The following is a 57,671-nucleotide window of genomic DNA, read 5'->3' as shown; positions in this document are numbered from 1 at the left end:
TGTCATGAAGAAATTAGCGCTAATCTTGAGTCTTTTAGCCAGCTGCTCTGTATGGGCCCAAGGCAGTATTGAAGCTGGTAAAGCAAAATCCCAAACTTGTGTTGCCTGCCACGGTGCTGATGGCAACAGTCAACTCGCAATGTACCCTAAGCTAGCAGGTCAGCATGCTAAATATATTGAGAAGCAGCTGAAAGACCTCAAGCTGGGTATGACCAGTGGTGGTAAGCAGGGTCGTGTTGATCCAGTAATGGGTGGTATGGCAATGCCACTGTCTGAGCAGGATATGAAAGATCTTGCGGCTTACTATGCATCACTACCAATTTCGCACAACACTACGCCTGAAAATGTAGTGGAACAAGGCAAAACCCTCTATACAGCGGGTGATGCTTCACGCGGTCTGACAGCATGTATTGCTTGTCATGGTCCTCGTGGTAACGGCACTGAGCTTTCAGGTTTCCCTAAAATTTCTGGTCAGCACGCTGACTACATTAAAGCTCAGCTAGTTAAATTCCGCGATGGCTCTCGTGCTAACGACATGAACGGCATGATGCAAGATATCGCAAAGAAACTGACAGACGAAGACATCGATACTTTGTCTAAATATGTTGGCGGCCTACACTAAGCCCTATTAAATACTGCCCGAGCAATGTTGTATTGAATGAGCCCAGACGAAAGTCTGGGCTTTTTCGTATGACACAGGTCACATCACCTTTTTGCTTGTGTGGCTCCATCTTTCCCGAGCTTTTGTAAGAGATCGGCTATCCTCGCTGGTGCTCATTTCTTTGCCTTGTTTGTAACTATTTGAAAAGTAATAAAAGAAGATCGGTGATCGAAAAAAGGCCGATTTTTTTCTTCAGGTGGATTGTTCAAAAGTGGTCAATCGTTAAAGTGTACTCATCGGCAGGGCGCTGATACGGAATTTAGACCATGATGGTCTCCAAGGATGCAGGCGATGGATGCTTGGAGGTCTTAAAGGAATTTAGGTAAGCAGGAAGCTTACTGGATAGGGATGGTCGACTCGTCTAATGGTTTAGACAGCGAAAAGGATCAGGCTAAGGATTAGCCCAGATACGGGAAGTAAACGGAAAGCCAAAATTCACCAGGACGGTGAAAAACGACACCTTTTGCAGGGAAAGCGCCAAAAACAAATGGAAAATTGATGCACGATAATCCGTGCAACACAGTTTCGCCGAAAGGCATTTTTAGAAAGCGATAGAGTTATCTATCGCTTTTTTTATATCTGAAATCCACCAAGCTCTATCTTTCGCCAACACGGTTCCTTTATTCCATCGATAATATTATTGGTCGGAGAGGGAATATTTCACTGAGTCGATGATTATTTGCACAATAGTGCTCCACTCTCTTGTCACTTTCTGGTATGTTTCGCATCCCTGTTTGAGGATGTCATCATGCACCACTGTCCACTTTGCCATAACCCGGAATCACTGCATTACTTCGAAGATAAGCGTCGCGAGTATCTTCAATGTGCGCAATGCGAGCTGGTGTTTGTTAATCCAGAGCAAAGATTGGATGCAAAGGCTGAAAAAGCCCACTACGATCTGCATGAGAACGATCCAAATGATGCTGGCTACCGTACCTTTTTATCTCGGGTTGCAGACCCCATATTGGAACGTATTGAGCCAGACTCAACAGGAATAGATTTTGGTTGTGGCCCCGGGCCAACACTCTCTTTGATGTTGCAGGAGCAGGGACACAACATGTCGTTGTACGACCTTTATTATCACCCTAATACTGAGGTGCTAGATCGTACGTATGACTTTATGACTGCCACTGAAGTGATCGAGCATTTGTATCACCCGGATCAGATATGGCAGCAATGGTTGAATTTAGTTAAGCCAGGTGGCTGGATTGGTCTGATGACCAAGATGGTCATTGATGTCGAAGCGTTTGCCAAATGGCATTATAAAAATGACCCAACGCATGTGGTCTTTTTTAGCCGCAATACGTTTAAGTACTTGGCAGAGCGGGATCAGCTCAAGCTTGAATTTATTGGTAATGATGTAATTTTACTGAGGAAAGCCCAGTAATGAGCCGTAGTAAGAAAGTAAGATCGGGCGGTAATGGCGACGTTATCGTCGTTCGTAATCGCACAGAATCAGACGTTGAAGGGCGTCTGCGTAAGAAAGAGAAAAAACGCAAAGGTCTAAAGACGGGCGGTCGTAACTCTGAAGCGAAGCAAAATAAACAGCAGACAGCGGGACAAAAGCGCGACCCACGTTTAGGAAGCAAGAAGAAAATTCCTCTTGTGGTTGAAGCGGTGAAGAAGCCAACCAAAGCAGAACGTCGAGTCAACGCAGAACAAGAGCTAGAGATGCTGGAAAATGATGCTCAGCTGAATGTCTTGCTTGATCGCCTTGATAATGGTGAAAGCCTAGGCGCAGGTCTACAGAAATACGTCGATGAGAAATTGGCGCGTATTGAAATTCTGATGAAGCAACTTGGCCTCTATGAAGAGGAAGAAGAGCCAGAAGTCGTTGAAGAGCCAAGCGCTCCTGTGGCGAAAAAGGCGAGTAAGAAAGCCTCATCAGAAGATGAACTGCTGTCGCAGTTTGAAGATCTGGATTTGGACCAGTTTAAAGGGTAAAGCGATTCATGAACGTAACCTTGTTAGCCATTGCTGGTGGAGTCATCATTCTCGGCTTAGCGTCCTATGCAGGTTACCTTCTGCTCCAGTTGAAGAAGCAAAAGGAATTGCAGGAACAGCATAAGAAGCTGGCCATCGAAAAGCGTAACGCCAACATCTTTGAAAACGTCCATATACTGTGTATGGCCGGTATTCAGGGCCAGTGTGATTTATCGGAAATCAGTATTCGCGTCTACAACATCATGGACTACGTTCAGGGTGAAGACCGTGTTGACTTTGATAAGGAATTTCCGGCGACCGCCGAGCTTTTCCAAATTGTGAAAGACATGCCTCGTGGTGAAGAGCGCCAACAAATGGCGAAGAAAGATCGCATGAAGCAAAATCTGGAACGCCACAAAGCTGAGTCGCGCCTTCAGGATGCGATTGTCGAAGAGCTCAAACTGCTGCAGAAAAAAGTTCAACCTTTAAACAACCAGATCAACATTCAGATGATCTAGATTGATACTTTAGTCACTCGATCACTTACACTTATGGGGAGTGATCGAGTTATCAATTCTGACTATTGTTACTCAAAAAGCGCTATGCCACCCGGCGACTCGCCTTCGCGTGTGGCAAAATAGCCCGCATAAATATAACGGTTAATCACACCGTATACGCAATACAGCACTAACGGAAGTACATCATGTCTCAGCAAGTCGTCGCAAGCCAACAAATAGTATGGGATCAAGCCATCCTCGATAAGTACAACTATTCTGGTCCGCGTTACACGTCTTACCCAACCGCGTTGGAATTTCATGAAGCGTTTACCATTGCCGATTACGACATGGCTTGTACTGAGTATCCGGAGCGTCCGCTGTCGCTCTACATTCATATTCCGTTCTGCCACAAGCTTTGCTACTACTGTGGCTGTAATAAGGTCATCACCCGCCACGCACATAAAGCCGATGAGTATCTTGATGTTCTGGAGCAGGAAATCCTGACGCGCGCGTCTTTACTGCAAGGACGTAAGGTGACTCAGTTGCACTTTGGTGGGGGAACTCCCACGTTTCTGACCAAAGCGCAAATCAGCCGTTTGATGAACATTCTGCGCGCTGAGTTCAGCTTTGAAGCTGAATCGGAAATCAGTATTGAAGTCGATCCGCGTGAGATTGAACTGGATATGCTCGATCACCTGCGTGAAGAAGGTTTTAACCGCTTAAGTATTGGTGTTCAGGATTTCAATAAAGAAGTGCAGAAGCTGGTCAATCGTGAACAGGACGAAGAATTCATCTTTGCCATGGTCGAGCGTGCGAAAAAGCTTGGCTTCCGTTCGACCAATCTCGACCTGATTTACGGGCTACCGAAACAAACCAAAGCACGTTTCGCCGAAACGCTGGCTCAGGTGCTTGAGATGCAGCCGGGTCGTCTGTCTATCTTTAACTATGCGCACATGCCGCAGCTGTTTGCTGCTCAGCGTAAGATTAAAGACGAAGACCTGCCACAAGCCGAGGAAAAGATGGCTATCCTGCAGGATACTATCGCAACGTTGACTAACGCTGGCTATCAGTTTATCGGTATGGACCACTTTGCTCAGCCGGATGATGAATTAGCCGTGGCTCAGCGTAATGGCATCTTGCATCGCAATTTCCAAGGCTACACTACGCAAGGTGAATGTGACTTGGTTGGCTTTGGGGTTTCTGCTATCTCTATGATTGGTGATGCGTACGCGCAGAATCAGAAAGAGCTGAAAAAGTACTACGCTCAGGTTAATGAGCAGCGCCATGCGCTGTGGAAAGGGGTCGCCTTAGATAGCGATGATCTGCTGCGCCGTGAAGTCATCAAGCAGCTAATCTGTAACTTCAAACTTGATAAAGTGTCAGTCGAGACAGAATTTAATGTCGAATTTAATCACTACTTCAAAGAAGATCTCGAACTGCTGCAAACCTTTATTAATGATGAGTTAGTGGAAGTGGATGACAAAGAGATCCGAGTGACATTGCGTGGTCGTCTACTGATTCGCAATATCTGCATGTGTTTTGATAAATACCTCCGAGCGAAGGCGCGTCAGCAGCAATTCTCGCGAGTGATTTAATTGCGGTCGCTGTCGCGACAAGCATGAATTTAAAAGCCACCGAAAACGGTGGCTTTATTGTTTTTGCGGGTAACCAGTTAGGGCGCGATATAGGCGTCCTGAGCGACTTCCCATAAGGCTTTAACCAGTGGGGTATCCAGTTGCGAACGCTTGCAGCATACTCCGAGCTTAAAGGGTTTAATCGACGCCACTTTGAGCCGTTGAATCTTTTCTTTGACAGGGCTGTTGTTGATCACCACATCTGGTGCAATCCCAACACCGCAGCCGAGCGCGACCATACTGACAATAGCCTCATGCCCTGACACCTGCGCATAGATGTTCGGTTTGATTCTCATCGCCTTAAACCAAGTATTGGCGCGGTCTCGTGCGGTACCTGATTCAGGCACAATAAAAGGAATGGACGACCAATTGGGCTTATCTTTTTGTAGCTCTTCAGAGAAGTGACTGACTCCGACAGGGGCAATCACAGACAGAGGGATCTCGCTGATGGTTTCGAATTTGAGCTTGGCTGGCAGTGCTTCCGGTTGAGCGGAGATTGCGACATCCACTTCATCGTTGAGTACTTTATTGATCGCCTGGGCCGGGTCACCGGTTGAGAGCTTAAATTCGATAAATGGGTGCTGCAAACGAAATTCCGAGAGTAGCTCAGGCAGGTGGCTGTAACTGGCGGTCACCGAGCAAAACAGGCGTATCTCGCCCTTTAACTCTTCTTCGTGTCCTTGAAGCTGCGCATTGAAGTTTTGCCACTCACCGAGAATCTTTAATGCCACTGGCAAGAGTTTTTTTGCCGCAGGGGTCAGCTCAACGCTGCGGTTGTCTCGCACAAACAACTCTTGCCCGGTTTCGGCTTCCAGCTTTTGCACCTGACGGCTGAGCGCAGAAGGGCTGACGTGCATGGCGGACGCAGTTTTAGCGAAGCTTTTACTATCACACAGGTGAATGAACAATTGCAGACTTTTAATGTTCATGAAATAGGTGTTTCCTTGTTGCATTTTTTGCAATAACTAATTGTGAATATATCACTTTAAGCAACCCAATGTCTGTTTTAGTATCGATGCATTCGGTAATGAAACACCGACCCAAACGGATAAATTCTCAAAGGAGAGCCCTAACATGGCTAACTATTTCAATACATTAAACCTACGTGAGCAGCTAGATCAGCTTGGCCGTTGTCGCTTTATGGACCGCAGTGAATTCGCAACTGAAGCGGATTACCTAAAAGGTAAGAAAGTGGTTATCGTTGGTTGTGGTGCACAAGGTCTTAACCAAGGTCTGAACATGCGTGACTCAGGTCTTGATGTGGCTTACGCATTGCGTCAGGCAGCGATTGATGAACAGCGTCAGTCGTTCAAAAACGCGAAAGAAAATGGTTTTGAAGTAGGTAGCTACGAGACGCTTATTCCTCAAGCTGACCTAGTGGTTAACCTAACGCCAGACAAGCAGCACACGAACGTGGTTGAGACGGTAATGCCGCTAATGAAAGAAGGCGCAGCACTAGGTTACTCACACGGCTTCAACATTGTTGAAGAAGGCATGCAGATTCGTAAAGACTTAACTGTAGTGATGGTTGCACCTAAGTGTCCAGGTACAGAAGTACGTGAAGAGTACAAGCGTGGCTTCGGCGTTCCGACGCTAATCGCAGTTCACCCAGAGAACGATCCAAAAGGTGAAGGCTGGGATATCGCCAAAGCTTGGGCTGCTGGTACTGGTGGTCACCGTGCAGGCTGTCTAGAGTCTTCATTCGTTGCTGAAGTGAAATCTGACCTAGTGGGCGAGCAAACTATTTTATGTGGCATGCTACAAGCGGGTTCAATCGTTTCTTACGAGAAGATGGTTGCTGAAGGTATTGACCCAAGCTACGCAGGTAAACTGATTCAGTACGGTTGGGAAACCATCACGGAAGCACTGAAGTTTGGTGGCATCACACACATGATGGATCGCCTATCAAACCCAGCGAAAATCAAAGCGTTTGAGCTTTCTGAAGAGCTGAAAGAGCTGATGCGTCCACTGTACAACAAGCACATGGATGACGTAATCACAGGCCACTTCTCTAGCACTATGATGGCTGACTGGGCAAACGACGATGCGAACCTACTAGGCTGGCGTGCAGAGACAGGTGAAACAGCATTTGAAAACTACCCAGCGGGTGATGTTGAGATCTCAGAGCAAGAGTACTTCGACAACGGTATCCTAATGGTTGCAATGGTTCGCGCAGGTGTTGAGCTAGCATTTGAAGCAATGACGGCATCAGGCATCATTGATGAGTCAGCGTACTACGAGTCACTACACGAGCTACCACTAATCGCAAACACAGTAGCACGTAAGCGTCTGTACGAAATGAACGTTGTTATCTCTGATACAGCTGAATACGGTAACTACCTATTCGCTAACGTAGCAACGCCGCTACTGCGCGAGAAGTTCATGCCTTCAGTTGGTACTGACGTTATCGGTAAAGGTCTAGGTGAAGAATCTAACCAAGTTGACAACGCGACGCTAATCGCTGTGAACGAAACTATCCGTAACCACCCAGTAGAGTACATCGGTGAAGAGCTACGTGGTTACATGACAGATATGAAGCGTATCGCCGTAGGTGGCTAATTACTTGTCTTAAGGTTCCATTTCGGTGTAGAAGCCTTAATTTCAAGTAATTCACTAATCTAGATAACAGATTAGTAAAAACTCCAGACAGACTGGAGTAATAAATACAAAACAAACACAAACATCTAATTGAAAAGGCTTGGTCGCCGTTGACCAAGCCTTTTTTGTGTCTGGGGAATAGCCGAAGGTATAACTTGTCGTCAGCTATGATTATTGAGTTGGCAAAAGAAAAGGGCTGGCGCAGTACGCCAACCCTTGAACTTTCTCGCTTGTATAAAGCGTTTATTTGTCTGCCAGCTTCTCTTCCAGCTCAGCCAGCTTCTGCTCCATTTCGGTCAGCTTTTGGCGAGTACGTAGCAGCACTTGAGTTTGCACATCAAACTCTTCACGGCTAACGACATCCAGCTTATTCAGCTGGCCTTGGATGACTTGGCGAACTTTCTGATCAACGTCTGCACCAAGCTCTTTAACCGGTGCTGGCATTGAATCATGTATCTGTTTAGCAATTTGCTCTAGTTTCTTTGGGTCAAACATGTGACGAAAACTCCTGTCTCTATTGTTTGTATTCTATGTAATTGGTACCGGAAAGTCGCTACTTCGATAGTAAAAATTCGAAGCGGCTAGTGGCAAATCGAAACCAATAAAAAAGGCCACCGAAGTGGCCTTTTGGCAAACGTTGAGTTTAGCTGTTGTCAGATAACTGACGTTGCGCCGCTTTTGCTTCGTCAACACGGGCCAGTTTTTCCAAGTCTTTGTCTTCAACAAACACTGGTAGTGGCTTGTGTTTCTCAGCTAGGTAGCTGTAGATAACCGGCAGTACGAACAGAGTAAACAGAGTACCAATCGCCAGACCAGCAACGATAACGATACCGATACTGAAGCGCTGAGCTGCACCTGCGCCCGTTGCGTACATCAGTGGGATCAGACCTGCAATCATCGCCGCAGTCGTCATCAAGATAGGACGTAGACGAACTTTCGCCGCTTCCATGACTGCTTCTGTCTTACCGAGTTTGTTGTGTAGCTGCTCTTCTTTGGCCACCTCACAGATCAAGATACCGTGCTTGGTAATCAAACCAACCAAGGTGATCAGACCGACCTGAGAGTAGATGTTCATTGAGGCTGCGCCCCATGCCAGAGCTATCAAAGCACCACAGATCGCCAGCGGTACGGAAACCATGATAACGATTGGGTCTTTGAGTGATTCAAACTGAATCGCCAGAACCAAGAAGATGATCGCCAGTGCCAGACCAAATGTTGCGTACAGTGCGCTACCTTCTGTCACATACTGACGAGCTTCTCCCATGTAATCATGGTTGTAACCGTTTGGCAGTTTTTCAGTCGCAATACTTTCGAGCCAGTTTACAGCATCACCCATGGCTGTGCCTGGTGCATTTACAGCACCAATGGTGGCTGAATTCAGCTGGTTGAAGTGCGGCAGTGAGCGTGGCTCAGCGACAACATCAATGGTGATCAGGCTACCTAGTGGAACCGCGCGGTTGTCTGCAGCACGCACGTAGTAGTTGTTCATCGATTCAGGGTTAAGACGCCATTTACGCTCGACCTGAGGGATCACTTCGTACGAACGACCATTGAGGTCAATTCGGTTGACGTAGCCATCAGACATCATAGTGCTCAGCGTGGTACCAATGTCCTGCATTGTTACGCCATACGCACCCGCTTTGTCTTTATCGATGTTGATCTTCATTGTTGCTGAGTCGTAGTTCAGGTCCAGCTCAGAATAAACAAACATCGGGTTAGACTTCACTTCGCCAAGAATATCGGTCGCGATAGTGAACAAGCTTTCGAACGCGTTTGGTGTGGTAATCACGAATTGAACCGGAAGGCCTGAACCTGCACCTGGTAGTTCTGGCATCTGGAATGCCGTTACCGCCATGCCCGGTACGTGACCGACTAAACCTGTCACGCGGTTAGCAACTTCAGACTGGCTCGCTTCACGCTCACTCCAAGGCACCATAGATGCGATACCAAATGCCTGGTTCGAGTTAGGTACACCAGTAAACACCTGCGCGTACGCTACTTCTGGCTGATCAGACAGAATTCGGTTCACGTCGTTCATGGTGTTTTGCATGAAGTCGAGGTTGGCATTCGATGGAGCCGTACCCATCAGCATGACCACGCCTTTATCTTCTGACGGCGCCAGTTCACTTGGGATGAACTTGAACAGCATCGGCAAGCTGGCAAACACTATGATAGCGAAACCAATTACCACAGGGCGGTGTTTCATGACCGCACCCAGCATACGCTCGTAACGGTTGGTCATGCCATCCAATACGCTATGTACCTTCTGTTCGAACTTACTTGGCGTTTCATTTGCCTTAAGCATTTTCGAACACATCATAGGCGACAGTGTCAGAGCGACGATACCGGATACGAATACCGAACCTGCGAGGGTGAGGGCAAACTCTTTAAACAGCGAGCCCGTGATACCACCCATCAAGGCAATCGGCGCGTATACTGCACCCAGTGTCAGGGTCATGGCGATAACGGGAACCGCGATTTCACGTGTACCGATAATCGCAGCACGGAACGGTGACTCTCCCAGTTTGATGTGTCGGTCGACGTTCTCTAGAACAACGATCGCATCATCCACCACCAGACCGATGGCAAGAACCATCGCCAGTAGCGTCATCAGGTTCCATGAGAAGCCCATCGCCTGCATCACCATTGCCACACCAATCAGAGACAGCGGGATGGTAACAATAGGGATCATAACCGCACGGAAAGAACCGAGGAACAGAGTAATCACGATCAGTACAATCAATGCCGCTTCAGCGATGGTTTTAATAACCTCGTTGATCGATTCATTGATGGCGATGGTCGAGTCATACATCACGTTCATGTCGATGTTACTTGGCAGGTTACGATCTAGTTGAGGTAACAGGTCAAGGACATCCGCTGCAATGTTGATTGGGTTGGCACTTGGTGCTGCGTTAATCGCAACTACAACTGCTTCTTTACCATTGGCACTTGCACGGTAAACATCGTGGCTCTTCTCAAGCGTCACTTTCGCGATATCGCTCAGACGAGTGACATCACCTTCATCAGAACTTACAACAAGGTTCTTCAGCTCTTCGACGTTAGACACCTGAGTATCAGCGCTACCGTTATACAGAACGAACTCACCCACAGCCTGACCAGCCGCTGACTGGTAGTTGTTGGCATTCAGCACGTTCATGACATCAGTGGCGGTTTTGCCCAGTGCTGCCATTTTGGCAGGGTCTAGCCAAATACGCAGTGCGTATTTCATACCACCGTAGAGGTCAACCTTAGAGACACCATTAACGGTGAATAGCTGCGGGTTGATTACACGCTCTAGGTAGTCCGTGATCTGGCTTGAAGAAAGCTCATCACTGGTAAAGCCGATATAGAGAACCGCGGTTGTAGAACCCGTTGACATAGTTACGGTTGGGTCTTCGGCTTCTTTTGGAAGCTGAGATCGAACCGAGTTAGTCTTAGCCAGAATGTCAGACAGGGCTGCATTCGGGTCAGTGTTCAACTTCATGTTAACGGTAATGGTCGATGTACCGAGTACCGACGATGAGGTCATGTAATCGATATTGTCGGCCTGAGCCACAGCCTGTTCCAGAGGTTGAGTAATAAAGCCCTGGATAAGGTCGGCACTGGCGCCGTAGTAACTGGTGGTTACCGTTACTACCGTGTTTGTCATTTCAGGGTATTCTCGGACCTGCATCTTGAACACCGCTTGCAAACCAAGCAAGGCGATCAAAAAGCTGATCGATACCGCTAAAACTGGACGTTTAATAAAAACATCAGTAAAGCGCATGAGGCCTCCAATTACAGCATTGGTGTTTCAGCTGGTGGAGTAGTTGCATCGCTTTCTACTACACGAACTTTCGCGTCATTGCTCAGACGAACCTGACCAGATGTCACTACAACATCACCAGGCTTAACGCCATCTAGGATGTGAGCGATGTCTTTCACGCGTTCACCAACTTTAACCACGTGCTGCTTAACGCGCTTCTCACCGTTCTCTTCAGAGATGATGTAAACATTGTCACCGTAGAGTGTGAAGGTAATGGCGGTTTGTGGCAGAGTCACCTGATTGTCCATCGTTGGCAGAATGATATTGGCACGAGCGAACATACCGCTACGTAGCTTACCATCGCTGTTTGGAATATCGGCTTGAACCTGAATCAGACCACTTTGGATGTTCACCGCTGGTTCAATCGCGGTAATTGAGCCTTCAAATGGTGTTTCAGGGTAAGCATCAACGAAGATATCCACTTGCTGACCTAGCTTGATGCGGGAGATGTCAGTTTGAGGCACAGTGAAACGCAGGCGCATAACACTGGTGTCTTCTAGGCGAACAATGTCGGTACCTGCTTGCAGATATTGACCTAGGTAAACATTACGAATACCAACCACGCCTGCGAAAGGTGCTTTGATTTCACGGCGGTCGATGGTCGCTTTTAAGCTATCAATATCCGCTTTAAGCGAGAAGTAGCTTGCTTCGGCGTCATCAAACGCTTCTTTCGATACCGAGCCTTTTTTGTATAGGCCTTGGTAACGCTTATACTTGGCCTGTGCTGCCGGCAGTTTCGCCTGTGAGCTCTTCAGATCGGCTTTTTCCACTTCAGAGTCGAGTAGAACAAGAGGCTGACCTTCTTCAACGGTGGTACCTGAATCGAAAGTAATTTTATCAATCACACCCGCTGTTTCATTGGCAACTGTGACACCTTGGTTCGGTTCGATGAAACCGATCGCTTCGATCACAGGTACCCAATCAACTGGCTGCACTTCCGTTACGGTTACCGGAAACTCAGGCTCTGGGCGATTAGCCAAATATTCGGCTATCTTCTGTTGCTTGAATAGATTGAAGCCTATCACGCTGCCAAATAGCAGTATTGCGATAAGCAACATAAAGAAAGTCCACTTTTTCATTCTGATCAGAACTCCAAGTTAGTGTTGAATTATTGCATCCCAGCTGGCTTCGATTGCGGCTTCTAAGGCTGCTTCATCCAACTGGTAGTATCCCAAAGCATGTTTTCGGGCCAGTGCAACACTGGCTTCAAAACTCAGCCCTGAAAGAATCTCATTGTCGAGAGGTTTAAAAATCCCTTGCTCTTTTCCTTGATTAAACAACCGATCCACTTGGGCAAACATTTGTCGCTCAAGTTCCCGAGTTTTTCGCTTATTTGCACAGGGAAGAGATTCATATTGAACGCGATTACTCAGGGTTTCCATATTGGAACCTGCAAGGTTCCAGATGTTTAACCACATAGTGCGATAGCGTGTTTTCAAGGGCATATCGTCATTGACGCCAGCTTGGACGGCAGTTGCAATCCGTTCGGCGACGTTTAAACGCACTTCATCCAGTAGATGCTCTTTATCTGAGAAATAACGATAGATAGTACCCGCAGCTACCCCAGCTTCTTTAGCCAGCTTTTGCATCGACAGGCCTTGAAACCCTGACTCTGCAATCAGCTTTTCGGCTGCTGTGAGGATCTGCTCGTGCTTATCTATTGCCGTGTTACTAGACATAGTCTTACTATCAATGAATGAACGTTCATTCATTATAGCCCAATAACTGCACACTAGTGCAATAAAACATTTCGTTAATTATGTAAATTTACAGTCAATGAGATCATTTTAGCTGCAATTGGCGTACTACGATTAAACATAGCAATCGATCTATTGCACCATTATTATAGGCTCCACAGATTTTGACCTCAGAGACTCCTATGAAGCTGAACCCCAATCAAGATGAAGCCGTAAAGTACGTATCAGGACCATGTCTGGTCTTGGCGGGGGCGGGATCGGGTAAAACACGTGTTATTACCAATAAGATTGCGTATTTGGTTCAGCAGTGCGGTTACAAAGCTCGAAATATTGCTGCGGTGACATTCACCAACAAAGCAGCACGTGAAATGAAAGAGCGTGTCGGCCAGACGTTAGGCAAGAACGAATCGAAAGGCTTGATGGTATCGACGTTCCACACCTTAGGCCTCAACATTATTAAACGTGAATACAAGGCGTTGGGGTTAAAGTCAGGTTTTTCTCTGTTTGACGACCAAGATCAGCTAGCACTGTTGAAAGAACTGACTGAGAAGCAGCTCGATGGCGACAAAGATTTATTGCGCCAGCTACTCAGCACCATTTCTAACTGGAAAAACGACATGCTGACTCCGGAGCAGGCCAAAGCGCGCGCTCAAGGGGAGCAGCAGCAACTGTTTGCCTTCTGTTTTGACATGTATCAGAAACAGATGAAAGCCTACAATGCGCTCGACTTTGATGACTTGATCGCTTTACCTGTTCTGCTGCTGCGTACCAATGAAGAAGTCCGTCAGCGTTGGCAGAATCGTATTCGTTATTTATTGGTCGATGAGTATCAGGATACCAACACCAGTCAGTATGAGCTGGTCAAACTGATTGTAGGCGAGCGGGGTCGCCTGACGGTGGTAGGGGACGATGACCAGTCAATCTATTCTTGGCGTGGTGCGAAACCGCAGAACTTAGTGTTATTAGGTGAAGATTATCCAAGCCTTCGTTTGATAAAGCTGGAGCAGAACTATCGTTCTACCAGCCGAATTCTGCGCGCTGCCAACATCTTGATTGCCAACAACCCACACGTGTATGAAAAGTCGTTGTTTTCTGAAATCCCCGATGGCGAAAAGCTCAAAGTGTTACTGGCGAAAGATGAAGAGCATGAAGCGGAGCGCGTGACAGGTGAGCTGATCGCGCATAAGTTCCTCAATCGTACTGATTACCGCGATTACGCCATCTTGTATCGTGGTAACCATCAGTCTCGTCTGATTGAAAAATCTCTGATGCAAAACCGAGTGCCTTACAAGCTCTCTGGCGGCACTTCGTTTTTTGCGCGTGCTGAAATCAAAGACATCATGGCGTATTTGCGTGTGTTAGTGAACCCGGATGATGACAACGCATTTTTGCGCATTGTGAACACGCCACGACGTGAGATTGGCCCGGTAACCTTGGAAAAACTGGGCAGTTACGCCAATATGCGCGGCAAAAGCCTGTTTGACTGTAGTTTTGAGATCGGGCTGGAGCAGCACCTTTCTGGTCGTGGGTTAGAAAATTTGCGCCGTTTCAGTCAGTGGTTGGTCAAGATCGCCGATCAGGCTGAGCGGGGAGATACAGTCGAAGCGGTGCGCTCATTAGTGCGGGACATCAACTACGAAGATTGGCTATATGAAACCTCTGCGAGTCCGAAAGCGGCAGAAATGCGGATGAAAAACGTCTCCGATCTGTATTCCTGGATTGTGGCTGACCTAGAAGGGGACAATTATGATCAGGAAGAAAAGACCATTAAAGAGGTGGTTCAACGTTTGACACTGCGGGACATGATGGAGCGGGGGGAAGAAGATGATGACAGTGATGCGGTGCAACTGATGACCTTGCATGCGTCAAAAGGTTTGGAGTTTCCTTATGTCTACTTGATTGGTTCGGAAGAGGGCATTTTGCCTCACCAGACCAGCATTGATGAAGACAATGTTGAGGAAGAGCGCCGTCTGATGTACGTAGGGATCACCCGTGCCCAGCGCGAGTTAACCTTTACCATGTGTAAAGAGCGTCGCCAGTTTGGTGAGTTGATCAAGCCGACCCAGAGTCGCTTCCTTGATGAGCTGCCGTTTGATGATGTGGAGTGGGAAGTGAATAAAAAGCCTCAGACGCAAGAAGAGCGCATGGCCAAAGGGCAGGCACACATCGCTAATATTCGTGCGATGTTCAATAAGAAGTAATTGCCACTTATAAAGCGCACAGACAAAAAGAAGGGCTTGGTAAAAACCAAGCCCTTCTTCTATATATAAGGTGGGATTACAGATCAGCAATCATGTGCTCAATTGCAGCAACGATTTCGTCATCTGAACAATCCATACAAGACCCTTTCGCTGGCATCGCGTTGAAGCCGTTAATTGCGTGGTCTTTCAGCACGTCTTTACCTTGTGCGATACGAGGACCCCAATCACCAGCATCACCAGTTTTTGGTGCGCCGCTTACCCCTGATGCGTGACAAGCGATACAGAATGTACCGTATACTGTCGCACCATCCCGTGGGCCAGTTGGCTCTGCTTTTACTGGCTCTGCGCCTGCCAGATAAACACCACCAACAGGTTTAATGCGTTCTGCAATCGCATCGTATTCTTCTTGGCTTACATTAGCTGCAAAAGAGGCGCTAGAAAAAGTGATCGCAGCGACCAAAGCGGTTAAGATTTTTCGAGACATATCCATTAAACTCACTTTACATTCCTGAAGGTAAGTTCGTGCTTACCTATTATTAGAGTGTGGTTTGATCCACAGCGTTTCGCTGTTAAATCAATGTAAATATTGGGTGATTATATCCTGATAACTTGTTGCAATAAACAACAAGTTACCCGCTTCCATGGGGTTATCTAATGGGAAATAGGGGTTTATCACACTTTAATTGCCCAAAAAGGCGCCAAACGATAAAAAAAGTTTAAAAAGTACTAGACGGCCTAGTGTGATATACGTATTATTCCACTCCGCCGATAGGGCATGCGCCCGTAGCTCAGCTGGATAGAGCGTTGGCCTCCGGAGCCAAAGGTCGAAGGTTCGAATCCTTTCGGGCGCGCCATCCGGACGCTTACTAAGGTAAGTTAAATTGGCAAATATAATGGTGGCTATAGCTCAGTTGGTAGAGCCCTGGATTGTGATTCCAGTTGTCGCGGGTTCAAGTCCCGTTAGCCACCCCATTATTCTGGTGGCATTGTCTCCATTCTTGATTCATTATCGAGATAAAACATAAGTCGGTGAATAGCGCAGCTTGGTAGCGCATCTGGTTTGGGACCAGAGGGTCGGGGGTTCGAATCCCTCTTCACCGACCACTCTTTCGTTTATGGCTTTATAGAGCGGTAGACACAAAAATTGATGGTGGCTATAGCTCAGTTGGTAGAGCCCTGGATTGTGATTCCAGTTGTCGCGGGTTCAAGTCCCGTTAGCCACCCCATTTATTCTGGTAGCTTTGCTTCCAATCTTGATATGTTCAAGATGAAACACAAGTCGGTGAATAGCGCAGCTTGGTAGCGCATCTGGTTTGGGACCAGAGGGTCGGGGGTTCGAATCCCTCTTCACCGACCACTATTAGATAGAACCCCAGTCGAAAGGCTGGGGTTTTTTCGTCTCCGCTCTATCCATATTTTCACGTCTAATCTCTGTGCTTGAGAAACCCTTTAGCCTCTCTCATTCTGTCATGCATCAAAATATCGGCAACCAGTGGCGCTTTCTTATTTATTCGAATATGGAGGGTGAGTTCTTAGATTAAGAGCAGAGGTCTCGCTTCTAAGAGCATCATTATCATCACGATGAGCGGGTGGAATTGGCTTTCTGGCAGACATCAAGAAGTGCTGTGTTTTTGCATTTGAATACAATCGCTTGAATAAGTGTATCTATGGTTTTCATTGTGCCTGCTATGCTGCCTTGAACGCTCAGTTTCTTGGTTGCGATACGCTTTCTGCCAACAGTCATATGTTCTACGTATGCACTAAATAGTTAAGCAGAAATTCCACTTGCACTCGATTTGAACGCCTTCAATTAACCATAGTAATTTCCACTGTTGATTTACCAGAAATCTGAACTAAAGTTTTATTATTGGCGATACATATAGTTTAAGTTACTAACCATTTAGTTAATTGCAGTTGTATGTTTTTATTTTGTTAAATAGCCAGACTGTGTTTTTAGTGAATTTTTATTCCTTGTTGTTTATAACCCCAGGGCCTAACTCATAACTGATAGTGCTTATAAATAAAGGGTTTTTGTGGGTATTAACAACAGGTTCGACCAACCGATGATATAACCTAATTGCATATTTATTTTCATAAGCTGCTTGGTATTTGTTCGAACTCGACTTTTTATACTATGTTTGTTGCTTTTCTGTGAATTTTTTGCCAAATTGATGACCTTATAAATTGCCAGAACGGTGTACCCAATTTTATCTAACTTGATTGGGTAAGCGGGCTGGCTTGAATGGATTCACTTTTCAGACAGGGCAGAAAACTGCCAAAGCAGTAGAGGTCTGGTAATGTCACTTTTAGAAGTTAAAAATCTTCGTATCGAATACCCATCACGCCACGGTGTGCATGCAGCAGTTAAATCTCTATCGTTCAACATCGAACGAGGTGAGATTGTGGGCGTTGTGGGTGAGTCTGGTGCTGGTAAATCGACAGTCGGTAATGCCGTCATTGATTTGCTGAGCCCGCCTGGTCGCATCGCCAGTGGTGATGTTTACTTAGACGGTGAGCTGATCTCAGGCTTATCGGCAGAAGAAATGCGCCAGGTACGAGGCTCAAAAATTGGATTTATCTTTCAGGATCCAATGACCTCACTTAACCCGCTTTTTACTGTCGAACAGCAGTTGAAAGAAACCATTCATGCCAACATGAAGGTAACGGATGAAGAAGCGTATCAGCGCGCTTTATCTCTGATGCAGCAAGTGGGCATCCCTCAACCAGAAAACCGTCTCAAGCAGTTCCCACACCAGTTTTCTGGCGGTATGCGCCAACGTGTGGTGATTGCCATTGCACTGGCCGGCGAGCCGGATCTGATCATTGCCGATGAACCGACGACGGCACTGGATGTATCCATTCAGGACCAAATCCTGAGTTTGATTCGCGAATTGTGTATTAAGAACAACGTGGGTTGTATGTTAGTAACGCACGACATGGGCGTGGTTTCTAACGTAACAGACCGTGTTGCGGTAATGTACCGAGGCGACCTGGTTGAATTTGGTAATACTGCCAAAGTGCTTGGCGACCCGGATCACCCATATACTCGCAGCCTGATTTCTGCGGTACCACGTTCCGATGTAAAACTCGATCGCTTCCCACTCGTGAGCTACATAGAAGAAGCGCACGAAATGGAACCATTGGATGTGAAGAATCACTGGTTGGGTCAAAGCCAAGATCACCGTGATTACACAGGCTCATTATTGACAGTAGAGAACGTCAATCTTCGCTTTACCACCAAGGATTCATTGTTTGAAAGCCGCCGTGAGTACGTACAGGCATCGAACAATGTCAGCTTTGAAGTCTTCGAAGGGGAAACCTTTGGCTTGGTGGGCGAATCGGGTTCGGGTAAGTCAACCATTGCACGTGTGATTGCGGGTCTGTATCAGCCAAATTCGGGCAAGGTGACATTCGAGGGCATTGACCTCACGTCTTTGAAGTCAGAGAAAGAACGTCGCCCTCTACGCCGTCAAATGCAGATGGTGTTCCAGAACCCATACACCTCAATGAACCCGCGGATGAAGATCTTCGATATCATCGCCGAGCCAATCCGTTTCCACAAGCTTACTAGCAATGAAAACGAAACGCGCCAGATCGTGCACGATCTTCTTGATCACGTTGGTCTGGGCAAGATGGCGGGTGTGAAGTACCCACACGAATTCTCAGGTGGTCAGCGTCAGCGTATTTCGATTGCGCGAGCACTGGCAACCCGTCCACGTCTTCTGATTTGTGATGAACCGACATCAGCGCTCGATGTATCGGTACAGGCACAGATTCTGAACTTATTAAAAGATTTACAAGATGAGTTAAATCTAACCATGCTGTTTATCAGTCACGATTTACCCGTTATTCGCCAAATGTGTGATCGAGTGGGTGTGATGCAAATGGGTACGCTACTGGAAGTGGCGCCGACCGAACAGCTCTTTAGATCACCTCAGCACGAATACAGTCAACAACTGATTTCATTAATGCCTGAATTTACAGGCTTAAGAGAAGAAGTAAAAACGGCGTAAGTCGTAGACATTACCCGATGCATTTGGGTGACAAAAACAGAAGCAAATACAACAACTAGGGATGAATCCCGCATAAGGAGTTATGCAATGAAAACCATGAAAAGCAAACTAGCAGTGGCTTTAATGGCAGCTGGCTTAAGCTTTAGCGCAGCAGCGGCAGATATTACAGTAGCTTATGATGCTGACCCAGTGTCTTTGGATCCGCATGAGCAGCTATCTGGCGGTACACTGCAAATGTCTCACATGGTGTTTGATCCACTAGTTCGTTACACACAAAAGTTAGATTTTGAACCTCGCCTAGCAGAGAAATGGGAACGTGTAGATGACACGACTTTCCGCTTCCAGCTTCGTAAAGGCGTGAAGTTCCACTCTGGTAACGAACTGACGGCTGATGACGTAGTTTGGACGTTTGACCGTCTGAAAGACTCTCCTGACTTTAAAGCGATCTTCGAACCATACGAGAAGATGGTAAAAGTAGACGACTACACGGTTGAGCTAGTATCGAAAGGTGCTTACCCGCTGGTTCTGCAAACCGCAACCTACATCTTCCCAATGGACAGCAAATTCTACTCTGGTAAGACTGAAGATGGCAAAGACAAAGCGGAAGTGGTGAAGCACGGTAACTCGTTCGCTTCAACTAACGTATCTGGTACTGGTCCATTTATCGTCACTCAGCGTGAGCAAGGCGTAAAAGTGACGTTCGAGCGCTTTGGCGATTACTGGGACAAAGACACAGGTAACGTAGACAAGCTAACACTAGTGCCAATTAAAGAAGACGCAACACGTGTTGCAGCGCTTCTTTCTGGTGACGTCGACATGATTGCACCGGTTGCACCAAACGATCACAAACGTGTGAAAGGCGCGAAGAACGTAGACCTAGTGACACTACCTGGTACACGTATCATCACATTCCAAATGAACCAAAGCAGCAACGAAGCACTGAAAGACGTTCGTGTTCGTCAGGCGATTGTTCACGCGATCAACAACGAAGGCATCGTGAAGAAGATCATGAAAGGCTTCGCTACGGTTGCGGGTCAGCAAGGTCCTGAAGGCTATGCAGGCTACGAAGCGAATCTCGTGCCACGTTACGACCTGAAGAAAGCTAAAGAGCTGATGAAGGAAGCGGGTTACGAAAATGGCTTCACGCTAACAATGATGGCGCCAAACAACCGTTACGTAAACGACGCGAAAATTGCTCAGGCTGCGGCAGCAATGCTGTCTAAGATCGGCATCAAAGTGGATCTGAAGACCATGCCTAAAGCGCAATACTGGCCAGAGTTCGACAAGTGTGCGGCTGACATGCTGATGATCGGTTGGCACTCAGATACAGAAGATTCTGCGAACTTCTCCGAGTTCCTAACCATGACGCGTGACGAAGCAACAGGTAAAGGCCAGTACAACTGTGGTCATTACTCTAACTCTGAAGTCGACAAGCTGGTTAACGCATCTAACGTAGAAACGGACCCTGCGAAGCGTGCCGAAATGCTACAGAAAGTAGAAGCAACGCTTTACAACGAAGCGGCGTTTGTTCCTCTACACTGGCAGAACCTTGCTTGGGGTGCAAAATCTAACGTTGATATCGCGCCAATCGTGAACGCGATGAACTTCCCTTACTTCGGTGACTTGGTGGTGAAATAACCCCTCACAGAATTAAGTAGGAATATTGGCACCCTTTTCGGGTGCCAAAACTTAATTTTTTGGTGCTTAGCTTTGTTTCAGTCGGGTTAGGTGCCATTTTTAAGACTGAAAATGCGACCGGAGTAATTCTGGTTTAGCAGACTGAAATCTACGGAAAGTTAAAGGGGCAAGGAATGTTTTCGTTTCTGGTCAAGCGCCTGTTTCAGGCACTGATAGTGATGTTTGTGATCAGTTTGGTGGCGTTTGCCATTCAGGACAATCTGGGTGACCCATTGCGTGAGCTTGTTGGTCAGTCGGTTTCTGAAGCGGAGCGTCAAGCTCTGCGTGATGAGCTCGGCCTTAACGATCCCTTCATTACTAAATACACTCGCTTTGTTGGCGCTGCGCTGCAAGGTGATTTAGGTACTTCTTATTTCTTCAAGCGCCCAGCGGTTGAAGTGATTCTTGATAAGCTGGTTGCGACACTAGAGCTGGTGTTTGGCGCCACCGTTATCATCATCGTTTGTTCGATACCCCTCGGCGTTTACTCCGCGATTCACCCGAAAAGTATATTTACCAAAGTGGTGATGGCGTTCAGTAGTGTCGGGATTTCCATACCGGTCTTTTTGACCGCGATTATGCTGATGTATGTCTTCTCAATTGAGCTTGGCTGGCTGCCGTCCTATGGGCGGGGAGAAACCGCCAATGTGCTCGGCTGGGAGTCCGGCTACTTTACTCTTGATGGCTTAGCGCACTTAATTCTGCCGTGTATTGCACTGGCGTCTATTATGTTGCCGCTTTTCATCCGTCTGGTTCGTTCTGAAATGCTGGAAGTGCTGAGTTCAGAGTACATCAAATTCGGTAAGGCGAAAGGCCTAGCGCTGAACAAGATCTACTACCAGCACGCACTGAAAAACACCATGTTGCCAGTACTGACTGTCGGCGGTGTTCAGATTGGTACCATGGTGGCCTACACCATTCTGACCGAAACGGTTTTCCAATGGCCAGGTACTGGTTTCCTTTTCCTTGAAGCAATCAACCGTGTGGATACACCACTGATCACCGCCTACGTTATTTTCGTTGGTCTGATCTTTGTTGTGACCAATACCATCGTTGACTTGCTATACGGCATTATCAACCCGACCGTTAACCTGACAGGCAAAGGAGCATAATCATGAGTCAGACAGCAACTGCTCCGTCTCATTGGGAGCGTTTTAAACAATCGGATTTCCTCTACTATTTCAAACGCGACAAGGTGGCGATGGCCAGCTTTACCGTGTTCATGTTATTCCTGGTGATGGCGATTGCCGCACCAATACTGTCACCGACAGACCCGTATGATCTGGCGTCCATTGATATCATGGACTCAGAGTTGCCACCATCTTGGATGGAAGATGGCGACGAGCGTTTTGTTCTGGGTACTGACGAACAGGGTCGTGACATTCTATCGACCATTCTTTATGGCTCGCGTCTGTCATTGACCATCGGTTTTCTGGCGGTAGGCCTACAGTTGGTTCTGGGTATTGTCATTGGCTTGTCTGCGGGTTACTTTGGCGGTCGTGTAGATAGCTTCCTGATGCGTTTTGCCGACGTACAGCTTTCGTTCTCTACCATGATGGTTGCCATCATCGTATCGGCCATCTTCAAAGCCAGCTTTGGCAGTGACTTTTACAGTCAATATGCCGTTGTGATGCTGGTGGTGATCATTGGTGTCGCAGAATGGCCACAATACGCGCGGACTATTCGTGCCTCGGTACTGGCTGAGAAGAAAAAAGAATACGTCGAAGCGGCACGTGTGATGGGCTTTAAAGCACCACGCATCATGTTCCGTCACATTCTGCCGAACTGTCTGTCGCCTATCTTGGTTATCTCGACGGTTCAGGTGGCAAATGCCATCATGTCTGAAGCGGCACTTTCTTTCCTTGGTTTAGGTCTTCCGGTCGATCAGCCATCATTGGGTGCCTTGATCAGCATCGGCTTTAACTACATCTTCTCTGGTGCATGGTGGATTACTGCTTTCCCTGGTGTGGTTTTGGTGACATTAGTACTGGTTATCAATCTTTTGGGTGACTGGTTGCGAGATGTATTTAACCCGAAAATTTACAAAGGGTGATCCAAGCCTAAGATTTGATTATAAAAACCTCACTACACTAAGAGCCGTAACATGTTACGGCTCTTTTTTTGCATCGACATTTTCTCAACAGTGAGCCGTCAATAATGTCACTATATCGATCACGATATGGACATCGAATTAAAGGTTTGAATTAAGAGTATGGGAATGAGAATGGCCGTTAAATCTAAGCGACCTTTAGTAACACTCATGAGCCTCGCAATGTTGGCTTTACCAATGTTGTCAGCTCCGACATATGCTGAAGAATTTTTGTGTGATGCAACTCAAGCGTCTAGCGACACCTTGCCTGTGCTGGATGCTGCTTGCCCGATAGGCAAAGGGATGTGGGGAAAACAGAAGCCAAAAGGTCAGGCGTCATATTTCTGGATTCAGTGTGGTGTGTACGGCAAACCTCTGGCTTTGCCTGAAGCGAAGAAAATCTATCAACACATCAATTCGGATGTGTGGGCGAAACCGGAAGGCAAAGCCTATCGTTGCCTGATTGGCCCATACACGGACTTTGCCGAAGCAAAGCAAGACTTGGCAAAAGTGAAGAAGCTGCCAGAGTATAAAGAGGCTTTCGTCCGCGAAGTGGTGAAGGGAGCGCCAACGGCAAAAGCCGCACCAGTGACTAAACCTGCAGCCAAGCCTAAATCTCAGCCAGCGCCTAAAGTGGCACAGCAGCAGACAACGGTGATACCGGCACCAAGTCGACCTGAGCCTAAGGTGGTGCCAAAAGCAGAGCCTGAGCAAAAGCAGGATAAAAGCGTGTCGATTCGTCAACACACTACCATCAATGGGGTCGAGTACAAGGTGCCATACGCTCTGTTTGGCAACGACCAGTTCTATATGGAACATGAATTGCCATGGAATCGCATGGACTATGAAATGGCGTATAAAACCTGTTACCGAATGGGGATGCGCCTGGCGACAGCAAAAGAGTGGCAATCCTTACTGGATGCGAAGGTGATGTCACGAGACAAGTGGCCAATGCACTTACCGTATTGGGGTGCAGAGCGTACCGGACTGTTCTATAGCGGTAAGGTCAATCAGCTCAAAGGCACATCACTGCTGAATGTCATGTGCGTGAAGTAATAGAAAAACCAGTGGCTCTGCTACTGGTTTTTTTCTTCAGCCTCTTTGAGTAAGTCGAGGTACTTTTTCTCAACAAAGTCTTTCTCTTTGGTGATGTGGTGTAGCTGCTGCTGGACCGCTTCAAGCTGAGCTTTGACTTCTCCGAGGTCACCTTTCTCTGCGGCTTTTTTCTTGTAGGTGTCTATGATGCCAAGCAGTTGTTGCCTTTCGTGCTGATATTCTTTCTCTAGCTTATTAAAACCGCCCGCCTCACTGATCTGGACATATTCCTGCTCCAGCTGTTCAAACTGTTTCTCTAGCTGTTCTTTCTCTTGTTGCAGGCTCTCGACGGTATCTGACTGTTTAAGGAGTTTATTTTTAGCGGTTCTCAACCCTTTGATGCTGCGGCTGAGGTCACCTTTGAGCTTTTTGATCAACTGGTGCGATTTGCTCAACTTCTGGTTTAGCTCTTCAATCGATTCCTGATCTTGAGCGCTCAATCCACCGTCATTAGCGGATTTTATTTGTGAGACCTGCGCTTCCAAGGCTTGCTGGATAATGATGAGGTCATTGAGGGTATCGTTGTTTTCAGCGGTGTAATTCAGTGCGCTATCGACCGATTGCTGGCACAGTTCGTAGGTGTCGCGGTCCATATCTTTGCCATGAACAACCTCTCGGGCAAAGTGGCGAAACTCGCGAAGTATCAGCAATAAAATCACAAACCAGACCAACAGAATGAACAGGCCCATGTCGACTGCTAGGGCGATAAGATTTTCTGTGGTGAGAAGAGGCGCTAAATCCATGAACTCATTCCATGTTTTTTGAATCCCAATAGAGTGTAAGTTTAGTTGTCATAACAAATTGTGCCTATAATTTAGACAGTCCCCAGCAAGAGTAGAATGCGATTTGTGAAGATTCTGATTGTCGATGACAGTAAAGCCACGTTAGAAATCGTCAGGCGAGCCTTAGAGAATTTCGGCTACCGTCGCTTGTCTATTCAGAAAACCGACAGTGCACTTGATGCTCTTGAACAGGTTAAACAATGGCAGCCAGAGATCGTCCTGACCGACTGGTACATGCCAGACATGACGGGGCTGACCTTAATTGAGGAAATCAAAAAGCTCGAACTGGGCGTCAAGATGGGCATGATTACTACGGTTGACGATCAACTGCAGATTAATCAAGCCAAAGCGGCTGGCGCGAGCTTTGTTTTGTCCAAGCCCTTTGATGACAAAGAGCTGCATCGCAAACTCTTACCACTGGTGCAAGGAGCTGAAGAGAGCGAAAGGGCGCTGGAAAACATCAACGATGTGCAGAAAGAGCTCGCTCTGCCTAAGTTGTCTCAGCTGGAAAAGCTGATGAAACGTGAAATCAGTGATCGCCTAGTGCTGAACAATATTCGCCAGCAATCTTTTGATGAGAGTAAAATCCCGTGCCTGCTTGCCGTGTACGAAGATGGCGAAACGCAAAGGCCGCGCGCGGTGGCGATTCTCGACATCTATGCGATTTGTGTATTCTCGCGCAGCAATTCCGCAATCAGTAAGCAGGACCTGCAAAGAGCAATTCATAGCAAGCTGGTGAGCAAAGACATTCTCGATACCTGCCAGCGAGTGTTAGATAAGTCCTCTCTAGCGTTTCTCGACAGCAATTCACGCAAAAGCCTGCGACTGAAAAACGTCAGTTTTATCCCATCCGCGTTTGAAAAGCTCGAAGCTTTGTATAGTAAAGAAGCTGACAAGAGGGTCGACTTTTCCTGTCAGCTGGAAGATATGGCACAGGGTAAAGTGACCCTGATTGGCTTTTAGTTTATGAATCATTCTAAACAGCGTACTGTTCAGCGAGAGGATAGGGTGGATGTACAGTAATTAATTATTGATGGGGGTTATGGTGTGATGAGGTGGGTTGTTTAACGGTGATGTTTTATTTGATGTAACTGTTGCTATCTGATTGTTAAATAAAATGTTTTTTCTTCTTACCTTAGTTGTTTTTGTGCATTTCAATGTGATTATTCTGCTTTTACCTCAATTCTTGATGACCCGTCTAATTCGGCCCTACTTTTTGTAGTAAAACAAAATGCATAGGGTATGATACGCATATTATTTTTTTGCTGATAATACTAACAAGTCATGGATGTACGTAACGCTGACATGGAAGCGATGTGCCATGTATTTAAACGCTATGTTGAATACATGGGAGTCGATCAGACGGTGTCTTTTTCTCGGGTGGACACTCAGTTAGAGCAAGTGAAAACCGTGTCGACCAACTATTCATGGCATCTGGCTTATTGGGGCGACGAGTTGTATAAAAACCTTCATTCGCGTCTCAAACCGGGCATTAATCTATGGAATAGTCAAGGGGCGCAAAATTTCCGTGAGTCAGCGAAAGCGAGCCATAACCGCGTCGATATCGTGACCAATCAGGGCTCACAGTACGACATCCTATCCATCTCTTTGCCAATCACGCCGTTACCTTGCGATGTGGTCAGTCAGGCGATTGCGTTCCGTCCTAAGGTCAATCACCTTGCGCTTGAATGCTGGAGTGATAAAGAGATACAGATCCCGATTGATAGCTTGTCAGCCGCCAATTCAATTCAGTCGAATTATGACGAAGAGAAGCCGTATGTGTTCGGCAATCTGACGCTGACACACGATGAACTCACCAGCGTGCGTTACTTTCTTGAGATGAAAACCTTTCAAGAGGTGGCTTTGCTTCGAGGTTGCCAAGAGTCGGAAGAAGCGCGGCGACTCTATATCATCAAATGCAAACTGGGCTGTGAATCTCAGCCAGATTCGGTCTTCTTTAGAAAACTGGTGGAACATGGAGTGACAGTCGCATGTCTGGACAGTTTCATCACGTATCGTTAACGGTCAGCGATTTAGTCGCCAGCCAAAATTTCTATGCATTGTTTGGTTACCAGCTTGAACGAAGTTATCGGGATGAGCAGGTCACCATTCATATGTTGGAAAACCAAGGCTCGAGAATCGAGCTTTTTCATTTTTGTGGGGACGTTTCAGCCCCAGTTCTTGAATCATTGATCGCGTTAAAAAGAGTGGGCATCACCCATTTCGCTTTACGTGTGAATGATCTTGAAGCCTTTCATAGAAAATTATCGGAAGTCACCAACATCACTACTATTTACAACGCTAGGCTAGGTAGTTTCCGTTACTTTTTCTGTTCAGACCCCGATGGAAATCAATTAGAACTTATAGAGGAGTAAAACAGAATGTCACTCACCTGGAAACAGCGCACCAGTGCTGTCCTTGGTAATGCCATGGAGTTTTATGATATCGCTGTATTCGCATCGATATCTATGTACATTTCCCAGCTATTTGCCACTCAAGGCATTGAACACTCAGAGCTGGTGGTGTGGGGCGTATTTGCCCTGCGATTTTTGATTCGACCTTTTGGTGGCGTCGTGATTGGTCGCTACGCCGACAAATACGGGCGTAAACGAGCACTGGTCTTTTGTAACCTTCTGACTGGCTTAGCTACGGTATCGATGGCATTTGTACCAGTCGACACGGTCGGGCAGTACGTTGTGGTTGTGTTCTTGTTCTTCCAAATGATTCAAGCGTTTAGCTTTGGTGGCGAATACCCAACCCTAATCAATTACCTTCTCTACGATGCGAAGAAATCAGAACGCTCACGTGTGAGCAGCTTGATTGTCGCGAGTTCTATTGTCGGCGTCATCATTTCTCTTCTTATCGTTGCAGGCTTAGAGCATTACTTAACGGCAGAAGAAATGAGTGCTTGGGGCTGGCGAGTGCCGCTGTTAGTGGGCGTCGCGAACATCATCGTAAGCTTATATTTGCGTCTTTCTCTACCTGAATTGCCGAAAGCTGAAGCGGTGGCAAGTAAGTCGAGCCGTCAGATCATTGCCAAAGTATTTTGTATTTCCATTCTTGGTGCGGTGGTGTTTTACGTACAGAACCTAGCAAGTGGCATTTTGGGCAAAGCAATGGGCATTGAGAACCTTGCGCTGATCAACTCGTCAGTGTTGGTGGTATTGCTGTTCGTATTTTCCTTTATCGTCGACAAACATTCCTCACCACAACAGGCATTTAAAGTCGGAGCGATGTTTATGCTGTTTGCCGCGGTACCTTTGTTTGCACTGCTTGGTTCCAGCGAATTCATCTGGCAAGCGTTAGCGGTGCTTGGCATCAGTACGTTGGCAGCGATCATTTTAGGTAACTTGGCAGCGCTGTTATGGCAGCAATCCGCTAACCAAACCACCAGCTTAGGCATTGGTTACAACATTGCATTGTCTATTTTTGGTGGCCTAACACCACTGATCGTGACAGAAGCTATGCTACTTAGCTCCACCTATGTGGGTGTCTATGTTGCGAGCGCGACATTACCGGGGCTAGCAGTGCTGTATCGTTTTACCGCAACCGCTCATCAGGAACCAGTTCAGTCTGCTTAGTTACTAATTCCTGAACAAGTTTATCTCGCTTAACATTGAAAGGCTCTAAGGCATCTGCTTAGAGCCTTATTATATTGGTGCGAGTCTTACCTTCTCGAACTAGCTTTGCACTTGCTAGCTTACTGAAACATATCAAAAATTATCAAAGTAAATTTGGCTCTCTTTGAGCTTTATTCCGTGTCTTTCCTTGTAATTCCGTTCTCTTCGGACAGGTAACTCATTAACTTTTCGTTCCGCTTTTCACCCTTGGTGAAAGATTAGCTGTTTAAATAAGGAAGGGAATACAAATGATAAGAGAAACGAACGGTAAGAATTCACGGGTTTGGGGGGCGATAGCAGTATTGGCCATCACTCTAGTCGGGTGTGATGAACAGGAGTTCGAGTTTTCTGCACAGGTCGATAGCCCTATTAGTGGCCTTGCTGCGGGTGACTACGCTGAGTCAGGTGAAATCTACGACTACAATACGCTTGCCGTATTCGATGAGAAAAACAAACCTGAAGATGAAAACAAGCCAAGATTCGCCATGGTTGAACGTCACGGATCCAATGCCAGTATTGTTCCAATCGATCAAAGCCAAGTCTCATGGCCCCCAGAGCAGAAGCGTGGCAATGATATTGAAGCCATTTGCCAACTCAATGAGACATATTATTTGGCTGCTGAAAGCAGTTTTTATCAGGGCGATTATGGCAGATTGTTTTTATTAGAAAGAGAGCCGTCTCAGGGTGGTTTAAGTGCGGGGCTGCGTTTGGTCGCTACTTATTCTCAATCCTCTAGCCCAGATGAGCTTGACGGTATTTCTTTTGAAGGTTTGGCATGCGCACCGTCTAACGACAATGATGACGCTTACAATATCCTGCTAGGCGATAGAAATTCAGGCGGTCTGTATTGGGAACGCATTCATCCCTTACAAGATATAGCTGCTACTGGTGTGATCCTTTTAGCATTAAAAAAAGTGGGAGTTATTACCGCCCCCTCATCATGGTCCACAAGCCGAGATATCTCCGATCTCTATTTTAGTTCTTCCTCACATCGACTATTTGGTGTGGCGTCGTATGATCCTGAAGATAAAGCATTGGATTCGAAACAAAATGCGCAACCTCATTCAATGATGTATCGGACGAGTCACTCTTTTCATCTCGAGGACATGGAATTTATGCAAAGTATGGCGAGTAGCGGGGGTAACGAGTCGCTGCTTATTGAGCCAGTCCATTCATTCCCTAATCATAAGGTTGAAGGTATCACGGCTTTTGGAGCGACTGATGGTATGTTCTATGGGTCAGATGATGACACAACAATCAATGAATACGGCTTAGTAAGTGTAGAGTAAGTATTTACTTACATCTTTAGGCCGAATAAAAAGCAGGCCATTGGCCTGCTTTGTCGTTTGGTTATCACTAGTCAGTGATTAACGCATGGTCACAAACTCTTCTGAGCCCGTTGGGTGGATAGCCACCACAGAGTCGAAGTCTGCTTTGGTTGCGCCCATCTTCATTGCAACGCCGAAGCCTTGGATCATTTCATCTACCGTGAAGCCGATACCGTGTAGGCCGACTACGGTTTCTTCTTCACCGGCACAGACTAGTTTCATCTTACATGGTTGACGATGCTTAGTGACCGCTGTGTACATTGCGGTAAAGCCTGACGTGTAGACTTTAATGTTGTCTTTGCCGTACTTCTCTTCAGCTTCTTGGGTTGTCAGGCCGATAGTACCGATTGGCGGGTGGCTGAATACCACCGTTGGTACTAGGTTGTAGTCCATCTTAGCGTCAGGTTTGTTGTTAAACAGGCGCTCAGATAGCTGACGACCCGCTTTAACTGCCACTGGCGTTAGCTCGATACCGCCTTCCATGATGTCGCCGACACAGTAGATACCAGACACGTTGGTCTGCTGGTATTCATCGACTTTGATATAACCGCGGTCATTAGTTTCAACACCCGTTGATGCTAGGTTGATAGCATCGGTTGCTGGATGACGACCAATAGCCCAGATCAGCGTATCGACGTTTTGAGTATTGCCGTTTTCTAGGTGAAGCGTCAGGCTGCCATCGGCTTCCTTAACCACTTCTTTTGGCACTGAGTGGGTGTGTAGTGTTGGGCCTTCCGCTTCCATCACTTCAACCAGAGTCTCGATGATCATTGGATCAAAGCTGCGTAGCGGTGATTCTTTACGACAGAATAGGTGAGTGTCTGTGCCAAGAGCGCTAAGTACGCCGGCAATTTCAACGGCGATGTAACCAGCACCAATAACCGCTACGCGTTTTGGTTGCTCGCTCAGCTCGAAGAAACCGTTTGAATCGATACCGTGCTCTGCACCTGGGATGTTAGGAATCGTTGGACGACCACCTACAGCGATTAGGATGTGATCTGCGGTGTAGTGCTCACCGTTAACTTCAACGGTTTTCTCGTCAACAAACTTAGCGAAGCCTTTAATAACATTGACTTTGTTGTTGCCAAGTACGCGATCGTAAGACTGGTGAATGCGACCGATGTATGCTTGGCGACTTTCAACCAGTTTGCTCCAGTCAAAGCCTTTCACGTCAACGTCAAAACCGTAGTCTTCAGCGTACAGGTTCATCGCTTCAGCCACCTGAGCACCATGCCACATGACTTTCTTCGGTACACAACCTACGTTTACACACGTGCCGCCTAGATCCTGAGCTTCAATCAGCGCAACTTTAGCACCATACATCGCTGCTCGGTTTGCTGAAGCAATACCACCACTACCGCCACCGATACAGATATAGTCAAAATGAGTCGCCATTACTTTCTCCAATTATTGCGGGATTAAGGCGCTGTGCGACATGTGTTGCCCAGTCGCAAGCTCCCTGCGAGTTTTAATTCATTGTCTTTGATATGGAGGATAGATCGGTTGAACTCAATCTACCCTGTTTAATTTTTCTTCGGCCTGCGCTGTACATTGAGCGCGAGTGTCCGTTATTCCGGTACAATCCAGTCTACTTTGAAATGACCGGTTGCAGGCGCAATTGCTTCTTTGAGGAAAGGCAGAATGGCGTTCATCTGGCTTTCCAGCTTCCATGGCGGATTAATCACAATCATGCCTGACGCGGTCATTCCGTGTTCATTGCTGTCCGCCGCAACACCCAGCTCAATTTGTAAGATCTTACGGATACCAAGGCCTTCAAGACCTTCAATCATGTCTTCAATATCGCAGCGATTAACGACCGGATACCAGATAGCATAGATCCCCGTGGCCCAGCGTTTATAGCTCTGATAAATCGCTTGGACGACATCGCGGTATTCTTTTGCCAGTTCGTAAGGCGGGTCAATCAGTACCAGGCCACGACGCTCCTGCGGCGGTAAGCTCGCCTTAAGGCGTTTGAAGCCATCTTCTTTATAGATGCTGACCTGACGGTCGCGATGAAACTCCTGCTCCAGCAACGGGTAGTCACTAGGGTGAAGTTCCGTTAAGACCATGCGGTCCTGCGGACGCAAATGCGCGCGAGCGACACGCGGCGAGCCTGGGTAATAACGCAGTTTGTCACCGTTGTTCAGTGCCTGAATCGATTCAAGGTAGCTTTGGATATCTTCTGGAATCTCAGTTTGTTGCCAGACACGTGCGATACCGTGTTTGTATTCACCTGTCTTTTCTGACCATTCGTGGGTTAAGTCATAGCGACCCACTCCTGAGTGGGTATCATGGTAAACAAATGGCTTATCTTTTTGCTTGAGCGCGTTGAGGATAAGGCTTTGAACAATATGCTTAACCACGTCAGCATGGTTGCCTGCGTGGAAACTGTGGCGATAACTTAACAAAATGACACTCTCTAACTGGTGACAACACCGGGTAATTTAATAGCTGTAGTATACGTCACTATTGAAAATTGCTGAACCTACCTATATTTACTATTTAAGACGAACGAGAAATAACAAAGACGAACCCGTCAGTTCGCTTTTTGCCAATAAAAGGAATGCTTTATGTCTAATCCTCTTCTGAGCTTTACCGATTTGCCCCCGTTTTCTGAAATCAAACCTGAACATGTGAAACCAGCCGTTGAACAGGCGATTGCAGACTGCCGGGCGAAAATCGATCTGGTACTGGAAGGAAACAGCGGCCCAAGCTGGGAAAATGTCGTTGCACCGATTGAAGAAGTGGATGATCACCTAAGCCGTCTTTGGTCACCTGTGAGCCATATGAATTCGGTGATGAACAGTGATGAATTACGTGAAGCGTATGAAAGCTGCCTACCACTATTGTCCGAATACGGTACTTGGGTAGGGCAGCACAAAGGTTTATTTGAAGCGTACAAAGCGATTAAAGCGAGCAAGGCATTCGCTGGATTGACTCAGGCACAGCAGAAAACCATTACAGATTCCCTACGTGATTTCGAGTTGTCAGGCATCGGTTTGCCGGCCGACGAGCAGCACCGTTACGGTGAGATCAGTAAGCGTATGTCTGAACTGGGTTCTAAGTTCTCCAACAATGTGTTGGACGCGACCATGGGTTGGACCAAACACGTTGAAGATGAAAAACAATTGGCAGGTATGCCGGAATCTGCACTGGCGGCAGCCAAAGCAGCGGCAGAGTCCAAAGAGCTGGATGGTTACCTGCTAACGCTGGATATCCCGTCTTACCTTCCGGTGATGACGTACTGTGACAATCAGGAGTTACGTAAAGAGCTGTATGAAGCTTACGTCACTCGCGCCTCGGATCGTGGCCCGAAAGCAGGCGAGTGGGACAACAGTGAAATCATTAACGAGCAGTTGAAGCTGCGTTATGAAATCGCCCGTATGTTGGGTTTCAATACCTTCAGTGAGAAGTCTCTGGCGACTAAGATGGCAGAAAACCCATCGCAAGTGTTGGGCTTCCTCAATGACCTTGCCAACAAAGCCAAGCCGCAAGGCGAGCGTGAAGTTGAAGAGTTGCGCCAGTTTGCTAAGAGCGAGTTTGGTGTTGAAGAACTCAACCTTTGGGACATTGCTTACTACAGTGAAAAGCAGAAGCAGCACTTGTTCCAGATTTCTGACGAAGAGCTACGTCCTTACTTCCCAGAACAAAGAGCGGTAAGTGGCTTGTTTGAAGTCCTAAACCGCGTATTTGGTATGAATGTCAAAGAGCGAGAGGGCGTTGATGTTTGGCATGAGTCAGTACGATTCTTTGATATTTTTGATGCCAACGATCAGCTTCGTGGCAGCTTCTACCTTGACCTGTATGCGCGTGAGCACAAGCGTGGTGGTGCATGGATGGACGAGTGCCGTGTGCGTCGTATCAATGCGAAAGGTGAGCTGCAATCACCAGTGGCGTATCTGACCTGTAACTTCAACAAACCGGTTGGCGACAAGCCTGCGCTGTTTACTCACGATGAAGTCGTGACTTTATTCCATGAGTTTGGCCACGGTATTCACCACATGCTGACTCAGGTCGATACTGGGTCCGTTTCAGGCATTAACGGTGTACCGTGGGATGCGGTCGAGTTGCCAAGTCAGTTCCTAGAGAACTGGTGTTGGGAAGAAGAGGCGCTAGCGTTTATCTCTGGTCACTTCGAAACGGGCGAACCACTGCCAAAAGAAATGCTGGATAAGATGCTGGCGGCGAAGAACTTCCAATCGGCTATGTTTATTCTTCGTCAATTAGAGTTCGGTTTGTTTGATTTCACGCTGCACACAGAATTTGACCCAGAAGTCGGTCCTCGCGTGCTGGAAACACTGGCGGATGTGAAGTCAAAGGTCGCTGTCTTGCCAAGTCTGGAGTGGAACCGATTCTCGCACAGCTTTAGCCATATCTTTGCTGGTGGTTACAGTGCAGGCTATTACAGCTACCTGTGGGCGGAAGTACTTTCTTCAGATGCTTTCTCACGCTTTGAAGAAGAAGGCATCTTTAATACCGATACCGGTAAGAGCTTCCTAAACAACATTCTCGAAATGGGCGGCAGTGAAGAGCCAATGGAGCTATTCAAGCGCTTCCGTGGTCGTGAGCCGCAAATCGATGCCTTGCTGCGCCATTCAGGGATTCGTGCTTAAGCACTGAGCTTTGAAACTAAAAACGCCCTCCAATTAGGAGGGTGTTTTTGTATTGGGTTTAACCTTGTAGCTTACTCTTAAGCAGCTTATCCAGAGAAACCAAGCCCGGTCCCCAGACTACGACGTTGAGAATCATCAAGCCCCAGAGCTGATGGTCGTAGAAGCCTTTCTCCCACAGCAGCGGGTAGGAAACGACGGCAATGATATTGAACACAAACAAGATGGCCGCCATTGGGCGGGTCAACAGGCCGAATGCTAAGAAAGCAGGCAGAATAAGCTCGGCGGCGGTACCCATGTAAGCCGCCAGCTCCCAAGGTAAAATTGGCACCTGATATTCGTACTCAAATAGGTACAGAGTACTGTCCCAAGAAGCAATTTTAGTTAGGCCAGAATTGAAGAAGACCCAGGCAACCCAGAGTCGACAAAACAGTAGCAGCAGTGGCACAAAGACGCATTGGGCTTTATCGACTAAGGCGTCGTAGCTCTCGATCATGTTTTTTATTGCGTTAGACATAGTAACAATCCTTATTCTTATTGGGCGAGAGAAAACCCAGAAATTAACTGGTTCTCCAGTAGTACTCCCAGATAAGGCAGGTGCGTTTCAGGGATTTCCCCTAGCGTGCAACCTGAGCTGAGATACTGAAGCAGTTCAAAAGGCAGCTGATCGAGCGACATAGTCCAACATTGACCGTCGGGTTGACTGATGATCACGCCATATTCGGCTTGATTGAGCGTCAGCTGTTCGAAATCATTATTCTCAATGGCCAGACGCAGCGAGTACACCGCGTAGGGCGAATGAAAAGGCAAAGTGCCGGGCGAAAGATGAAAATGGATGTGAGGTTGCTGCTGTTCTGCGACTTCCGTCAGGCGAGCAATCGGCAAAATAGCTTCTGGTGTTTTGACACCCCCTTGAAGCTGTTGAGAGACATCGATTTGCCATTCAAAACGCGCCACATCTGCAGCATAAGGCGCAGCCTCAACCACGGCAGGGAAGGCTGCTATGGTAGTCGCGAAATGTTCACCATAGTAAGTCACGTCACCAGAGCGAAGAGGGTGGTCGAGCACATGCTGACGAGCCAATTGCTCAAAGCACTCTTCACCCACCAGCGCCAGTACCATAGGGTAAGTGGCCTGAAGTACTTCGCTTAAGCTAATGATGAAATTGTTGCGGTAAATCTGCATTCGTTCGTCGGCACTGAAGGTATCAGAGCAGATATCACAGGCATCACCCGTCGCCTGATAGTGCAGAGCACTGGCGAAGTTTTTTTGCAGTTCTGCTAGTGATTGAGTCATGACGCCTTTCTCCCCTGCAGAGCGTCAAACTGAATCAGCCTCTCACTGGCTTTATGACATTCTGCCAATAACACGTCAGGTTGGGGAATATCCAGATCCCATTCAATCAGCGTATGGCGAGGGCCGTGAGTCGCCAGCCATTGTTCGTATAGCGTCCACACTTCATCAGAAACAGGCTGACTGTGGGTATCAATCCAGATTTCACCTTTTTCCAGCTGCTTAATCGTAAAGCCTGCCAAATGAATTTCATCGACTTTATCGGCGGGAATCGCGTTGATGTAGGTCTGGCTATCGAAACCGTGGTTAAAGGCGGAAACGTGAATATTGTTGAGATCAAGTAGCAGTCGGCAGTCGGTGCGCTTTTGTACTTCGGTCAGAAATTCCCACTCGGCAATCGTAGAGTGAGCAAACTTCACGTAGCTCGATGGGTTTTCTATCAGCATTGGGCGCTGTATATAATCCTGAACTTCGATGACGTTGCGGCAAAACACCTCCAAGGCTTCTTCTGTATAAGGCAGTGGCAGAAGATCATTGAAATAGTGACCGCCATTTTCACTCCAACTGAGATGATCGGAGACCAAAAATGGGTTGACCTCATCAATGAGCGATTTGAGTTGTTTAAGGTGATTAGGGTTGACTCTTTCAACGCTGCCCAGTGATAAACCAATGCCGTGACAGCTGATCTGGTAGTCATCCATCAGTTTGCGCAGGCTTTGTCTGGCTGGTGAGTAGGGCTGAAAGTAGTTTTCACTGTGGATCTCCAGCCAAGATAAGGCGGGCTTATTGTCAGTGAAATAATCGATATGAGGAGAGCGCAGTCCTACACCCACCTGGTCGTGGTAGTTGTCCTTATTCACGAACTCTTCCTATGCGAGTAAACAAAAATAAAGGCGACCGGGTTGAGCCTAGGTCGCCTTATCCAATCTATTAAGAAGACTGAGTGCTACCGCCAGCTAGCTTGCCACATAGTCCTTTAGGAACGACTACGAAGGCATCTTTCTGGTTATCTTCTTTTGCAGTACCTGCACAAGAACTGGTTTTGGTTGCACAATCATTTTTACCTGCTTTTGAAACGCCGTAGCATTTCTCTTTTTCTGCAGCGACAGCCGGTGCTGCAGTGAGCATTGTGCCACCTAGAGCTAGTAGACCAGTAACAGCAGCAGTAACAGCAAGATTAGACTTTTTCATAGTAATTTCCTCAGACTTTTCCTTTCTTAGTGAATACCCAAGTAATCTCCGTCAAAACGGTTCTTTAGAGGTCACTTGGGTATTTTTCACAAGCTAATTCATCAACTTGCTTAATTAAAAGGATAGAAAAAGCGCAAATAAACTTTCAGAAAAATTATAAAAAAACGCCTTGTTATTGGTTTTGTTTATTTAAGACTATGTTTTTTAAAGAAAATGCAACATAAAAAATTTGTGTTTTTTCTTCTGAAATAGGCAGGGTGTTTAGGTTATAATCGATTTTCATGTATAGATAACCAGTAGCTGAACTCATAATGGATCCTTCATTACTTCTTGACGGCCTTAACGATAAGCAGCGTGAAGCCGTTGCCGCTCCACTTGAAAATTTACTTGTCCTAGCGGGCGCGGGGAGTGGTAAAACCCGGGTGCTGGTGCACCGTATCGCGTGGCTGATGTCGGTGGAGCAGGCGTCTCCTTTTTCCATTATGTCGGTGACGTTTACCAATAAAGCCGCAGCAGAAATGCGGGGCCGTATTGAAGAGCTGATGATGGGCAGTGCTTCTGGGATGTGGAACGGCACCTTCCACGGTATCTGTCATCGTATTCTGCGCGCGCATTACCTTGATGCTAAGTTGCCGGAAGATTTTCAGATCATCGATACGGATGACCAGCAAAGACTGCTGCGTCGTCTCATCAAAGCGCAAAATCTGGATGAGAAGCAGTGGCCAGCACGTCAGGTAAGCTGGTGGATCAACGGCAAGAAAGACGAAGGTCTGCGTCCAAATCATATTGACGCTTACCACGATCCTGTGACCAAAACCTATCTGCAGCTCTATACGGCTTATCAGGAAGCGTGTGACCGTGCGGGTTTGGTCGATTTCGCCGAAATTCTTCTGCGTGCTCATGAGTTGTTGCGTGATAACAAGTTTGTCCGCGAGCACTATCAGGCACGCTTTAAACATATCTTGGTGGATGAGTTCCAAGATACCAACAACATTCAGTACGCCTGGCTGCGAATGATGGCTGGTCCAGAGTCACACGTGATGATTGTCGGAGACGATGACCAGTCTATATACGGCTGGCGCGGTGCTAAGATTGAAAACATTGAGAAATTCACCCGCGAATTCCCAAGCGTAAACACCATTCGTCTGGAACAAAACTACCGCTCTACCAAAACCATCCTTGAAGCATCCAACACTCTGATTGCCAATAACACAGAGCGTATGGGTAAAGAGCTATGGACTGATGGCGTGGAAGGTGAGCCTATCTCGGTTTACTCTGCATACAACGAGTTGGATGAAGCCCGCTTCGCGGTCAACAAGATTAAAGAATGGCAGGAAAAAGGTGGTGCACTGAATGATGCCGCCATGCTTTATCGTAACAACGCCCAGTCTCGTGTGTTGGAAGAAGCGTTGATTCAGGCCGGCCTGCCATATCGTATCTACGGTGGCATGCGATTCTTCGAGCGTCAGGAAATTAGAGATGCATTGAGCTATCTACGATTGATGTCCAACCGCAATGACGACGCGGCGTTTGAGCGCGTGGTTAATACACCAACACGTGGGCTCGGGGACAAAACCTTAGAGACAATTCGTTTTGCAGCGCGAGATCGTGGCTGCACCATGTGGCAAGCGAGTGTTGCTTTGCTCGATGAGCAAGTTCTGGCTGGTCGAGCGGCGGGGGCGTTAAGCCGTTTCGTTGAGTTGGTCAGCGCGCTGGAGGATGATACTTGTGAAATGTCTCTGCATGAACAGACCGACCACGTGATCAAATACTCCGGCCTGTTTGCCATGTACGAGCAGGAGAAAGGTGAAAAATCCAAAGCACGTATTGAGAACTTGGAAGAGCTGGTAACGGCAACGCGTCAGTTCGAAAAGCCGGAAGAAGCAGAAGAAATGACCTTGCTTACGGCGTTTCTAACCCACGCTGCACTTGAGGCGGGTGAAGGGCAGGCTGATGAGTTCGAAGATGCGGTGCAACTGATGACCTTGCACAGTGCGAAAGGTCTGGAGTTCCCACTGGTGTTTATGGTCGGGGTCGAAGAGGGTATGTTCCCTAGTCAGATGTCTGCTGAAGAAGCGGGGCGCTTGGAAGAGGAACGTCGACTTTGCTACGTGGGGATGACGCGGGCGATGGAGAAACTCTACATCACTTATGCTGAGATGCGTCGCTTGTACGGTCAGGACAAATACCATAAACCGTCGCGCTTTATTCGTGAATTGCCAGAAGGTTGCTTAGATGAAGTGCGTATGAAAGCGCAGGTCAGTCGCCCAGCAAGCTCGGGGCGTTTCAGCCAAACTGTGGTCAAAGAGAGTTTCAATGAAACTGGCTTTAGCCTAGGCGCAAGAGTGATGCATCCCAAATTTGGTGAAGGGACGATCATCAATTTTGAAGGCAGTGGCCCACAGAGCCGGGTTCAGGTCGCATTCAATGGTGAAGGCATCAAATGGTTAGTAACGGCTTACGCCAAGTTGGAAAAGCTCTAATTTTATCTTGCTCACACTCTGGCGGTTAAATTTTGCTCTTATGTCGAGCTTGTTTAAATAATAGGCAGGCAACGTCTGATAAGAGGAAATCGCTATGCCGTTCAAACAGTTGGCGAACCACCAACAAGATCTAACTGCTGAACTTAATGCCATTGCTCAGCAGTTTGGTCTTCACTCTCTATTGATCATGGAGTCGACACCAGAAACCATGATTGTTTTTGCTGCTAACCAACAACCCATTTATCACGCAGGAGATGCAGGGCCTAAGAGTGTCCAGCCTGGCTGTCATGAGCTCTACTGCGAGCGGGTTGTGGATACCCAATCCCCTTTACTTGTCGCAGATGCGGCGGCAGATGAAGAGTGGCGAGGCAACGAAGATCTGGTGAAGTTTGGTTTAGGTGTCTATTACGGATTGCCTATCATGCATTGCGGTGAAGCGATTGGTACCGTGTGTGCACTGAATGACAAAGCGTTCGATTTTGCTGTGGGAGAGCCTAGTGCTATTGAGCGCTTAAATCAGCTTAAGAGTAAAATTGAGCAGTTGTTATAGAATGAAAAAGAGCGGCGATGAGCCGCTCTTTTGGATCTTGAGGGACTTAGATAGCAGCAAGTGCTGACTGGTAATCCGGTTCTTCAGTGATTTCGCTGACAAGCTGTGAATGAGTGATCAAACCTTCTTCATTTAGGCAAACTACCGCTCGTGCTGTCAGGCCTGCCAATGGACCTTCTGAGATTGCGACACCGTAGTCTTGAGCGAACTGTGGTGAACGGAACGTTGAGGCATGCTGAACCCCTTCAATGCCTTCAACCTCGCAGAAGCGGCCCGCGGCAAATGGCAAATCTGCTGAGATACAAACTACCACTGTATTGTCTTTTCCTGCTGCCTGCTCGTTAAAGTGACGAACACTCTGAGCACATACTGGCGTATCTATACTTGGGAAAATATTCAGGATGACTTTTTTGCCTTGCAGCGACGATAGCGTCAGCTCAGACAAATCGCCGGCTGTCAGAGCAAAGTCTGCCGCCTGGGTACCTTTTTTTGGAAATTCGCCTGATACCGGAACTGGGTTGCCCTGAAATGTTACCTTGTTCATTTTTTCTTCCTTATTGATAGTGTTTATCGTGATTGAACTTACATCACGACGTTAACCTAGCACGTGGTTGGTGGGGAACAAAAAAAATGTCAAAAGTTAGATGCGAGTAAATCTTGATGAATTTTTAGAGACGCAGATAAAGAAAAACCCCGAGGGCTTGCGCCCATCGGGGTTATAGTCTTACTCGCAGCAATCCGGCTACTAGAAGTGCTCCATGCATCAAATCCTTGATAGTATGCTGATGTCCTTCAGCTTAGTCCATTCATCGCCATCCTAGCGGTGTCCTTGACCCTATCCTGGTCTGCTAACAATCCTCGTTAGCTCACTTCGCTTGTTCCTTGAGCGGTGTCCTTTTCATCATCCTGATGATAAGTCCTTTCCTCGTCCAGAGGTGTCCATTTCCCATCCCTAGTAGCAACCATCCTAGTTACTATTGAGTCCGTTCAATGTCCTATTCGCTATCCTTGCCGATTGTTCATCCTGAGCAACCGTATCTTCTTCCTGAAGATTACCAAATCCGTGGTAATTCCTGTTCCGTGTCAGCATCCTTCCGACAGGTTTAATATTACGTTTTTGACGGTTTTCAGCAATAGCACAGAATTTGACTTATTGAATAAAAGTTTGGTCAAAATTAGAACATATCCTTTTATTACAATAGGATATGTACGCTAAGTTGTAATACTCTCACTAAAAAAGCTATTTTTGCTCACCAGCCTGTAAGAGATCTCGCACAAGCCGGTGAGCAGATCGACGCTATTGGCCGATAGCGGCACCTTCGCGTCTTGGGTCTGCAGCGCCTTCTAATTCATTATTTTTGAATAGAATTGCGTGTAGGCCAGAATTCAAGTCACGAATATTCACTTCGAACCCCATTTTCTCTAACTCTGATTTGAATTTTTCTGCCTCTGTTCCTTGCTCAATATCTAATGTACCGAAGCGATTTAGCAAGTGTGGCTGGTTGATGGCTTGTTGAATATCCATATCCCATTGCGTGTGAGCAATTATCGCTTGGGCAACATAACCGATGATACGGCTGCCACCCGGAGAACCGATCGCCATATAAGGTTTATCGTCTTGCATGATGATGGTCGGTGCCATTGAGGAGCGAGGGCGTTTGCCCGGCTCTAAGCGGTTGGCGATAGGATAGCCATCTTTGTGGGTACGGAACGAAAAGTCGGTCAGCTCGTTATTGAGCAGGAACCCATTGGTCATCAAGCGTGAGCCGAACGCGTTCTCAATTGTGGTGGTGATCGAGACTACGTTGCCCTCTTTATCAACCACATTGAAGTGGCTGGTGGATGGCAATTCGATGGACTCATCACGGCTTTGGCGCTGAGCGTAGTCCCAAGGTGGTGTGCCCGCTGGTGCTGACTCGAGTGCTTTCCCTGGCGTGATCAGTTTCGCGCGCTGCTTAAGGTAGTCTGAGTTGATCAAACCTTGAGTTGGCATAGGGACAAAATCTTCATCGGCCATGTACATGCCGCGATCCGCAAAGGCTAAGCGTGAAGCATCGGCGATAACTTGCCAGGATTTGGCGTTATCAGGGCCCCAGTTTTTGAGATCAAATTGCTCTGTCATCGCCAGAATCTGACCCACGGTTAGGGCGCCAGAACTTGGTGGACCTATTCCGCAGATGTCGTAGCTCTGATAAGCGGAGCAGACAGGTTGGCGCTGTTTGATTTGGTAAGCATCGAAATCGGCTTGCGCTAGTACGCCCGGGTTGCCAGCGGCTGACTGAACGGTGTTGACAATATCGCTTGCAATCTTGCCTAGATAAAACGCATCTGCACCACCTTTGGCGATGGCTTCGAGAGTCGCCGCGTATTCAGGATTCTTTAGTAATGTGCCTTGCTGCTTGGCAGAGCCATCACTATTAAAGAAATAGGCTTTTGTGGCAGGGAAACGCGACAGGCGCTCTGCATCTTTTTCAATTAAGGTTGCTAGACGAGGGCTAATGGTAAAACCGTTCTTAGCGACTTCGACCACAGGCTCAATCAGCTTTTTCCATTCAAGCTTGCCGTATTTCTGGTGAGTATCCCACATCAGTTTTACGGTACCTGGCGTACCGACAGAACGGCCACCCACGACGGCATCGTAAAACTGCATCGGTTCGCCCTTCTCATCTTGGAAAAGGCGAGGGGTTGCAGCTAGAGGCGCAGTTTCACGGCCGTCATAAGTGGTTAACTGCTGCTTTTTGGCATCCCAGTAAACCAAGAAGGCGCCGCCACCAATCCCCGAGGATTGCGGTTCAACCAGACCCAGCATGAGCTGAGTGGTGACCATAGCATCGATAGCGTTACCGCCTTGCTTGAGGATATCAGCGCCCGCTTGTGTCGCGAGCGGGTTGGCGGCGGTGACCATCCAGTCTTTGGCCTTAACCAGTTGCTTTTGTTCTAAGCCACTACTGTGTTCTGGGGCAACTGAATCGGCAGCCTGATTCGCGGCAGCACCAACGGACGTTAATAATAGGCACGTCGTTAGGAAAGTACGTTTCCACTGCATCTTGTTCTCCTTGTTATTTATGCAGCGACAAGAGTGACAGTGGAGTAACTTTGAGTCTAAGGATTTGTTATGAAAATGTAATCTCGAATCAAATTTTAGACACTTGAGAGCAGGGCAGACAGGGATTTCCACAAAATGCTTAGGCCGATAAGGGTGAATAGGACACCACAAAGGCTATCGATATATACGGCTAGAGAATGAATTTTTCGCTGCATACGTTGAGTCGATAAGGCCCACGCAAGAAATGAGAACCATAGCAAAGACAGTCCCCAAAGAATGACCAATGCCATTCCTTTACCGGTTAGTGACATGCTGGCTGGCACTAAGCTCGACATCAGACTGACAAAGAATACCAACGCCTTTGGGTTGAGGATGTTGGTGGCAAAGCCGCGCGAGAATGCCTGACGCTTGTTGCTCAGTAATAAGCTGGTTTGAGCGGGCGGCTCGTCGTTTTGCTTGTTATTACGTAGTGTTGACCAACTGGCCTTGAGTGCGCCGTAACCCAGATAGAACAAGTAACTACCACCAGCAAGCTGAAGCACCGCAAATAAAGTCGGCTGCTGGTGAACAAGGTAGCTGACGCCCGTTAGGCTCAGTACAGAGTGAAGCAGAATGCCAAACGACAAGCCAAGCGCAATGTATAAACCCGTCTGGCGGCCATAACGTGTTGCGTTTTGTACCACCAGCGCGAAATCCGGCCCAGGGCTCATCAAAGCGATAAAGTGGACAGTGGCTAATGTGGCAAGAATGGTCAGTTCGTTCATGGTAAGGCTCTTTGATAATTGATGACCGGATTGTGCACTGTTCGAAAGCACAATGATTGTAAATTATTGGCACTGAACCTTAGAAGGGGGGACACCATAAGTGGCTTTAAACGCTTTGCTGAAATGGGCTTGGTCGTAGAAACCAATCTGGTGCGCCACTTCGGTACCGCAGACACCGCTTTTGAGCAGTTTAAACCCTTGCTCTAAGCGAAGGCGGCTCAGCCAGGCGTAAGGTGTCAGACCAACTTTGGCTTTGAAGTGGCGTTGGAATTGCGTTGGGCTGAGGTCACAAAGCTGGGAGAGTTGTTCAAGTCTGACCGGCTGCGCCAGATTCTCCATCAGATAGTCTTTCAACGTTGAGACTGACTGATTACCTAGCGGGACGATAGGCTTTTGCTCCAAAGCACCATAATGAGTGAAAAGCTGTTCAAAGCCTTCGTAAGGCAGGCAGTCTTTCGCCAGCTGACTGAGTTGGTTATCGGCTAACGCACTGTGTAGCTGAGCGAGAGGATTGAAGATGCGCGAATCTGAGACAATCAACTGATTGAATTGGATCTGAGCCTTGCTTTGCTTCAACTCTGCTAATTCACTGAACCATTCTGGCTCGACGGAGAACACACGCACTTGATAGCCGCTGTCGAGCATAGAGCGCCCGTCATGCAGCTCATCCGGTGGCATGATGACGATTTGCCCAGCGCCAACATTGTGGCTCTGGCCTTGATAATGAAACTTTTGCTGGCCGTGTGTGATCAACCCGATATGAAAATCAAGATGATAGTGGCGCTGAAAGGCAAACTTCTGATAGTTGGCTTCAATCAGGCTAATCTCTTTATTCTGTGTCGTGTGATAGTTGACCTGGTCCATAAAACAAAAAGCTTGGTGAAATTTTCACCAAGCTTATATCGACTGTGTCACATTGTCTTGTAAAAAACGATCACTTTGCCGTTGCAGCTTTACGTGATTGCTTGCTGGTTTTAAGACCGTCGAAGCTAAAGACCACTAGCGCGCCCCAGATAAAGGCAAAGGTGATGGCCTTGTCTGTAGTAAAGGCCTCGCCGTACACCAGTACCGCCAGCAAGAACATCAGGCTTGGGCCAATGTACTGGAAAAAGCCTAAGGTTGAGAGCTTAAGACGTGTGGCAGCGCCAGTGAAACACAACAGCGGCAAAGTGGTGATAACACCTGCGGAGATCAGCAGCAGGTTGAGGTTCATCGGGTTCGCTGCAAAGTCGGAAGTCGGAGAATCGGCAATCCACAATAAATACACCGCTGCGGCAGGCAGCATTACCAGTGTTTCAATGAATAGGCCCGTTTGAGCATCTAAGCTGACTTTCTTACGTAATAGTCCGTAAAAACCAAATGTCAGTGCAAGCGCAATGGCGACGGTTGGCACAGAGCCAAAAGCGATCAGTTGCACTATTACACCGCAAGCCGCAAGTGCCACAGCAAACCACTGCAATTTACGTAGCCGCTCGCCTAAGAACAACATGCCGAGCAGCACATTAATCAGAGGGTTGATGTAGTAACCGAGACTGGCGTCCAGCATGTGATTGGCATTTACCGCCCAGATAAAAATCAGCCAGTTCACTCCCACGAGTAGTGAGGTAGAAACCAGAAACAGCATTTTGGTTTTGGAGCGAATCACATCTCGTACACCACGCCAGCGACGACCTACATGTAGCAATACCGCTAACAGAACAAAAGACCACACCACTCGATGGCTGAGGATTTCAAACGGTGAAACCTCACTGATGGCTTTAAAATAGATCGGTGCAATGCCCCACATAGTGTAGGCACCTATGGCGAGAAGGACGCCTTGCCGTGCTCTTTGCTGTTCTTCTGGTGTCATTGACGTTTACTCAAAGGATGATTTTTGCAAAAGGAAGCATCCAGTATACGAATGAGTCAGTTAATCACCTAGCAATTTGCGGTTTTATTCACATCCGATCACTACTACAATGTGCCCTTTGCATTTCCCCACTCTTTGCTCAATCGAGATATCAATGACCGCGACACTGCTTGCCGAACAATCTGATCCTTCACCGACTCCACAAAGCGTACTGGAGGATGTGTTTGGTTATCAGTCGTTCCGAGATGGTCAGCAAGAAGTCATTGAAGCAGCCGTAAACGGTCAGGATAGTTTGGTCATCATGCCGACTGGTGGCGGTAAATCGCTTTGTTACCAGGTTCCGGCCTTAGTCCGTGACGGCTTAACACTGGTGATTTCTCCTCTGATATCACTGATGAAAGATCAGGTCGATCAGCTTAAAGCCAATGGTGTTGCGGCAGAGTGTGTCAACTCTTCCATGCCCCGTGATGAGTTGATTTCGGTCTATAACCGGATGCAGTCAGGCCAGTTGAAGCTAGTGTATGTGTCACCTGAGCGCGTGCTGATGCGTGATTTTATCGAGCGTCTTGAAAGCTTGTCGCTGTCCATGATCGCCGTTGACGAAGCACACTGTATTTCTCAGTGGGGACATGATTTCAGACCTGAATACGCGTCGCTCGGCCAGATCAAACAGCACTTTCCTCATGTGCCTTTTATGGCGCTGACGGCGACGGCCGATGATGCGACGCGCAATGACATCATGCATCGTCTGCAATTGAACGAGCCGCATATTCATCTGAGCAGTTTCGATCGCCCGAACATCCGTTACACCTTAGTTGAGAAACACAAACCAATTTCTCAGGTGATCCGTTTTCTCGACACGCAGAAAGGCAACTGCGGCATCATCTATTGTGGTAGCCGTAAGAAAGTTGAAATGGTGACGGAAAAACTGTGCAACAACCATATTCGTGCCGCCAGTTACCATGCAGGCTTAGATGCAGACGAGCGCGCTTATGTGCAAGAAGCGTTTCAGCGTGATGATATCCAAATTGTGGTCGCCACTGTGGCGTTTGGTATGGGGATCAACAAACCTAACGTACGCTTTGTGGTTCACTTTGATATTCCACGCAACATTGAATCCTACTATCAGGAAACTGGTCGCGCAGGTCGGGACGGCTTGCCTGCGGAAGCGATGATGCTGTATGACCCAGCGGACATCAGCTGGCTAAGGCGGATGTTGGACGAAAAAGACGATGGGCCACAAAAGCAGGTTGAAGCACATAAGCTCAATGCGATGAGTGCTTTTGCTGAAGCGCAGACGTGCCGCCGTCAGGTGTTATTGAATTATTTTGGTGAGTACCGTGAGCAGCCTTGTGGCAACTGCGACATCTGTTTGGATCCGCCCAAGCACTTTGATGCTACTGAGCAGGCACGCAAAGCGTTGTCTTGTGTCTACCGGGTTAATCAGAGCTTTGGTATGGGGTATGTGGTTGAAGTCCTGCGCGGAATGCAGAATATCCGCATCCGTGAAAATGGCCACGACAAGCTCACCACATACGGTATTGGGCGTGAAAACAGCCACGACTACTGGGTGAGTATTTTCCGTCAGTTGATCCATAAAGGGATGCTGTTCCAGAACATTACTCGCAACTCGACCTTACAGCTTACTGAGGAAGCGCGCCCACTATTGCGGGGAGATACGACTCTTGAATTAGCCGTGCCTCGTCTGGATACTGCTGCGAGAGCCGCTAAGTCCGATAAGCTCACCAGTAAAAACTACGATAAAAAGCTGTTTGCTAAGCTGCGTAAGTTACGCAAAGCGATTGCCGATGAAGATGGCTTACCGCCGTACGTGGTGTTCAGCGATGCCACCTTGATTGATATGGCGGAAATTTTGCCAACCTCTTATGGTGAAATGCTAGCGGTCAATGGAGTAGGGCAACGTAAGCTAGAAAAATACGCGGATCCATTCTTAGATTTAATTCAGGAGCACATTACTCATCATGGTTGATTCAGTGCAACAAACGGAATTTGGTTTGCTTGAGTATCAAGCGCAACAAGGGCGTATCATCATTCGAGCTCCGCGTTTTGATTTTGATAGCTTTCCTCAATTGGCCGATAAGCTGATAAAACTCCTCTCTGCGTCTGTGATTGAAAAGCAATGGGACGCCGACATTCATTCGTGGTTGATTGATTTTGAAGGCTGTCAGCTGTTTCTTAAGTCTGAACATTACAGCGAAAGTATTTGGCTAGAAGCCTTGGTCATTGAAGACAGCAAAGAAGATCTCGACTACCTTGCGGGCTTGTTCCAACGCGGTTTTTAATTAAGTCAACGATTGCATAAAGCCTAGGTGTTGCGACTCATATTGGTTAATGTATAATCGCCCGCCGCGGTATTTATCGTATTTGACGTTTCATTTGTATAGACGGCTTGAGCCTCTGTTACTGAAACTTTGACTGTGCTGAGTATCGAATCTAAATTCATTTAACATTATTGGTAAGAGTCCTTCCGTGGCTTGGAAGAGATTCGCTTTGGGTTCCCTCACCCCCAAACCAAACTAAAAAGGTATCGCATGAGTAACTTTACCCCTGCGCAGCAGCGCAAAGCCCTTTTCTTGTTAGTTCTGTTTCACCTGATCATTATTGCATCGAGTAATTATCTGGTTCAGCTTCCCTTTACCATCTTTGGCTTTCACACCACGTGGGGCGCCTTCACTTTCCCGTTTATCTTTTTGGCGACTGACCTGACAGTACGAATTTTTGGTGCCCAGCTTGCGCGTAAGATCATTTTCTTGGTGATGCTACCGGCGTTGGCAGTATCCTATGGCTTATCCGTGTTGTTCTTTGAAGGACAATTTCAGGGCTTCGCCCATTTAGGTGAGTTTAATCTGTTTGTTGCGCGTATCGCGATTGCGAGCTTTATGGCGTACTTGCTAGGGCAAATCTTAGACGTGCATGTGTTTAATCGCCTGCGTCAGATGAAGCAGTGGTGGATTGCCCCAACGTGTTCCACTCTGTTTGGTAACGCGTTGGATACCATCGCTTTCTTTGCCATTGCGTTTTACCAAAGCCCAGATCCATTTATGGCTGAGCACTGGACGGAAATCGCGCTGGTGGATTATGGATTCAAACTGGTGATCAGCTTAGGCCTGTTTGTGCCTATGTACGGTGTACTGCTGAATTACTTGGTTAAGAAGCTCACTGCCGTTAATCCTGACTTTAAAGTGATTGGCGCCAAGTAACGTTTGCTCCTCGAAAACAAAAAAGCCCGGCAAGTTATCTTGTCGGGCTTTTTATTTGTTCTTTAGTTAGTTGGCAATGATGCTCAAAGGCCAGCCAATGTCACTTTGACGGTTGGCTTCAATTTCTAACTCCGCCGCAGTCAGAGGGTTGGCTTTCAGCCACTGGTCAGCAACTGTCAGGGTGAGCTTATCGCCTTGTGATTGAAGCGCGATGTTCGGCTCCAAATCCGGATTGCGACGATGGGTCAACAACACCGCGAGACGTAGCAAACGTAATACGCGTTTGGCGCTGTTACCTGACAGCGCATGTTGCTCTGGCAGAGAAGTCAGTTGTTCGCGATAACGACGTGATACTTCACCAAGGAAGTGTTTTTGTGCTCGGGTATAACCTGGTAGATCCAGGTTTTGTAGCAGGTAGGCACTGTGCTCGCCGCCTTTCTTGAAATCAATTGTCAGACCGATTTCATGCAGCTTCGCCGCTGTCTCTAGCAATACGCTGCCCTGAGCTTCAGCAATCCACTCGGCTTCACATTGCTCAAGTAATTTACTGGCTAAGGTGGCCACCTGTTGACCGTAAGCGGTATCAATCTGGTAGCGGGTTTGAACACTGGCAATTGTACGAGCACGAATATCGTCTTGCTTGAGCTCATCGACCATTTCATATACCAAGCCTTCGCGCAGTGCGCCGCCAGCCAGTGTCATCGAATCAATTTCAAGCAGTTCAAAGATGGCGATGAGAATCGAAAGACCGCTTGGAAAGACCAATGCGCGTTCTAGCGTTAGCCCTTCAATCTCCAGCTCTTCCAAATGATCCGCTAGCATGGCTTGTTTTTGCAGACGCTTGAGTTTGGCGTGAGTAATGACTTCGTCCATACCTTGCGCCAACATAATTTCCTGCAAAGCCTGAACGGTACCAGAAGCACCGACACACACGTCCCAACCAATTTGAGTGTATTGCTCAAGGATAGGTCTCAGCGTTTCTTTGGCTGCTTCTATTGCATTATTAAAGTTGGTCACGGTGAGCTGGCGGTCTTTAAAGTGACGTTCCAGCCAAGTAACGCAACCCATTTTTAGGCTGGTCAGTGCTTTGGCTTCAAAACCTTCACCGATAATAAGTTCGGTACTGGCACCGCCAATATCGACCACCAAACGACGACCGCTGCCGCCAGATGTGTGGGCAACCCCTTTATAGATAGTGGCTGCTTCTTCTTCGCCACAGATCACTTCAATCTTGTGACCAAGAATCTGGTTTGCTTTCTCAAGAAAGATATCCACATTGGTGGCGGTGCGCAGTGTTGCGGTGCCCACAATGCGGATATTTTGGGTTGGAATATCTTGAAGTCGCTCTGCAAATAGACTCAAGCAGTCCCATCCGCGTTGCATGGCTTCCTGGCTTAAAGCGTTGTTGTCGTCTAACCCTGCGGCAAGACGAACCTTACGTTTAATTTTTGCCATAGTCTGAACGCTGCCATCAATGTGACGCACAACGAGCATGTGAAAACTGTTCGACCCGAGGTCGATGGCAGCGTAGAGCGGGGAAGAAACTGCTTGGCTCATAGACGACTTAAGAATCCTTTTGGTGACGTTGACGAGAGCGGTTGTTGTTACGACGGTTGCCTGAGCGTGAGCCACCAGTATTGGTGCGACGCTGTTGCGGACGATTCGAACGCATACGTAGCGGTGCTGGTAGATCTTCGATCAGTGCACTTGGGTCGTAGTCTGAAACAGGAATGGTGTGCTCAATATACTCTTCAATCGGCGGCAAGTTGATGGCGTAGTCTTCACACGCAAAGCTGATTGAATGGCCACTTGCGCCTGCACGACCCGTACGACCGATGCGGTGTACGTAATCTTCGCAATCGTCAGGCAGGTCAAAGTTAAATACGTGAGTCACTTGAGGGATGTGAAGACCACGAGCTGCCACGTCTGTTGCTACTAGCAGGTCAACTTCACCTTTAGTGAATTGTTCTAGGATACGTTCGCGCTTCTTCTGCGGTACATCGCCCGTCAATAGACCTACACGGTGGCCATCAGCCGCTAGGTGACCCCATACGGATTCACACTTGTGTTTGGTATTGGCAAAGATGATCGCGCGTTCTGGCCACTCTTCTTCAATAAGAGTTTGTAGCAGAGACATCTTGTGTTCGTTAGATGGGTAAAACAGCTCTTCCTGAATGCGGTGGCCGGTTTTGACTTCTGGCTCCACGACAACGTGTTCTGGGTTGTGCATATGTTCGAAAGCCAGTTCCTGAACACGGTACGACAGAGTCGCAGAGAACAACATGTTCAAACGCTCTTTTGGTTCCGGCATACGACGGAATAGGAAACGAATGTCTTTGATGAAACCAAGATCGAACATGCGATCCGCTTCATCAAGCACAACAGCCTGAATATTGTTCAGGTTGAAGACGCGCTGCTTGTAAAAGTCGATGATGCGACCTGTGGTACCGATCAGCACGTCCACCCCTTGCTCTAACTTAGCAAGTTGCTTGTCGTAGCTCTCGCCACCGTAAGCTAACGCAGCTTTAATGCCGGTTTCTGCAACCAGAGGTTCAGCATCATTGTAAATCTGAATTGCCAGCTCACGGGTCGGTGCCATGATAATCGCACGTGGTTGAGTCGGCTTGCGACCTTCGTGCTCTGGTGTGTTCAGCAGGTGGTTAAAAGTAGCAGTCAAGAAAGCCAGGGTTTTTCCTGTCCCTGTTTGAGCCTGACCTGCAATGTCTTGGCCGGTGAGCAGTACCGGCAACGCCAAGGCTTGAATTGGGGTACAAAACTCGAACCCTTTTTTCTCCAAACCTTCAACAACTTGGGGGTGTAAACCCAAATCGGCGAACTTTTGCTCTGTGATATGCGTCTTTTTCATGGCTATAGAATATCAGCTTAAGCTTGCAATACGAAAGTAAATACATTCCAATAGGGCATCTAAATACTGGTTATCATCCAACCAGTTCCGAAAAAACACATTGGAGTGGAAGATGAGTGATAAGATTTTGCAGCTAACTGATGACGGTTTTGAAGCCGACGTACTAAACGCTGCAGGCCCGGTTCTTGTTGATTTTTGGGCAGAATGGTGTGGTCCTTGTAAGATGATTGCTCCTATCCTGGACGAAATCGCCGAAGAGTACGAAGGCAAACTCACTATCGGTAAACTGAATATCGACCAAAACGCAGGTACTCCACCTAAATTTGGTATTCGTGGTATCCCAACGCTACTACTTTTCAAAGATGGTAGCGTGGCAGCAACCAAAGTAGGTGCGCTGTCTAAGACTCAACTAAAAGAGTTTTTGGACGCTAACCTATAATTGGGTTGTTCTGATAAGACCGTGCATTCACTTCAATGCACGGTTTTGTTTTTGAAGCCTAACAAAATCTAGACTAGGCTAGTATTTAGTGCTAGTTTATCGCACGTTAAATAAACAAGTTTCTCTTCTTGGTCGATCCTGTGACCAAAATTCATCTTAACTAAATAACAGATCCTATTTTGACTAAAAAAGTATCCACCACAATGAATCTAACAGAACTGAAGAACAGACCTGTGTCTGATCTTGTCAAACTTGGCGAAAGCTTAGGCCTTGAAAACCTGGCGCGTCTAAGAAAGCAAGACATTATCTTCGCCATCCTTAAAGCACACGCGAAAAGTGGTGAAGATATTTTTGGCGACGGGGTTCTGGAAATACTTCAAGACGGCTTTGGCTTCTTGCGCAGTGCAGACAGTTCTTACTTGGCAGGCCCAGATGACATCTATGTCTCTCCAAGTCAGATCCGTCGTTTCAACCTACGTACGGGTGATTCCATTGCAGGTAAGATTCGTCCACCGAAAGATGGCGAACGTTACTTTGCTCTGTTAAAAGTCAATACAGTTAATGATGACAAGCCAGACAACGCGCGTAACAAGATTCTATTTGAAAACTTGACACCACTGCACGCAAACGAGCGTATGGTGATGGAGCGTGGTAACGGTTCGACAGAAGATATTACTGCACGTGTTCTTGACCTAGCTTCACCAATTGGTAAAGGTCAGCGTGGTCTGATTGTTGCTCCGCCAAAAGCGGGTAAAACAATGCTGCTACAGAACATTGCACAAAGCATTGCTTACAACCACCCTGAATGTGAGCTAATGGTACTTCTTATCGACGAGCGTCCAGAAGAAGTTACCGAGATGCAGCGCCTAGTTAAAGGTGAAGTTGTTGCGTCAACGTTTGATGAGCCAGCGTCTCGCCACGTACAAGTTGCTGAAATGGTTATCGAGAAAGCGAAACGTCTTGTTGAACATAAGAAAGACGTGGTTATCCTGCTTGACTCTATCACTCGTCTGGCGCGTGCATACAACACAGTTGTTCCTTCATCAGGTAAAGTTCTGACTGGTGGTGTGGATGCAAACGCACTGCACCGTCCTAAGCGCTTCTTCGGTGCGGCACGTAATGTAGAAGAAGGCGGTAGCCTGACGATTCTTGCGACGGCTCTAGTTGATACTGGTTCTAAGATGGACGAAGTTATCTACGAAGAGTTTAAAGGTACAGGTAACATGGAAATTCACCTGAACCGTAAGATCGCTGAGAAACGTGTTTTCCCTGCCATCGACTTCAACCGCTCAGGCACTCGTCGTGAAGAACTTCTGACTAAGAATGAAGAGCTTCAGAAGATGTGGATTCTGCGTAAGATTGTTCATCCAATGGGTGAGATTGACGCGATGGAGTTCCTTATCGATAAGCTAGCGATGACCAAGACCAACGATGAGTTCTTTGATGCCATGCGTCGCCAGTAAGAATTTGTGACTCCATACGCCATCGACCTTGTCGGTGGCGTTTTTGTTTGCATTCTCATTTGATTGGCCTCACAATGAGCGAGAATGTTAAGAGGAGGTTAACATGCAACAAGGAATGTTGTCGTCGGTTCTCCTATGCACATCTTTATTGATTGGAGCGCCAACGGTTGCTGCGAAGGAAATGCAGCCCGAAAAAGCTGAGCTGTTACTTCAGGATAAGCAGATTCATCTGAAAGTTGCAGAACTGCTCCAATATGCTGTCGAAGATAATATCGACTCACTCAACTTCGCCCTCGAAAGACTGTCGCTTCCTCAACAAGAAGTGGCGCGTTTCCTACTGCTCAAAAAAATTGAAGATCAAAACGTCATCTTGACGCCAAAAATGGCTTTGTTCGTCGAGCAACAAAAAGCCATGGTTCCAACCTATCAAGTGTTGGAAAGAGGTGATGGTTACGAGTTTTCCATTCCAGCCTTTAACTATCCAGCCATCGCTAGCCGTTTACTGAAACAGTGGCAGCAAGATCAGTCGACACTTGAGTTTGTGTTGAGTGCAGAACGTGGTGAGCTGGATCTAAAGCAGTGGTTGTCGGGCAGCGATTACCAAATCCAAGCGCGTGAAGCGTTACTGATTCGTGAGTTAGACAGCTTATCACCCGAAGCGGTACAAGGTTTAGTGGTTCAACTTACCGGAGAGGCAGTGACCAGTTGGCTGCCATCCTCACAGGTGATGGTGCGTTTAGCTCAGGTGAGCGAAAACCCTGATGTTTACAAACTGCTTTGGTTGATGCGTGCTGATTTTCAAAGCCAGTCTGAGCTGAGTCGTTTGGCAAAGGTCGGCGATGAATTCTCCGTGAATCAGATCATGCTCGCTTCTCATAACCCGAGCCTTAAAGAACAAGCCATTAAAGAGCTCACTCGTATCAAACCCATGACGGATGAGGTCAAAGCGTTTTTGATCGACCGGATGGCAATTCGTGATGAAGCTTCAATGGTAGCGACAGAGCTAGCGAATCAGGGCTACACCTCATGGCTAGAAGAGTTAGCCAGTCATAATCAAAAAGTACGCAGCAGCGCGATTTTGAACGTTTTATCACAATAAAAATAACCTTATAGAAAAGAGGGATCGGAAGATCCCTCTTTTTGTTATACTGCTTGCACTTTAATCAGTCACAGAAGACCTATGAGTTTTAAGGATTTACGCGACTTTATCGCTCACCTTGAGCAGGAAGGGAAGCTTAAACGCATTTCCGAGCCTGTCGATCCACATTATGAAATGACAGAGATTAGCGACCGTACTTTACGTGCAGGTGGCCCGGCATTGTTGTTTGAAAATCCCATTGGCTACGATGTGCCTGTGCTGACCAACTTGTTTGGCACTCCTGAGCGAGTTGCGATAGGTATGGGTCGTGAAGACGTCAAAGACCTTCGTGAAGTGGGCAAATTGTTGGCTTATCTTAAGGAGCCCGAGCCACCACGTGGCTTTAAAGACGCGTTAGAGAAACTTCCTGTTTTTAGACAAGTCTTGAACATGCCTGCCAAAAGGCTACGTAAAGCTGCCTGTCAGGAGATTGTCTGGCAAGGTGACGAAGTTGATCTCGACAAAATCCCTGTGATGAGTTGTTGGCAAGATGATGTTGCGCCTCTGCTTACGTGGGGGCTGACTGTGACTCGAGGGCCACATAAAAAGCGCCAGAATCTTGGAATTTACCGCCAACAGAAAATTGGTAAGAACAAAATCATCATGCGTTGGCTGGCGCACCGTGGTGGTGCCCTGGATCTGCGCGACTGGATGGAAACCAACCCGGGAGAGCCTTTCCCTGTTTCAGTCGCATTTGGTGCTGACCCAGCCACCATATTAGGCGCGGTAACACCAGTACCAGATACCTTATCTGAGTATGCGTTTGCGGGCTTGCTTCGAGGCAGCAAAACTGAAGTGGTTAAATCTGTAAGTAATAATCTTGAAGTGCCTGCCAGTGCAGAGATCGTGCTTGAGGGTTACATCGACCCGAATGAGTATGCGGACGAAGGGCCTTATGGTGACCATACTGGTTATTATAACGAAAAAGAAAAACACCACGTCTTTACCATTACTCACATTACCATGCGTAAGGACCCGATCTATCACAGCACTTACACAGGGCGTCCGCCAGATGAACCTGCTGTATTGGGTGTAGCGTTAAATGAAGTGTTTGTTCCGATCCTGCAAAAGCAGTTTCCTGAAATAGAAGATTTCTATTTGCCACCGGAAGGCTGTTCGTACCGCATGGCGGTGGTGACGATGAAAAAGCAATACCCAGGGCACGCTAAGCGAGTCATGATGGGGGTATGGTCTTTCCTTCGCCAGTTCATGTACACCAAGTTCGTTGTAGTGTGCGATGAAAGTGTCAATGCGCGCAGTTGGGATGATGTCGTGAAGGCCATGTGTGAGCATATGGAACCTGTTCGCGATACCTTAATGATTGACAATACGCCTATTGACTCTCTCGACTTCGCCTCACCGGTCGTAGGGCTTGGCTCTAAGATGGGCTTGGATGCAACGATTAAATGGGATGCCGAGAAGGCTTCTGACCCAGAGTTAACATCCGCAAGCCAAACAGTGATTACGGATGAGCAGTTACAACAACTTCGTCAGGCATTTCCGGAAATTGTCGATATTGCCTTACCAGAATCTGCTGGCGCCGATCGCTTCATGGTGGTATCGATGAGGAAAACGCATGCTATGCAATCGAAAGCTGTGCTTAATGGTGTGTGGGAGTTTCTCAAGCAGTATACGGACGCCAAGTTTGTTATTCTCTGCGATGATGACGTCAATGTACACGATTGGAATGACATTATCTGGGCGATCACCACTAGAATGGATCCTAATCGTGACACCGTACAAATAGAAGCAAAAGAAGGTCGCAGTTCTAAGTTAGGTTTGGATGCGACCAACAAGTTTGAGGGAGAAGTCCAGCGAGAGTGGGGCATCCCAATCAAGAAAGATTCTCAGTTAGTTGCGCAGGTCGATGCAAAATGGAGTAAGCTGGGAATATTATGAGCCATTTGGTGACCTTGCAGCCGCAGAATATACAATTCGATGTGCAGGAAGGGGAAACGGTATTGGAAGCTGCGCTCAACAATAACATCAGCTTCCCAAACCGTTGCCAAGTGGGAGCGTGCGCAGCGTGTCTGTGTCGGAAAATAGAAGGTCGAGTCACTTACCAGCTTGAGCCAATGCTCACAGAGAAAGAGCAGCAACAAGGCTGGGTGTTTGCTTGTCAGGCCTTCGCAGAAAGTAATTTGGTACTTACTTTTGAGGAGTAAGTAAGAGGAATAACATGACCATCCAATGTAAAGTAAAGTCTATTGAGCCGTTAGCTTGTAATACCCATCGAATTCTGTTGCATCCAGAGACGCCTGTTAGCTTCAAAGCTGGCCAGTATCTAATGGTTGTGATGGGAGAAAAAGATAAACGTCCATTCTCCATTGCAAGCAGTCCTTGCCGTCATGAAGGCGAGCTAGAGCTTCACATTGGTGCAGCAGAGCATAACGCGTATGCTCTTGAAGTTGTCGAAGCGATGCAAAACGCATTAGAAAATGATGGTGACATCAGTATTGATGCGCCTCATGGCGATGCCTGGGTTAAAGAAGAGAGCGAACGCCCTCTACTTTTGATTGCTGGTGGTACAGGCTTTAGTTACGTACGTTCGATATTGGACCACTGCGTAGCTCAAAATAAGACCAATGAAATCCACCTTTATTGGGGTGGCCGGGATGAGCGCCAACTATATGCTAAGGACGAACTGGATGGTATCGCAGCACAGTTCAGCAACGTGCATTTTATTCCAGTGGTAGAAGAAGCGACTTCTGAATGGCAAGGCAAAGTCGGAAACGTACTTCAAGCCGTTAGTGACGATTTTGATTCTCTTGCAGAATATGACATCTACATTGCTGGACGTTTTGAGATGGCGGGTGCGGCTCGTGAACAATTTACCCAGAACAAAGGTGCAAACAGCGACCGTATGTTTGCTGACGCGTACGCATTCATTTAAAACTGAATGAAATAGATAGATAAAAGAGGGCTTTTTGCCCTCTTTTTTGTTGTTTTGAACACATTTTCAACGAACGATGAGTTTTTTCAATTTTTTTTGAAAAAGGGCTTGCGCTATCAAAAGGACTCCCTATAATGCGCTTCCACTGACACGGCAGACGCCACAAGGCTTCAGCAGTGTTGGAGAGGTGAAAAGCTTCTGAGAAAATAAGTTTGAAAAAGTGTTTGACTCTTCAAATTATCTCG

50 protein-coding genes and 5 tRNA genes are annotated in these 57,671 nt (G+C 47.4%); 34 read left to right on the top strand and 21 right to left on the bottom strand.

Annotated elements, in window-relative coordinates:
• The first annotated feature begins 4 nt into the window (after nt 1–4).
• The 5 genes from F0265_RS20950 (at nt 5) to hemN (ending at nt 4,676) form a co-directional block, all read left to right on the top strand.
• Nucleotides 5–622, top strand: a complete 618-nt coding sequence (locus F0265_RS20950; RefSeq protein ID WP_006957580.1) for a c-type cytochrome — start codon at nt 5–7, stop codon at nt 620–622.
• Between the two features lie 787 nt (nt 623–1,409).
• Nucleotides 1,410–2,048 (top strand): class I SAM-dependent methyltransferase, encoded by a 639-nt coding sequence (locus F0265_RS20945; protein ID WP_171750232.1) that lies wholly within the window; start codon nt 1,410–1,412, stop codon nt 2,046–2,048.
• Nucleotides 2,048–2,605, top strand: coding sequence for a Der GTPase-activating protein YihI (gene yihI, locus F0265_RS20940; protein WP_043006596.1), 558 nt, complete (start codon nt 2,048–2,050; stop codon nt 2,603–2,605). Before F0265_RS20945 ends, yihI begins: the two co-directional genes overlap by 1 nt.
• Before the next feature lie 8 nt (nt 2,606–2,613).
• Nucleotides 2,614–3,102, top strand: a complete 489-nt coding sequence (locus F0265_RS20935; protein WP_171750231.1) for a DUF2489 domain-containing protein — start codon at nt 2,614–2,616, stop codon at nt 3,100–3,102.
• 185 nt (nt 3,103–3,287) lie between these two features.
• Nucleotides 3,288–4,676 carry an oxygen-independent coproporphyrinogen III oxidase gene (gene hemN, locus F0265_RS20930; RefSeq protein WP_171750230.1) on the top strand — a complete coding sequence of 463 codons (1,389 nt, stop codon included), beginning with the start codon at nt 3,288–3,290 and terminating at the stop codon, nt 4,674–4,676.
• 77 nt (nt 4,677–4,753) lie between these two features.
• On the opposite strand, the gene ilvY is transcribed toward hemN, so the two are convergent.
• Nucleotides 4,754–5,644 (bottom strand): HTH-type transcriptional activator IlvY, encoded by an 891-nt coding sequence (ilvY, locus tag F0265_RS20925; RefSeq protein ID WP_171750229.1) that lies wholly within the window; start codon nt 5,642–5,644, stop codon nt 4,754–4,756.
• A 145-nt stretch (nt 5,645–5,789) separates the two neighbouring features.
• On the opposite strand from ilvY, the gene ilvC reads away from it, so the two are divergent.
• Entirely contained in the window at nt 5,790–7,274 is a 1,485-nt protein-coding gene (ilvC, locus tag F0265_RS20920; RefSeq protein ID WP_021457727.1) for a ketol-acid reductoisomerase, read from the top strand.
• Between the two features lie 282 nt (nt 7,275–7,556).
• Here ilvC and F0265_RS20915 read toward each other — a convergent pair whose 3' ends face one another.
• From F0265_RS20915 to F0265_RS20900, 4 genes are all read right to left on the bottom strand, one after another.
• On the bottom strand, nt 7,557–7,808 hold the full coding sequence (locus F0265_RS20915; protein WP_006957593.1) for an accessory factor UbiK family protein: 252 nt from the start codon (nt 7,806–7,808) through the stop codon (nt 7,557–7,559).
• A 148-nt stretch (nt 7,809–7,956) separates the two neighbouring features.
• A complete protein-coding gene (locus F0265_RS20910; RefSeq protein ID WP_171750228.1) occupies nt 7,957–11,079 on the bottom strand; it encodes a multidrug efflux RND transporter permease subunit in 3,123 nt (1,040 codons plus the stop codon).
• Nucleotides 11,080–11,090: 11 nt separating this feature from the next.
• Entirely contained in the window at nt 11,091–12,197 is a 1,107-nt protein-coding gene (locus tag F0265_RS20905; protein WP_171750227.1) for an efflux RND transporter periplasmic adaptor subunit, read from the bottom strand.
• Nucleotides 12,198–12,215: 18 nt separating this feature from the next.
• Nucleotides 12,216–12,797: a TetR/AcrR family transcriptional regulator gene (locus F0265_RS20900; protein ID WP_029236302.1), complete on the bottom strand. Its 582-nt coding sequence runs from the start codon at nt 12,795–12,797 to the stop codon at nt 12,216–12,218.
• 200 nt (nt 12,798–12,997) lie between these two features.
• Here F0265_RS20900 and rep point away from each other — a divergent pair, with 200 nt between their 5' ends.
• Nucleotides 12,998–15,016, top strand: a complete 2,019-nt coding sequence (gene rep, locus F0265_RS20895) for a DNA helicase Rep (RefSeq protein ID WP_171750226.1) — start codon at nt 12,998–13,000, stop codon at nt 15,014–15,016.
• 76 nt (nt 15,017–15,092) lie between these two features.
• Here the strand turns inward: rep and F0265_RS20890 are convergent, their stop codons facing one another.
• Complete coding sequence (locus F0265_RS20890) at nt 15,093–15,506, bottom strand: cytochrome c5 family protein (protein WP_082312902.1); 414 nt, start codon at nt 15,504–15,506, stop codon at nt 15,093–15,095.
• A 287-nt stretch (nt 15,507–15,793) separates the two neighbouring features.
• Here F0265_RS20890 and F0265_RS20885 point away from each other — a divergent pair.
• From F0265_RS20885 to F0265_RS20840, 10 genes are all read left to right on the top strand, one after another.
• Nucleotides 15,794–15,870: transfer RNA gene (locus tag F0265_RS20885), tRNA-Arg, on the top strand.
• Nucleotides 15,871–15,912: 42 nt separating this feature from the next.
• A tRNA-His gene (locus F0265_RS20880) sits at nt 15,913–15,988 on the top strand.
• 55 nt (nt 15,989–16,043) lie between these two features.
• Nucleotides 16,044–16,120, top strand: a tRNA-Pro gene (locus tag F0265_RS20875).
• Between the two features lie 46 nt (nt 16,121–16,166).
• A tRNA-His gene (locus tag F0265_RS20870) sits at nt 16,167–16,242 on the top strand.
• 54 nt (nt 16,243–16,296) lie between these two features.
• A tRNA-Pro gene (locus tag F0265_RS20865) sits at nt 16,297–16,373 on the top strand.
• 940 nt (nt 16,374–17,313) lie between these two features.
• Nucleotides 17,314–19,029 carry an ABC transporter ATP-binding protein gene (locus F0265_RS20860; protein WP_038514362.1) on the top strand — a complete coding sequence of 572 codons (1,716 nt, stop codon included), beginning with the start codon at nt 17,314–17,316 and terminating at the stop codon, nt 19,027–19,029.
• Nucleotides 19,030–19,116: 87 nt separating this feature from the next.
• A complete protein-coding gene (locus tag F0265_RS20855) occupies nt 19,117–20,667 on the top strand; it encodes an ABC transporter substrate-binding protein (RefSeq protein ID WP_171750225.1) in 1,551 nt (516 codons plus the stop codon).
• Nucleotides 20,668–20,840: 173 nt separating this feature from the next.
• Nucleotides 20,841–21,818, top strand: a complete 978-nt coding sequence (locus tag F0265_RS20850; protein ID WP_006957610.1) for an ABC transporter permease — start codon at nt 20,841–20,843, stop codon at nt 21,816–21,818.
• A gap of 2 nt (nt 21,819–21,820) precedes the next feature.
• The gene (locus F0265_RS20845) at nt 21,821–22,759 is read left to right on the top strand and encodes an ABC transporter permease (RefSeq protein ID WP_019277613.1); all 939 of its coding nucleotides are present in this window, start codon (nt 21,821–21,823) and stop codon (nt 22,757–22,759) included.
• Nucleotides 22,760–22,930: 171 nt separating this feature from the next.
• Entirely contained in the window at nt 22,931–23,851 is a 921-nt protein-coding gene (locus tag F0265_RS20840) for an SPOR domain-containing protein (RefSeq protein WP_253809531.1), read from the top strand.
• A 20-nt stretch (nt 23,852–23,871) separates the two neighbouring features.
• Here the strand turns inward: F0265_RS20840 and F0265_RS20835 are convergent, their stop codons facing one another.
• The gene (locus F0265_RS20835) at nt 23,872–24,633 is read right to left on the bottom strand and encodes a chromosome partitioning protein ParA (protein WP_171750223.1); all 762 of its coding nucleotides are present in this window, start codon (nt 24,631–24,633) and stop codon (nt 23,872–23,874) included.
• Nucleotides 24,634–24,738: 105 nt separating this feature from the next.
• On the opposite strand from F0265_RS20835, the gene F0265_RS20830 reads away from it, so the two are divergent.
• From F0265_RS20830 to F0265_RS20810, 5 genes are all read left to right on the top strand, one after another.
• Nucleotides 24,739–25,635: a response regulator gene (locus F0265_RS20830; RefSeq protein ID WP_029236299.1), complete on the top strand. Its 897-nt coding sequence runs from the start codon at nt 24,739–24,741 to the stop codon at nt 25,633–25,635.
• Between the two features lie 321 nt (nt 25,636–25,956).
• A complete protein-coding gene (locus F0265_RS20825; protein ID WP_171750222.1) occupies nt 25,957–26,694 on the top strand; it encodes a hypothetical protein in 738 nt (245 codons plus the stop codon).
• Entirely contained in the window at nt 26,664–27,047 is a 384-nt protein-coding gene (locus tag F0265_RS20820; RefSeq protein WP_171750221.1) for a VOC family protein, read from the top strand. Before F0265_RS20825 ends, F0265_RS20820 begins: the two co-directional genes overlap by 31 nt.
• 6 nt (nt 27,048–27,053) lie before the next feature.
• The gene (locus tag F0265_RS20815) at nt 27,054–28,253 is read left to right on the top strand and encodes an MFS transporter (protein ID WP_171750220.1); all 1,200 of its coding nucleotides are present in this window, start codon (nt 27,054–27,056) and stop codon (nt 28,251–28,253) included.
• Nucleotides 28,254–28,540: 287 nt separating this feature from the next.
• Nucleotides 28,541–29,581, top strand: a complete 1,041-nt coding sequence (locus F0265_RS20810) for a hypothetical protein (protein ID WP_171750219.1) — start codon at nt 28,541–28,543, stop codon at nt 29,579–29,581.
• Between the two features lie 78 nt (nt 29,582–29,659).
• Here F0265_RS20810 and gorA read toward each other — a convergent pair whose 3' ends face one another.
• Nucleotides 29,660–31,015, bottom strand: a complete 1,356-nt coding sequence (gene gorA, locus F0265_RS20805) for a glutathione-disulfide reductase (RefSeq protein WP_171750218.1) — start codon at nt 31,013–31,015, stop codon at nt 29,660–29,662.
• A gap of 173 nt (nt 31,016–31,188) precedes the next feature.
• A complete protein-coding gene (locus F0265_RS20800) occupies nt 31,189–32,028 on the bottom strand; it encodes a 23S rRNA (adenine(2030)-N(6))-methyltransferase RlmJ (RefSeq protein WP_171750217.1) in 840 nt (279 codons plus the stop codon).
• A 162-nt stretch (nt 32,029–32,190) separates the two neighbouring features.
• On the opposite strand from F0265_RS20800, the gene prlC reads away from it, so the two are divergent.
• Complete coding sequence (gene prlC / locus F0265_RS20795; RefSeq protein ID WP_171750216.1) at nt 32,191–34,233, top strand: oligopeptidase A; 2,043 nt, start codon at nt 32,191–32,193, stop codon at nt 34,231–34,233.
• A 58-nt stretch (nt 34,234–34,291) separates the two neighbouring features.
• On the opposite strand, the gene F0265_RS20790 is transcribed toward prlC, so the two are convergent.
• From F0265_RS20790 to F0265_RS20770, 5 genes are all read right to left on the bottom strand, one after another.
• Nucleotides 34,292–34,747: a DoxX family protein gene (locus F0265_RS20790; protein WP_099609317.1), complete on the bottom strand. Its 456-nt coding sequence runs from the start codon at nt 34,745–34,747 to the stop codon at nt 34,292–34,294.
• A gap of 17 nt (nt 34,748–34,764) precedes the next feature.
• On the bottom strand, nt 34,765–35,526 hold the full coding sequence (locus F0265_RS20785) for a DNA-binding domain-containing protein (RefSeq protein ID WP_171750215.1): 762 nt from the start codon (nt 35,524–35,526) through the stop codon (nt 34,765–34,767).
• Complete coding sequence (locus F0265_RS20780) at nt 35,523–36,383, bottom strand: DUF692 family multinuclear iron-containing protein (RefSeq protein ID WP_171750214.1); 861 nt, start codon at nt 36,381–36,383, stop codon at nt 35,523–35,525. Before F0265_RS20780 ends, F0265_RS20785 begins: the two co-directional genes overlap by 4 nt.
• A gap of 70 nt (nt 36,384–36,453) precedes the next feature.
• Nucleotides 36,454–36,714, bottom strand: a complete 261-nt coding sequence (locus F0265_RS20775; RefSeq protein ID WP_006957632.1) for a DUF2282 domain-containing protein — start codon at nt 36,712–36,714, stop codon at nt 36,454–36,456.
• A 172-nt stretch (nt 36,715–36,886) separates the two neighbouring features.
• Nucleotides 36,887–37,024, bottom strand: coding sequence for a hypothetical protein (locus F0265_RS20770; RefSeq protein ID WP_155396121.1), 138 nt, complete (start codon nt 37,022–37,024; stop codon nt 36,887–36,889).
• Here F0265_RS20770 and uvrD point away from each other — a divergent pair.
• Complete coding sequence (gene uvrD, locus F0265_RS20765; RefSeq protein WP_155396120.1) at nt 37,023–39,197, top strand: DNA helicase II; 2,175 nt, start codon at nt 37,023–37,025, stop codon at nt 39,195–39,197. The two genes, F0265_RS20770 and uvrD, sit on opposite strands and share 2 nt — an antisense overlap.
• A 94-nt stretch (nt 39,198–39,291) precedes the next feature.
• Nucleotides 39,292–39,747, top strand: a complete 456-nt coding sequence (locus F0265_RS20760) for a GAF domain-containing protein (RefSeq protein ID WP_099609314.1) — start codon at nt 39,292–39,294, stop codon at nt 39,745–39,747.
• A 46-nt stretch (nt 39,748–39,793) separates the two neighbouring features.
• On the opposite strand, the gene tpx is transcribed toward F0265_RS20760, so the two are convergent.
• The 5 genes from tpx to rarD all read right to left on the bottom strand — a co-directional run bounded on the left by tpx (nt 39,794) and on the right by rarD (nt 45,406).
• Entirely contained in the window at nt 39,794–40,291 is a 498-nt protein-coding gene (tpx, locus tag F0265_RS20755; RefSeq protein ID WP_019277598.1) for a thiol peroxidase, read from the bottom strand.
• Between the two features lie 753 nt (nt 40,292–41,044).
• A complete protein-coding gene (gene ggt, locus F0265_RS20750) occupies nt 41,045–42,793 on the bottom strand; it encodes a gamma-glutamyltransferase (RefSeq protein WP_171750213.1) in 1,749 nt (582 codons plus the stop codon).
• A 95-nt stretch (nt 42,794–42,888) separates the two neighbouring features.
• The gene (locus tag F0265_RS20745) at nt 42,889–43,557 is read right to left on the bottom strand and encodes a LysE family translocator (RefSeq protein WP_171750212.1); all 669 of its coding nucleotides are present in this window, start codon (nt 43,555–43,557) and stop codon (nt 42,889–42,891) included.
• 63 nt (nt 43,558–43,620) lie between these two features.
• Nucleotides 43,621–44,421: an AraC family transcriptional regulator gene (locus tag F0265_RS20740; protein WP_171750211.1), complete on the bottom strand. Its 801-nt coding sequence runs from the start codon at nt 44,419–44,421 to the stop codon at nt 43,621–43,623.
• Nucleotides 44,422–44,491: 70 nt separating this feature from the next.
• A complete protein-coding gene (gene rarD, locus F0265_RS20735; RefSeq protein ID WP_171750210.1) occupies nt 44,492–45,406 on the bottom strand; it encodes an EamA family transporter RarD in 915 nt (304 codons plus the stop codon).
• Between the two features lie 154 nt (nt 45,407–45,560).
• Here rarD and recQ point away from each other — a divergent pair, with 154 nt between their 5' ends.
• From recQ to F0265_RS20720, 3 genes are all read left to right on the top strand, one after another.
• Complete coding sequence (recQ, locus tag F0265_RS20730; protein WP_171750209.1) at nt 45,561–47,396, top strand: ATP-dependent DNA helicase RecQ; 1,836 nt, start codon at nt 45,561–45,563, stop codon at nt 47,394–47,396.
• Nucleotides 47,389–47,709, top strand: a complete 321-nt coding sequence (locus F0265_RS20725; RefSeq protein ID WP_171750208.1) for a DUF3630 family protein — start codon at nt 47,389–47,391, stop codon at nt 47,707–47,709. The genes recQ and F0265_RS20725 overlap by 8 nt, the downstream gene beginning before the upstream one ends.
• Nucleotides 47,710–47,958: 249 nt before the next feature.
• Nucleotides 47,959–48,627, top strand: a complete 669-nt coding sequence (locus F0265_RS20720; RefSeq protein ID WP_043006646.1) for a 7-cyano-7-deazaguanine/7-aminomethyl-7-deazaguanine transporter — start codon at nt 47,959–47,961, stop codon at nt 48,625–48,627.
• Nucleotides 48,628–48,693: 66 nt separating this feature from the next.
• Here the strand turns inward: F0265_RS20720 and gppA are convergent, their stop codons facing one another.
• Nucleotides 48,694–50,184, bottom strand: a complete 1,491-nt coding sequence (gene gppA / locus F0265_RS20715; RefSeq protein WP_171750207.1) for a guanosine-5'-triphosphate,3'-diphosphate diphosphatase — start codon at nt 50,182–50,184, stop codon at nt 48,694–48,696.
• Between the two features lie 7 nt (nt 50,185–50,191).
• Nucleotides 50,192–51,493 (bottom strand): ATP-dependent RNA helicase RhlB, encoded by a 1,302-nt coding sequence (gene rhlB / locus F0265_RS20710; protein WP_038164503.1) that lies wholly within the window; start codon nt 51,491–51,493, stop codon nt 50,192–50,194.
• Nucleotides 51,494–51,605: 112 nt separating this feature from the next.
• On the opposite strand from rhlB, the gene trxA reads away from it, so the two are divergent.
• The 6 genes from trxA (at nt 51,606) to fre (ending at nt 57,426) form a co-directional block, all read left to right on the top strand.
• A complete protein-coding gene (trxA, locus tag F0265_RS20705; protein WP_019277589.1) occupies nt 51,606–51,932 on the top strand; it encodes a thioredoxin TrxA in 327 nt (108 codons plus the stop codon).
• Between the two features lie 203 nt (nt 51,933–52,135).
• On the top strand, nt 52,136–53,395 hold the full coding sequence (rho, locus tag F0265_RS20700) for a transcription termination factor Rho (RefSeq protein WP_004745495.1): 1,260 nt from the start codon (nt 52,136–52,138) through the stop codon (nt 53,393–53,395).
• A gap of 103 nt (nt 53,396–53,498) precedes the next feature.
• On the top strand, nt 53,499–54,494 hold the full coding sequence (locus tag F0265_RS20695; protein WP_171750206.1) for a hypothetical protein: 996 nt from the start codon (nt 53,499–53,501) through the stop codon (nt 54,492–54,494).
• An 81-nt stretch (nt 54,495–54,575) separates the two neighbouring features.
• A complete protein-coding gene (gene ubiD / locus F0265_RS20690; protein ID WP_171750205.1) occupies nt 54,576–56,432 on the top strand; it encodes a 4-hydroxy-3-polyprenylbenzoate decarboxylase in 1,857 nt (618 codons plus the stop codon).
• Nucleotides 56,429–56,698, top strand: a complete 270-nt coding sequence (locus F0265_RS20685; RefSeq protein ID WP_021458071.1) for a 2Fe-2S iron-sulfur cluster-binding protein — start codon at nt 56,429–56,431, stop codon at nt 56,696–56,698. The genes ubiD and F0265_RS20685 overlap by 4 nt, the downstream gene beginning before the upstream one ends.
• A 14-nt stretch (nt 56,699–56,712) precedes the next feature.
• The gene (gene fre / locus F0265_RS20680; protein ID WP_043006652.1) at nt 56,713–57,426 is read left to right on the top strand and encodes an NAD(P)H-flavin reductase; all 714 of its coding nucleotides are present in this window, start codon (nt 56,713–56,715) and stop codon (nt 57,424–57,426) included.
• Nucleotides 57,427–57,671 lie beyond the last annotated feature (245 nt).

Source organism: Vibrio sp. RE88, assembly GCF_013113835.1.
GTDB lineage: Bacteria > Pseudomonadota > Gammaproteobacteria > Enterobacterales > Vibrionaceae > Vibrio.
The sequence above is the reverse complement of the archived record's forward strand: the minus strand, read 5'-3'. Positions and strand labels throughout refer to the sequence as shown.

Coding starts and splice junctions, on each gene's coding strand:
- rep (WP_171750226.1), top strand. CDS start 12,998: ATGAAGCTGAACCCCAATCAAGATGAAGCCGTAAAGTACGTATCAGGA.
- F0265_RS20775 (WP_006957632.1), bottom strand. CDS start 36,714: ATGAAAAAGTCTAATCTTGCTGTTACTGCTGCTGTTACTGGTCTACTA.
- fre (WP_043006652.1), top strand. CDS start 56,713: ATGACCATCCAATGTAAAGTAAAGTCTATTGAGCCGTTAGCTTGTAAT.
- F0265_RS20915 (WP_006957593.1), bottom strand. CDS start 7,808: ATGTTTGACCCAAAGAAACTAGAGCAAATTGCTAAACAGATACATGAT.
- F0265_RS20890 (WP_082312902.1), bottom strand. CDS start 15,506: ATGGATATGTCTCGAAAAATCTTAACCGCTTTGGTCGCTGCGATCACT.
- prlC (WP_171750216.1), top strand. CDS start 32,191: ATGTCTAATCCTCTTCTGAGCTTTACCGATTTGCCCCCGTTTTCTGAA.
- F0265_RS20945 (WP_171750232.1), top strand. CDS start 1,410: ATGCACCACTGTCCACTTTGCCATAACCCGGAATCACTGCATTACTTC.
- F0265_RS20910 (WP_171750228.1), bottom strand. CDS start 11,079: ATGCGCTTTACTGATGTTTTTATTAAACGTCCAGTTTTAGCGGTATCG.
- F0265_RS20760 (WP_099609314.1), top strand. CDS start 39,292: ATGCCGTTCAAACAGTTGGCGAACCACCAACAAGATCTAACTGCTGAA.
- ilvY (WP_171750229.1), bottom strand. CDS start 5,644: ATGAACATTAAAAGTCTGCAATTGTTCATTCACCTGTGTGATAGTAAA.
- F0265_RS20855 (WP_171750225.1), top strand. CDS start 19,117: ATGAAAACCATGAAAAGCAAACTAGCAGTGGCTTTAATGGCAGCTGGC.
- F0265_RS20860 (WP_038514362.1), top strand. CDS start 17,314: ATGTCACTTTTAGAAGTTAAAAATCTTCGTATCGAATACCCATCACGC.
- F0265_RS20725 (WP_171750208.1), top strand. CDS start 47,389: ATGGTTGATTCAGTGCAACAAACGGAATTTGGTTTGCTTGAGTATCAA.
- F0265_RS20935 (WP_171750231.1), top strand. CDS start 2,614: ATGAACGTAACCTTGTTAGCCATTGCTGGTGGAGTCATCATTCTCGGC.
- rho (WP_004745495.1), top strand. CDS start 52,136: ATGAATCTAACAGAACTGAAGAACAGACCTGTGTCTGATCTTGTCAAA.
- hemN (WP_171750230.1), top strand. CDS start 3,288: ATGTCTCAGCAAGTCGTCGCAAGCCAACAAATAGTATGGGATCAAGCC.
- F0265_RS20740 (WP_171750211.1), bottom strand. CDS start 44,421: ATGGACCAGGTCAACTATCACACGACACAGAATAAAGAGATTAGCCTG.
- F0265_RS20815 (WP_171750220.1), top strand. CDS start 27,054: ATGTCACTCACCTGGAAACAGCGCACCAGTGCTGTCCTTGGTAATGCC.
- F0265_RS20905 (WP_171750227.1), bottom strand. CDS start 12,197: ATGAAAAAGTGGACTTTCTTTATGTTGCTTATCGCAATACTGCTATTT.
- F0265_RS20840 (WP_253809531.1), top strand. CDS start 22,931: ATGGCCGTTAAATCTAAGCGACCTTTAGTAACACTCATGAGCCTCGCA.
- ubiD (WP_171750205.1), top strand. CDS start 54,576: ATGAGTTTTAAGGATTTACGCGACTTTATCGCTCACCTTGAGCAGGAA.
- gorA (WP_171750218.1), bottom strand. CDS start 31,015: ATGGCGACTCATTTTGACTATATCTGTATCGGTGGCGGTAGTGGTGGT.
- F0265_RS20770 (WP_155396121.1), bottom strand. CDS start 37,024: ATGAGTTCAGCTACTGGTTATCTATACATGAAAATCGATTATAACCTA.
- F0265_RS20790 (WP_099609317.1), bottom strand. CDS start 34,747: ATGTCTAACGCAATAAAAAACATGATCGAGAGCTACGACGCCTTAGTC.
- F0265_RS20825 (WP_171750222.1), top strand. CDS start 25,957: ATGGATGTACGTAACGCTGACATGGAAGCGATGTGCCATGTATTTAAA.
- F0265_RS20845 (WP_019277613.1), top strand. CDS start 21,821: ATGAGTCAGACAGCAACTGCTCCGTCTCATTGGGAGCGTTTTAAACAA.
- recQ (WP_171750209.1), top strand. CDS start 45,561: ATGACCGCGACACTGCTTGCCGAACAATCTGATCCTTCACCGACTCCA.
- trxA (WP_019277589.1), top strand. CDS start 51,606: ATGAGTGATAAGATTTTGCAGCTAACTGATGACGGTTTTGAAGCCGAC.
- F0265_RS20720 (WP_043006646.1), top strand. CDS start 47,959: ATGAGTAACTTTACCCCTGCGCAGCAGCGCAAAGCCCTTTTCTTGTTA.
- F0265_RS20685 (WP_021458071.1), top strand. CDS start 56,429: ATGAGCCATTTGGTGACCTTGCAGCCGCAGAATATACAATTCGATGTG.
- F0265_RS20745 (WP_171750212.1), bottom strand. CDS start 43,557: ATGAACGAACTGACCATTCTTGCCACATTAGCCACTGTCCACTTTATC.
- yihI (WP_043006596.1), top strand. CDS start 2,048: ATGAGCCGTAGTAAGAAAGTAAGATCGGGCGGTAATGGCGACGTTATC.
- rhlB (WP_038164503.1), bottom strand. CDS start 51,493: ATGAAAAAGACGCATATCACAGAGCAAAAGTTCGCCGATTTGGGTTTA.
- gppA (WP_171750207.1), bottom strand. CDS start 50,184: ATGAGCCAAGCAGTTTCTTCCCCGCTCTACGCTGCCATCGACCTCGGG.
- F0265_RS20900 (WP_029236302.1), bottom strand. CDS start 12,797: ATGTCTAGTAACACGGCAATAGATAAGCACGAGCAGATCCTCACAGCA.
- F0265_RS20835 (WP_171750223.1), bottom strand. CDS start 24,633: ATGGATTTAGCGCCTCTTCTCACCACAGAAAATCTTATCGCCCTAGCA.
- F0265_RS20950 (WP_006957580.1), top strand. CDS start 5: ATGAAGAAATTAGCGCTAATCTTGAGTCTTTTAGCCAGCTGCTCTGTA.
- F0265_RS20850 (WP_006957610.1), top strand. CDS start 20,841: ATGTTTTCGTTTCTGGTCAAGCGCCTGTTTCAGGCACTGATAGTGATG.
- ggt (WP_171750213.1), bottom strand. CDS start 42,793: ATGCAGTGGAAACGTACTTTCCTAACGACGTGCCTATTATTAACGTCC.
- F0265_RS20820 (WP_171750221.1), top strand. CDS start 26,664: ATGTCTGGACAGTTTCATCACGTATCGTTAACGGTCAGCGATTTAGTC.
- ilvC (WP_021457727.1), top strand. CDS start 5,790: ATGGCTAACTATTTCAATACATTAAACCTACGTGAGCAGCTAGATCAG.
- F0265_RS20810 (WP_171750219.1), top strand. CDS start 28,541: ATGATAAGAGAAACGAACGGTAAGAATTCACGGGTTTGGGGGGCGATA.
- tpx (WP_019277598.1), bottom strand. CDS start 40,291: ATGAACAAGGTAACATTTCAGGGCAACCCAGTTCCGGTATCAGGCGAA.
- rarD (WP_171750210.1), bottom strand. CDS start 45,406: ATGACACCAGAAGAACAGCAAAGAGCACGGCAAGGCGTCCTTCTCGCC.
- F0265_RS20695 (WP_171750206.1), top strand. CDS start 53,499: ATGCAACAAGGAATGTTGTCGTCGGTTCTCCTATGCACATCTTTATTG.
- F0265_RS20785 (WP_171750215.1), bottom strand. CDS start 35,526: ATGACTCAATCACTAGCAGAACTGCAAAAAAACTTCGCCAGTGCTCTG.